Origin of the sequence: Gemella sp. 27098_8_149, from assembly GCF_041433745.1 — a bacterium.
Lineage (GTDB): Bacteria > Bacillota > Bacilli > Staphylococcales > Gemellaceae > Gemella.
This window is the reverse complement of the sequence record NZ_JAPWCB010000011.1, coordinates 1-57,671: the sequence shown is the minus strand read 5'-3', so window position 1 is coordinate 57,671 and position 57,671 is coordinate 1. Positions and strand designations below refer to the sequence as shown.

63 protein-coding genes, 2 tRNA genes, 1 pseudogene and 1 riboswitch (1 of these 67 running past the window's edge) are annotated in these 57,671 nt (G+C 30.2%); of the genes and pseudogenes, 15 read left to right on the top strand and 51 right to left on the bottom strand.

Translation table 11 applies throughout. The annotated features are described in order from the left end of the window. The 16 genes from O3801_RS06090 to spxA all read right to left on the bottom strand — a co-directional run. On the bottom strand, positions 1-764 hold part of the coding region annotated (locus O3801_RS06090; RefSeq protein WP_371454400.1) for a restriction endonuclease subunit S (this coding region is incomplete at its 3' end). Its footprint begins 507 nt before the window's first position; 764 of 1,271 annotated nt are visible. Continuing rightward, positions 765-1,784 carry a virulence RhuM family protein gene (locus O3801_RS06085; protein WP_371454399.1) on the bottom strand — a complete coding sequence of 340 codons (1,020 nt, stop codon included), beginning with the start codon at positions 1,782-1,784 and terminating at the stop codon, positions 765-767. It abuts the gene before it with no gap. Continuing rightward, positions 1,777-3,357 carry a type I restriction-modification system subunit M gene (locus O3801_RS06080; RefSeq protein ID WP_371454398.1) on the bottom strand — a complete coding sequence of 527 codons (1,581 nt, stop codon included), beginning with the start codon at positions 3,355-3,357 and terminating at the stop codon, positions 1,777-1,779. The genes O3801_RS06085 and O3801_RS06080 overlap by 8 nt, the downstream gene beginning before the upstream one ends. A gap of 255 nt (positions 3,358-3,612) precedes the next feature. After that, positions 3,613-4,215: a GNAT family acetyltransferase gene (locus tag O3801_RS06075; protein WP_371454397.1), complete on the bottom strand. Its 603-nt coding sequence runs from the start codon at positions 4,213-4,215 to the stop codon at positions 3,613-3,615. Continuing rightward, positions 4,215-4,397, bottom strand: coding sequence for a hypothetical protein (locus O3801_RS06070; RefSeq protein ID WP_371454396.1), 183 nt, complete (start codon positions 4,395-4,397; stop codon positions 4,215-4,217). Before O3801_RS06070 ends, O3801_RS06075 begins: the two co-directional genes overlap by 1 nt. A 182-nt stretch (positions 4,398-4,579) precedes the next feature. Next, positions 4,580-5,848 carry a trigger factor gene (gene tig / locus O3801_RS06065; RefSeq protein WP_004263426.1) on the bottom strand — a complete coding sequence of 423 codons (1,269 nt, stop codon included), beginning with the start codon at positions 5,846-5,848 and terminating at the stop codon, positions 4,580-4,582. A 217-nt stretch (positions 5,849-6,065) separates the two neighbouring features. Beyond that, entirely contained in the window at positions 6,066-6,764 is a 699-nt protein-coding gene (locus tag O3801_RS06060) for a M48 family metallopeptidase (protein WP_371454395.1), read from the bottom strand. Between the two features lie 22 nt (positions 6,765-6,786). Then, complete coding sequence (locus O3801_RS06055; protein ID WP_371454394.1) at positions 6,787-7,464, bottom strand: YggS family pyridoxal phosphate-dependent enzyme; 678 nt, start codon at positions 7,462-7,464, stop codon at positions 6,787-6,789. 307 nt (positions 7,465-7,771) lie between these two features. Further along, on the bottom strand, positions 7,772-10,159 hold the full coding sequence (locus O3801_RS06050) for a penicillin acylase family protein (protein WP_371454393.1): 2,388 nt from the start codon (positions 10,157-10,159) through the stop codon (positions 7,772-7,774). A gap of 328 nt (positions 10,160-10,487) precedes the next feature. Beyond that, positions 10,488-10,946 carry a hypothetical protein gene (locus tag O3801_RS06045; protein ID WP_371454392.1) on the bottom strand — a complete coding sequence of 153 codons (459 nt, stop codon included), beginning with the start codon at positions 10,944-10,946 and terminating at the stop codon, positions 10,488-10,490. Continuing rightward, complete coding sequence (locus O3801_RS06040; RefSeq protein WP_274459894.1) at positions 10,946-11,392, bottom strand: Fur family transcriptional regulator; 447 nt, start codon at positions 11,390-11,392, stop codon at positions 10,946-10,948. Before O3801_RS06040 ends, O3801_RS06045 begins: the two co-directional genes overlap by 1 nt. Before the next feature lie 3 nt (positions 11,393-11,395). Then, the gene (locus O3801_RS06035) at positions 11,396-11,947 is read right to left on the bottom strand and encodes an NUDIX hydrolase (protein WP_371454402.1); all 552 of its coding nucleotides are present in this window, start codon (positions 11,945-11,947) and stop codon (positions 11,396-11,398) included. A gap of 22 nt (positions 11,948-11,969) precedes the next feature. Next, on the bottom strand, positions 11,970-12,890 hold the full coding sequence (rnz, locus tag O3801_RS06030) for a ribonuclease Z (protein ID WP_371454391.1): 921 nt from the start codon (positions 12,888-12,890) through the stop codon (positions 11,970-11,972). Between the two features lie 70 nt (positions 12,891-12,960). Next, positions 12,961-13,242: a hypothetical protein gene (locus O3801_RS06025; protein WP_314161071.1), complete on the bottom strand. Its 282-nt coding sequence runs from the start codon at positions 13,240-13,242 to the stop codon at positions 12,961-12,963. Positions 13,243-13,246: 4 nt separating this feature from the next. Further along, positions 13,247-14,125 (bottom strand): CvfB family protein, encoded by an 879-nt coding sequence (locus O3801_RS06020; protein WP_060913474.1) that lies wholly within the window; start codon positions 14,123-14,125, stop codon positions 13,247-13,249. Between the two features lie 129 nt (positions 14,126-14,254). Next, positions 14,255-14,653 carry a transcriptional regulator SpxA gene (gene spxA, locus O3801_RS06015; RefSeq protein ID WP_004263567.1) on the bottom strand — a complete coding sequence of 133 codons (399 nt, stop codon included), beginning with the start codon at positions 14,651-14,653 and terminating at the stop codon, positions 14,255-14,257. A gap of 383 nt (positions 14,654-15,036) precedes the next feature. Here spxA and O3801_RS06010 point away from each other — a divergent pair. After that, positions 15,037-15,120 (top strand) — tRNA-Leu (locus O3801_RS06010). 86 nt (positions 15,121-15,206) lie between these two features. On the opposite strand, the gene O3801_RS06005 is transcribed toward O3801_RS06010, so the two are convergent. Next, the gene (locus tag O3801_RS06005) at positions 15,207-16,091 is read right to left on the bottom strand and encodes a tyrosine-type recombinase/integrase (protein ID WP_483299479.1); all 885 of its coding nucleotides are present in this window, start codon (positions 16,089-16,091) and stop codon (positions 15,207-15,209) included. Between the two features lie 103 nt (positions 16,092-16,194). On the opposite strand from O3801_RS06005, the pseudogene O3801_RS06000 reads away from it, so the two are divergent. After that, positions 16,195-16,608, top strand: a pseudogene (locus O3801_RS06000) (helix-turn-helix domain-containing protein); the annotation flags it as partial. 163 nt (positions 16,609-16,771) lie between these two features. Here the strand turns inward: O3801_RS06000 and O3801_RS05995 are convergent. Further along, complete coding sequence (locus O3801_RS05995) at positions 16,772-17,098, bottom strand: DMT family transporter (RefSeq protein WP_049518302.1); 327 nt, start codon at positions 17,096-17,098, stop codon at positions 16,772-16,774. Positions 17,099-17,288: 190 nt separating this feature from the next. On the opposite strand from O3801_RS05995, the gene O3801_RS05990 reads away from it, so the two are divergent. After that, positions 17,289-17,669, top strand: coding sequence for an NAD(+) diphosphatase (locus O3801_RS05990; RefSeq protein WP_223346196.1), 381 nt, complete (start codon positions 17,289-17,291; stop codon positions 17,667-17,669). A gap of 281 nt (positions 17,670-17,950) precedes the next feature. Here O3801_RS05990 and O3801_RS05985 read toward each other — a convergent pair whose 3' ends face one another. Further along, a complete protein-coding gene (locus tag O3801_RS05985; protein ID WP_304096510.1) occupies positions 17,951-18,376 on the bottom strand; it encodes an HD domain-containing protein in 426 nt (141 codons plus the stop codon). A 181-nt stretch (positions 18,377-18,557) separates the two neighbouring features. Here O3801_RS05985 and O3801_RS05980 point away from each other — a divergent pair, with 181 nt between their 5' ends. The 5 genes from O3801_RS05980 (at position 18,558) to fni (ending at position 23,274) form a co-directional block, all read left to right on the top strand. Beyond that, a complete protein-coding gene (locus O3801_RS05980; protein WP_371454390.1) occupies positions 18,558-19,448 on the top strand; it encodes a cation diffusion facilitator family transporter in 891 nt (296 codons plus the stop codon). A 198-nt stretch (positions 19,449-19,646) separates the two neighbouring features. After that, the gene (locus tag O3801_RS05975) at positions 19,647-20,453 is read left to right on the top strand and encodes a mevalonate kinase family protein (RefSeq protein ID WP_371454389.1); all 807 of its coding nucleotides are present in this window, start codon (positions 19,647-19,649) and stop codon (positions 20,451-20,453) included. Then, positions 20,435-21,346 (top strand): diphosphomevalonate decarboxylase, encoded by a 912-nt coding sequence (gene mvaD / locus O3801_RS05970; protein ID WP_304096513.1) that lies wholly within the window; start codon positions 20,435-20,437, stop codon positions 21,344-21,346. The genes O3801_RS05975 and mvaD overlap by 19 nt, the downstream gene beginning before the upstream one ends. Further along, positions 21,313-22,302: a mevalonate kinase family protein gene (locus tag O3801_RS05965; RefSeq protein WP_304096514.1), complete on the top strand. Its 990-nt coding sequence runs from the start codon at positions 21,313-21,315 to the stop codon at positions 22,300-22,302. The genes mvaD and O3801_RS05965 overlap by 34 nt, the downstream gene beginning before the upstream one ends. Before the next feature lie 21 nt (positions 22,303-22,323). Beyond that, on the top strand, positions 22,324-23,274 hold the full coding sequence (gene fni / locus O3801_RS05960; RefSeq protein WP_304096515.1) for a type 2 isopentenyl-diphosphate Delta-isomerase: 951 nt from the start codon (positions 22,324-22,326) through the stop codon (positions 23,272-23,274). Between the two features lie 88 nt (positions 23,275-23,362). Here fni and O3801_RS05955 read toward each other — a convergent pair whose 3' ends face one another. The 15 genes from O3801_RS05955 to O3801_RS05885 all read right to left on the bottom strand — a co-directional run bounded on the left by O3801_RS05955 (position 23,363) and on the right by O3801_RS05885 (position 37,593). Next, positions 23,363-23,521 (bottom strand): cytochrome C biogenesis protein, encoded by a 159-nt coding sequence (locus O3801_RS05955; protein WP_371454388.1) that lies wholly within the window; start codon positions 23,519-23,521, stop codon positions 23,363-23,365. Positions 23,522-23,710: 189 nt separating this feature from the next. Further along, positions 23,711-23,884 carry a 30S ribosomal protein S21 gene (gene rpsU / locus O3801_RS05950; protein ID WP_003147339.1) on the bottom strand — a complete coding sequence of 58 codons (174 nt, stop codon included), beginning with the start codon at positions 23,882-23,884 and terminating at the stop codon, positions 23,711-23,713. Between the two features lie 213 nt (positions 23,885-24,097). Beyond that, positions 24,098-25,000 carry a class I SAM-dependent methyltransferase gene (locus O3801_RS05945; protein ID WP_371454387.1) on the bottom strand — a complete coding sequence of 301 codons (903 nt, stop codon included), beginning with the start codon at positions 24,998-25,000 and terminating at the stop codon, positions 24,098-24,100. Between the two features lie 84 nt (positions 25,001-25,084). Continuing rightward, positions 25,085-25,864, bottom strand: a complete 780-nt coding sequence (locus O3801_RS05940; protein WP_371454386.1) for an alpha-1,2-fucosyltransferase — start codon at positions 25,862-25,864, stop codon at positions 25,085-25,087. A gap of 15 nt (positions 25,865-25,879) precedes the next feature. After that, positions 25,880-26,659: a hypothetical protein gene (locus tag O3801_RS05935; protein WP_371454385.1), complete on the bottom strand. Its 780-nt coding sequence runs from the start codon at positions 26,657-26,659 to the stop codon at positions 25,880-25,882. Further along, positions 26,659-27,222 (bottom strand): dTDP-4-dehydrorhamnose 3,5-epimerase family protein, encoded by a 564-nt coding sequence (locus O3801_RS05930; RefSeq protein ID WP_371454384.1) that lies wholly within the window; start codon positions 27,220-27,222, stop codon positions 26,659-26,661. The genes O3801_RS05935 and O3801_RS05930 overlap by 1 nt, the downstream gene beginning before the upstream one ends. A gap of 219 nt (positions 27,223-27,441) precedes the next feature. Further along, positions 27,442-27,879, bottom strand: a complete 438-nt coding sequence (locus O3801_RS05925; RefSeq protein WP_371454383.1) for a GNAT family N-acetyltransferase — start codon at positions 27,877-27,879, stop codon at positions 27,442-27,444. 67 nt (positions 27,880-27,946) lie between these two features. Continuing rightward, a complete protein-coding gene (gene selA, locus O3801_RS05920; RefSeq protein ID WP_371454382.1) occupies positions 27,947-29,329 on the bottom strand; it encodes an L-seryl-tRNA(Sec) selenium transferase in 1,383 nt (460 codons plus the stop codon). A gap of 10 nt (positions 29,330-29,339) precedes the next feature. Then, positions 29,340-30,491, bottom strand: a complete 1,152-nt coding sequence (locus O3801_RS05915) for an aminotransferase class V-fold PLP-dependent enzyme (RefSeq protein ID WP_371454381.1) — start codon at positions 30,489-30,491, stop codon at positions 29,340-29,342. Between the two features lie 47 nt (positions 30,492-30,538). Next, complete coding sequence (gene selB, locus O3801_RS05910; RefSeq protein WP_371454380.1) at positions 30,539-32,422, bottom strand: selenocysteine-specific translation elongation factor; 1,884 nt, start codon at positions 32,420-32,422, stop codon at positions 30,539-30,541. 96 nt (positions 32,423-32,518) lie between these two features. Further along, on the bottom strand, positions 32,519-32,791 hold the full coding sequence (locus O3801_RS05905; RefSeq protein WP_294682290.1) for a putative Se/S carrier protein: 273 nt from the start codon (positions 32,789-32,791) through the stop codon (positions 32,519-32,521). Between the two features lie 11 nt (positions 32,792-32,802). Continuing rightward, a complete protein-coding gene (gene yedF, locus O3801_RS05900; RefSeq protein ID WP_371454379.1) occupies positions 32,803-33,603 on the bottom strand; it encodes a sulfurtransferase-like selenium metabolism protein YedF in 801 nt (266 codons plus the stop codon). Positions 33,604-33,629: 26 nt separating this feature from the next. After that, positions 33,630-34,604 carry a selenide, water dikinase SelD gene (selD, locus tag O3801_RS05895; protein WP_371454401.1) on the bottom strand — a complete coding sequence of 325 codons (975 nt, stop codon included), beginning with the start codon at positions 34,602-34,604 and terminating at the stop codon, positions 33,630-33,632. A 419-nt stretch (positions 34,605-35,023) separates the two neighbouring features. Continuing rightward, on the bottom strand, positions 35,024-36,424 hold the full coding sequence (locus O3801_RS05890; protein WP_371454378.1) for a CAP domain-containing protein: 1,401 nt from the start codon (positions 36,422-36,424) through the stop codon (positions 35,024-35,026). Positions 36,425-36,870: 446 nt separating this feature from the next. Beyond that, complete coding sequence (locus tag O3801_RS05885) at positions 36,871-37,593, bottom strand: metallophosphoesterase family protein (protein ID WP_371454377.1); 723 nt, start codon at positions 37,591-37,593, stop codon at positions 36,871-36,873. A 195-nt stretch (positions 37,594-37,788) separates the two neighbouring features. Here O3801_RS05885 and tehB (O3801_RS05880) point away from each other — a divergent pair, with 195 nt between their 5' ends. Beyond that, positions 37,789-38,628, top strand: coding sequence for a tellurite resistance methyltransferase TehB (gene tehB, locus O3801_RS05880; RefSeq protein ID WP_371454376.1), 840 nt, complete (start codon positions 37,789-37,791; stop codon positions 38,626-38,628). 39 nt (positions 38,629-38,667) lie between these two features. Here the strand turns inward: tehB (O3801_RS05880) and O3801_RS05875 are convergent, their stop codons facing one another. Beyond that, a complete protein-coding gene (locus tag O3801_RS05875; protein ID WP_371454375.1) occupies positions 38,668-39,171 on the bottom strand; it encodes a GNAT family N-acetyltransferase in 504 nt (167 codons plus the stop codon). A gap of 140 nt (positions 39,172-39,311) precedes the next feature. Continuing rightward, positions 39,312-39,770, bottom strand: a complete 459-nt coding sequence (locus O3801_RS05870) for a low molecular weight protein-tyrosine-phosphatase (protein ID WP_314160580.1) — start codon at positions 39,768-39,770, stop codon at positions 39,312-39,314. A 160-nt stretch (positions 39,771-39,930) separates the two neighbouring features. Here O3801_RS05870 and tehB (O3801_RS05865) point away from each other — a divergent pair, with 160 nt between their 5' ends. The 4 genes from tehB (O3801_RS05865) to O3801_RS05850 all read left to right on the top strand — a co-directional run bounded on the left by tehB (O3801_RS05865) (position 39,931) and on the right by O3801_RS05850 (position 43,592). Next, complete coding sequence (gene tehB / locus O3801_RS05865) at positions 39,931-40,794, top strand: SAM-dependent methyltransferase TehB (RefSeq protein WP_371454374.1); 864 nt, start codon at positions 39,931-39,933, stop codon at positions 40,792-40,794. A gap of 63 nt (positions 40,795-40,857) precedes the next feature. Next, a riboswitch (TPP riboswitch) is annotated at positions 40,858-40,946 on the top strand. An 81-nt stretch (positions 40,947-41,027) separates the two neighbouring features. Further along, on the top strand, positions 41,028-41,585 hold the full coding sequence (locus O3801_RS05860; RefSeq protein ID WP_294682312.1) for an ECF transporter S component: 558 nt from the start codon (positions 41,028-41,030) through the stop codon (positions 41,583-41,585). Then, positions 41,585-42,955: an ATP-binding cassette domain-containing protein gene (locus O3801_RS05855; protein ID WP_371454373.1), complete on the top strand. Its 1,371-nt coding sequence runs from the start codon at positions 41,585-41,587 to the stop codon at positions 42,953-42,955. Before O3801_RS05860 ends, O3801_RS05855 begins: the two co-directional genes overlap by 1 nt. Further along, positions 42,936-43,592 carry an energy-coupling factor transporter transmembrane component T family protein gene (locus O3801_RS05850; protein WP_371454372.1) on the top strand — a complete coding sequence of 219 codons (657 nt, stop codon included), beginning with the start codon at positions 42,936-42,938 and terminating at the stop codon, positions 43,590-43,592. Before O3801_RS05855 ends, O3801_RS05850 begins: the two co-directional genes overlap by 20 nt. Positions 43,593-43,653: 61 nt before the next feature. On the opposite strand, the gene O3801_RS05845 is transcribed toward O3801_RS05850, so the two are convergent. Further along, positions 43,654-43,750: transfer RNA gene (locus tag O3801_RS05845), tRNA-Sec, on the bottom strand. A gap of 227 nt (positions 43,751-43,977) precedes the next feature. Here O3801_RS05845 and O3801_RS05840 point away from each other — a divergent pair. After that, positions 43,978-44,430, top strand: a complete 453-nt coding sequence (locus O3801_RS05840; protein ID WP_294682318.1) for a LytTR family DNA-binding domain-containing protein — start codon at positions 43,978-43,980, stop codon at positions 44,428-44,430. A gap of 6 nt (positions 44,431-44,436) precedes the next feature. Then, positions 44,437-45,120, top strand: a complete 684-nt coding sequence (locus O3801_RS05835; RefSeq protein ID WP_294682320.1) for a LiaF transmembrane domain-containing protein — start codon at positions 44,437-44,439, stop codon at positions 45,118-45,120. Positions 45,121-45,164: 44 nt separating this feature from the next. Here the strand turns inward: O3801_RS05835 and O3801_RS05830 are convergent, their stop codons facing one another. The 14 genes from O3801_RS05830 to O3801_RS05765 all read right to left on the bottom strand — a co-directional run. Then, positions 45,165-45,743, bottom strand: a complete 579-nt coding sequence (locus O3801_RS05830; protein WP_371454371.1) for a TVP38/TMEM64 family protein — start codon at positions 45,741-45,743, stop codon at positions 45,165-45,167. Between the two features lie 10 nt (positions 45,744-45,753). Beyond that, positions 45,754-47,244, bottom strand: a complete 1,491-nt coding sequence (locus tag O3801_RS05825; protein ID WP_371454370.1) for a TIGR04282 family arsenosugar biosynthesis glycosyltransferase — start codon at positions 47,242-47,244, stop codon at positions 45,754-45,756. A 288-nt stretch (positions 47,245-47,532) separates the two neighbouring features. After that, entirely contained in the window at positions 47,533-48,420 is an 888-nt protein-coding gene (locus tag O3801_RS05820) for a rhodanese-like domain-containing protein (RefSeq protein ID WP_294682061.1), read from the bottom strand. A 219-nt stretch (positions 48,421-48,639) separates the two neighbouring features. Then, positions 48,640-49,371, bottom strand: coding sequence for a rhodanese-like domain-containing protein (locus tag O3801_RS05815; RefSeq protein WP_371454369.1), 732 nt, complete (start codon positions 49,369-49,371; stop codon positions 48,640-48,642). Positions 49,372-49,594: 223 nt separating this feature from the next. Then, a complete protein-coding gene (locus O3801_RS05810) occupies positions 49,595-50,308 on the bottom strand; it encodes an HAD family hydrolase (RefSeq protein ID WP_371454368.1) in 714 nt (237 codons plus the stop codon). A 218-nt stretch (positions 50,309-50,526) separates the two neighbouring features. Next, complete coding sequence (cysE, locus tag O3801_RS05805; RefSeq protein ID WP_371454367.1) at positions 50,527-51,066, bottom strand: serine O-acetyltransferase; 540 nt, start codon at positions 51,064-51,066, stop codon at positions 50,527-50,529. Next, on the bottom strand, positions 51,066-51,974 hold the full coding sequence (gene cysK / locus O3801_RS05800) for a cysteine synthase A (RefSeq protein WP_294682068.1): 909 nt from the start codon (positions 51,972-51,974) through the stop codon (positions 51,066-51,068). Before cysK ends, cysE begins: the two co-directional genes overlap by 1 nt. 282 nt (positions 51,975-52,256) lie before the next feature. After that, on the bottom strand, positions 52,257-53,138 hold the full coding sequence (locus O3801_RS05795; RefSeq protein ID WP_371454366.1) for an RluA family pseudouridine synthase: 882 nt from the start codon (positions 53,136-53,138) through the stop codon (positions 52,257-52,259). After that, positions 53,131-53,943 carry an NAD kinase gene (locus O3801_RS05790; RefSeq protein WP_371454365.1) on the bottom strand — a complete coding sequence of 271 codons (813 nt, stop codon included), beginning with the start codon at positions 53,941-53,943 and terminating at the stop codon, positions 53,131-53,133. The genes O3801_RS05795 and O3801_RS05790 overlap by 8 nt, the downstream gene beginning before the upstream one ends. Next, positions 53,924-54,490: a DUF402 domain-containing protein gene (locus tag O3801_RS05785; RefSeq protein ID WP_004263672.1), complete on the bottom strand. Its 567-nt coding sequence runs from the start codon at positions 54,488-54,490 to the stop codon at positions 53,924-53,926. Before O3801_RS05785 ends, O3801_RS05790 begins: the two co-directional genes overlap by 20 nt. A 183-nt stretch (positions 54,491-54,673) precedes the next feature. Next, positions 54,674-54,991: a metal-sulfur cluster assembly factor gene (locus O3801_RS05780; RefSeq protein ID WP_371454364.1), complete on the bottom strand. Its 318-nt coding sequence runs from the start codon at positions 54,989-54,991 to the stop codon at positions 54,674-54,676. A gap of 22 nt (positions 54,992-55,013) precedes the next feature. Next, positions 55,014-56,057 (bottom strand): hypothetical protein, encoded by a 1,044-nt coding sequence (locus O3801_RS05775; RefSeq protein ID WP_371454363.1) that lies wholly within the window; start codon positions 56,055-56,057, stop codon positions 55,014-55,016. A 93-nt stretch (positions 56,058-56,150) separates the two neighbouring features. Continuing rightward, a complete protein-coding gene (locus O3801_RS05770) occupies positions 56,151-56,840 on the bottom strand; it encodes a hypothetical protein (RefSeq protein WP_371454362.1) in 690 nt (229 codons plus the stop codon). 133 nt (positions 56,841-56,973) lie between these two features. Next, the coding region (locus O3801_RS05765) for a hypothetical protein (protein ID WP_371454361.1) at positions 56,974-57,671 on the bottom strand (698 nt) is incomplete at its 5' end.

Genomic DNA, 57,671 nt, shown 5'->3' with positions numbered 1-57,671 from the left:
TTTCCTTCATCTAGAAAATCTTTTTTCTGTAGTCCATTCCCTCTGGTGAATTTACCTATTTCTCCAAGTGTAACTATATTTAATCTTCCATCTTCTTCCATTTCCTTAGTCACTTTAGTCAAATATTCTTCACTTAATAACTCATCTCTATAATAAGTATATTGTTTAGTACGTGACTGAAGTTCTGACTGAAGTTCTGTAACATAATTTGTGAATTTGTCAAGTATTTTTACTATTTTTTCTTGAATTTCTAGTGGGGGAACCGGGATTTCAAAGTTTTCTAAGTCACCTTTTCTTACTCCAGATAAAGTACTACCCTTCAAATTACTTTTCAACGTGTTTTGGAAAATATTACATCTAAGATAATACATCAAGTATTTGTTATTAATAATATTGTAATTTGGTTTTAAAACAAACGTTGATTCATTCACATCGAAATTGTTTGTTTCTATTTCTACTAATGCTATCTTCCCCACCGTTCCTACAGCTGAAAATAATAAATCCCCCTTCTCTAACTTGCTTCTTTTATTAATTATTTGTCTTGCTTCTTCTGTTATTTTCGCTGTTTTACCTTCTATAAACTCTATTTTTTCCGTTTGCGAATAATCCTTTGTTGTAATATACCACGAAGTAAGATTTCCGCTACTATCATTCAATATAAAATTTTTCCTTGGATTTAGTCCTGTATTTATACTCAATAAAACATCTTTCAACTTCTTCCACTCAACTTTTTCGTTCTTAAGTAATTCTAATATTTTCGTCATCTACTTTCCTCCTTTCTTTGCTATTTTTTCTATGTTTTTAATTTCTTCTAAGTAATCTTGTTCTACCGGTGTTATAGTATGTGATGAATACTTTTTAAATTCTTTTAGAACTTTTTCTTCCATTTGTTTTCGTGATATACTACCTGCATTTTCTAATACATCTTCACCTGTTGCTCGTAGAATATTATCGACATATTTTATCCAATCTGCCATTGTTATAGTTACTTCTCGTTCTGCTTGTCTTTCTGCAAAATCTAAATATCCAGATACAAGCTGATTTAAACCACGTAATTCTTTTTCGCTTAGATAGTTTTTAGCTGTTTTAGCTTCTGTTAATGTTGGTAATTCTCCTTTAAAGGTAGTTAGTCCCATAAATTCTTTGTCACCATCTACTCTATCAAATATTAATTCACTTGCCGTATGATGATGTATTGCATAATGCATTTTATTTTGTACAGTAGCAAAGAATTTCTTAGCTTCTTCACTATTTCCATCATAATCAATTGAAGTTGCAAATAAGTCTAATACTTGACGATAGAATATTTTCTCACTAGAACGAATATCACGAATACGTTCTAAAAGTTCTCTGAAATAATCATTACCAAACAAAGAAGTACCTTGTTTTAAGCGATCATCATCCATAGCAAAACCTTTTATCATATACTCTTTCAATACGTTTGTTGCCCAAATTCGAAAGGCAGTCGCTTTTTTAGAATTTATTCTATAACCTACCGAAATGATGGCATCAAGATTATAATATTTTAAATCTCTAACCTGTTCTTTTCCTTCTATAGCACCATGTTTTGTGGTGTGTGCAAAATTTGCACATACCACTTCTTTATCAAGTTCACCTTCTTCAAAAATGTTCTTTAAATGTCTTCCTACTCCTGTTCTATCTATTCCAAATAGTTCAGCAAGTGCATTTTGAGTCATCCATATAGTGTCTTCAGATACTCTTACATTAACACTGACATTTTCTTCATCTAAAGAATACATTAAAAAACTAATTTCATTATTCATCACTCTCTAGCTCCCTAACTATCTCATCTATAGATGCTCGCAATTCATCTATTTTTTTCACAGTTTCAGCAATTTCTTTATTTAATACTTTGATGTCAATTTTTTCTCTAGTATCTTCTTTTTCTACATATGTTGATACTGATAAATTATAGTCATTTTCCTCTATTTTACTATTATCTACATAACGTGAGAAATATTCAACATCTGCTCTTTCTCTAAACTCTTTAATAATATTTTCTATATTCGTTTCTTCTAATATATTATTATTTGTTTCTTTTTTGAATTCTTTAGATGCATCAATAAATAAAGTTTTGTTCTCTGTTTTATTTTTCGCTAATACTAATACACATGTAGCAATCGATGTACCAAAGAATAGATTATCAGGAAGTTGAATAACACAATCTACAAAGTTATTATCAACTAAATATTTTCTAATAGTTTTCTCAGCACCTTTTCTATAGAAAATACCTGGAAAACAAACTATAGCTGCTCGCCCTTTACTTGATAAATAGCTAAGTGAATGCATAATAAACGCATAGTCCGCATATGATTTAGGAGCAAGTTTACCAGCAGGTGCGAAACGTTCATCGTTAATTAATGTTGGATCTGCATCACCTATCCATTTAATAGAATAAGGTGGGTTTGATACTATAGCATCGAACGGTCTTTCTTCTCCATGATAAGGATTTAATAATGTATCTCCACGTTTAATAGAAAAATCATTATAGTTCACATTGTGTAAGAACATATTCATTCTAGCTAAGTTGTAGTTAGTCATATTTATTTCTTGACCATAATAACCTTCTTCTATCTCTACACCCTCAAACTTTCTCATTTGTAGTAGTAACGAACCACTCCCACAAGTGGGGTCATAAACTTTATTAATTTTATCTTTCCCATCTACTACTATTTTAGCTAGCAGTCTTGACACTGTTTGAGGAGTGAAGAATTCTCCTCCAGATTTACCTGCATTAGATGCATAATTAGAAATTAAATATTCATAGGCATCTCCGAAAGCATCAATGTGATTGTCTTCAAAATTTCCAAAATTAAGTTCACTAATACCTACTAAAATACTAGTTAATTTCATATTTTTTTCTGGTACAGATTCTCCTAAACGATCACTAGTTAAATCTACATCTCTAAATAGTCCTTTGAAATCTTCTTCTGATCCACTTCCAATAGCACTTGCTTCTATTTCTTTAAAAATTGTATCCAGTTTAACATTTAGGTTATCTTCTTTGGCAGCATTCTTTACAATATTTTCAAAAAGCTGACTTGGTAGAATAAAAAATCCTTTTTCTTCAACAGTTCCTGTTTTAAAATATTTTAATGCTTCATCATCACTTATATCAGCATAATTAAAATCTACATCCCCTGCTTCACGCTCAGCTTTATTAAAATAATCTCTCATATTTTCTGAGATGAATCTATAGAATAGTATACCTAATATATACTGTTTGAAATCCCAACCATCTACTGCTCCTCGCACATCATCAGCAATCGCCCAGATTTTTCTATGTAATTCTGCACGTTGAATTGTTTCATAATTTTCTTTAACACTATTTCCCATTTTCATCTCCTAAATTCTTATATTATCCTTACCATTATAACACATAAAGTGTACATAAAAAAAGACACATAGGGGTGCATATGTGTTTAAATCTATAATATCTTCACTTTTAAAAATATTTATAAAAAAAAGAATTACAAGTTTAAAACCCATAATTCCTGATATCGATAGTGTCTATTGGTCACGAAAGATTTAATCTTCAATATATATTCCACAATAAATATTCAACAAAATGATACTCTCTTTTCTACAAAGCTATTCTATTTTCATTATTAACACATTTAGTTCATTATCACCTTGATAATTTTCTATCAGATTAAATCCAAAATCTTGATAGAATTTTAGAATCTTTTCATTATCTTCACATTCTATCCATACATATTTTACATTTACAACCTTAACAATATCCACTAACATTTGATATGCTATTGTCAATAACTTATTTCCTGTTACTTCCTGCTTTATACTATCATCTAAATTATAATTTTTCCCAAGCTGTCCAATTAGATAACTATTAATCTCTATAAAATTTTCTTCTCTTCTTCCATACTTCAATAATTTTTTCTTTTGATTATTCGATAATTTTTCAAAATTCTTTTTGGTCATCTTTAAAGGTCTATTTGCAAAAGAAAAATAACCAACAAGCACTGGTTTTTCTAATTCTACAAATACTAAGTGAGTAGTTGCCCAAGCCATGTTTTCAAAATTAATCGCTTTATCATGTAAAAAGCATTCCACATCATTTATCTCATTCGTTTCATGATTGGATATGCTTTTAAAAGTATTTAAAATTTCTTTAACATCATCTACTGAATATGTGTTTAGTAAATTTCTTAACGCTACTACTGTAAATTCCATTAAATATCCTTTCTAGTAGCTGGTTTTTTAAAAAGATTAACTATATCTTGATCGTCTTTAACTACTCTTGTTTTAGGAATTTCTTCCATTTTTGGTTTTCTCGTGTTTCCTAAAGCATTCAAAAGACTGTCAGTAGATTTTCTATTGAATTTTAGAGTAGTACTAAAACTTTTGGTTGCCATAAGAAGACACCTCCTCTTTTTATATATAGTATACTTATATACTATCATATATTTTTAATGAAAACAATATATTTCATTAATTACATACTATTATTCTTTCAAATTTATTCACCACCTTATTATCATAAAAAAAGCATATAGAATGTTAGACACTCTATATGCTTAAGGATGATTTGCTAAAATTAGTTGTTAGCTTTTAAGAAATCAACAGTTTTTTGGATTACTAACTCACCACGTAAGTCTTCAACACTAATACGTTGTTTGATTCCTTCTTCAGTCATGTTGTACATAGTAGCAAGTTCTTTAACTTCTGCATCGATGTCAGCTTCTGTTACTTCAACTTTTTCTACTTCAGCGATTTCACCTAGTACAAATGAAGTTTTGATTTTGTTTTCAGCGTCTGATTTCATTTCTGCTTTAAGATCAGCTTCACCTTTTCCAGTGAATTGCTCATATAAGTCGAATGATAATCCTTGACGAGATAAGTTTCCAGTGAATTGTTCGAACATAGAGTTAACTTCTTGTTCTACTAATTTTTCTGGTACAGAAACTTTTGCGTTTTCTACAGCTGTAGAAATTACTTTATCAGAGTAAGATTTTTCTGCTAAGTTTTCTTTTTCTAATTTGATTTCTTCTTTTAATTTTTCTTTGTATTCAGCTACAGTTGAAGCTGCTTCTTTAGTAAATTCTTTAACGAATTCGTCAGTTAATTCTGGTAAAACTTTTTCTTTTACATCGTGAACTGTAACTTCGAATTTAGCTGCTTTACCTGCAAGGTCAGCTACTTGGTAGTTTTCTGGGAATGTTACGTTAACTTCTGTGTCAACTGGTGCAACTTTTCCTTCTAATTGTTCTTCGAATCCAGGGATGAATGAACCTGAACCTAATTCTAATTCGTAACCTTTAGCTTCTCCACCTTCAAAAGCTTCGTCTCCGATGAATCCTTTAAAGTCGATAACTACGATATCACCTTTTTTAGATTCTCCTTCTTTGATTTGCCATTCAGCTTGACGGCTTAATAAGCTATCTAATCTTTCTTCTACATCAGCATCTGTAACTTCTACTGATTCTTTTTCTAATCCAAGGTTTTTGTATTCACCTAATTCAACGTTTGGTTTAACAGTAACAACTGCTTCGAATTTAACACCTTCTTCTTTGCTGATTTCTTTAACATCGATATCAGGCATAGCTAATGGTGAAACTTCTAATTCATCGATAGCTTTTGTATAAGCTGCTGGTAATACGAAATCTACTGCATCTTGGAATAATGCTTCTTCACCGTACATTTTGTTGAATACGGCTCTTGGTAATTTACCTTTTCTGAATCCAGGTGCGTTAACACGTTTAACTGCACGTTTGAATGCTTGATCTAATCCTTTCGCAAATTCTTCTTTTGTTGCTGAAAAAGCGATAACTACTTTTCCATCTTCTTTATTTAAAATTTGTGACATTTATTTTTCCTCCAAAAATACTTTTAAGTATCATCAAAAATGTTAGTATAAAAATACTAAAAACTCTTGATTAATTATATAGTAAATAGCGTAAAAAGTCAATCGTTACATACTCAAATTATTGTTTTTAAGAGTAAGTTAAATAGTTTCAAAAAATTATTTAACCCACTCTCATTTAATAATAAATTTCAAAAAAATTGTAATACTTCTATACTTTTTATCTACCGATTAGTTGTTTACTAAATTCTTTTATTAATTTATCATTTTCTCTGTAATTAGGATAGTATTTCCCTAACAATGTATAAAATCTCGGTGTGTGATTTGTTTCTAACAAGTGAGTAAGTTCGTGAACAATAGTATGTTCCAAACACTCAACTGGATATTTTACAAGTTCGTAGTTTATCCAGATTCTTTTCGCTTCGATATTACATGTTCCCCAACGTGTTTTCATCTTTTTAATTCTAAGCTGTTCAGCATGAACATTCATAAGCTTTTCATACTTACTAAGAAACTCCAAGCATTTATTATAAACAACCTTTCTAAGTTCCCTAGTTACCATTTGTTCTCTATCTTGATGTTTATCTTTAACACTTAGATATAACTTATCATTAGAAAGAGTTACCTTATTTTTGTCTCCCAGTCTAACTTCTAAAGTTAATTCTTTCCCGAAAACATAATGTTTTTCACCTGTTGCATAGTTTTTAACAGTATGACCATTCTTCAAGATATTAGTTCTTCTAAGTTTTATCTCATCTATATTTTCTTGAACAAGTTTTTTTATGATATAGTTAGGTGTTCTTGGAGGGGCACTCACTACTACATCAGCATTTTTTTCAACTTTTAAATAGATGTTTTTCATTTTTCTTCTGTATTTAATAGTGACGATTAAATCACCTACAGTTATTACTTTTTGCATACTACCCCTCCTCTATATTTTATTATTTCAACTCACTACCTACTAATGCAGTACCAACTCTTATATGAGTTGCTCCTTCTTCAATTGCAATTTTATAGTCGTTACTCATTCCCATCGATAAGAATTCACATGGTGCATATGCTAAATTCAATCCTTTTACTTCATCACGTAACTGTCTTAATTTTCTAAAGCAATTACGTAGTATTTCTTCATCTTCAACAAAAGGTGCCATAGTCATAAGTCCAACAACTTTAATTTTTGAATATTGTTCCAATGATTTAATAAAGTAAATGGCTTCTTCTGAAGTTAAACCATGTTTACTCTCCTCTCCAGAAACATTCACCTGTACAAAACATTTAATTTCTTTTTCTGCACGTTTTTCGATTTCTTTAGCTAAACTATCTCTATCCAATGCGTGGAAATAATCAACCTCATTAATTACATCACGTACTTTTCGTGTTTGTAAACTTCCGATTAAATGCCAAGTCTTATCAGAATATTTACTCTTTCTTTCAACATAGTTTTGTGGACGATTCTCAGCAAAATCTGCAATTCCAGCTTCTATCGCCTCTTCAACTCTAGTATCAGTAACATATTTAGTTACCGCTATTAACTTCACTTCATCAGCATTTCTTCCTACTTGTTTACAAGTTTCCACTATTTCTCTTGTTATTGTTTCAAAATTCTCTCTAACGTTCATTTTCTCTCCTACTTATTTTCTTTAAAATCTTTCTAATTTTATTATAACATGATGCTTATTATTTTGTTATTAATTAAATAAAAAAAAAGACACCTATAAAAATAGATGTCATAACAAGTAGTCGGACGGATTCGCACCGCCATTTCTCTTTTCAGAGCGTATTCCTTCTTCAAACCACTGCCCTACTTGTTACTCTCATTATATCAAATTTTTTTCTTTTTTTAAATTATTTTTATAGCATTCTATATTTTTTCTATTAAAATATGGAAAGTAACAAGAAAACTTTATTACTTTCCATTATTTTTTATTATTTTCCAGGTACTAGTTCCAATACTTTATCCTTAGGAATATTTCCTATAGATTCACTCGTATATTCTCCTTTTATCCATTTTTCAATTTGATCATCATAATTATCACTTAAGAAGTGTCCACTTTGTCCAGGTCCAACAATATGATGTCCTGTTTTAGTCTCAAAGTCATAAACAAATCTCCATGATGCACCATGGTTAACTAATCCCTCATCGTTTTGTCTAGCTGCTTGAACTGTAACTTTAGAACCTGAAATAGGATATTCTTTCGGATTTAAGAAATATGCTAACAATGCAGATGATTTAGATAATGGATGTCTGAATCCTAATGTATGAGCTATGCCCCACTTCCATTTAGATACGTCATTCCCATATTTACCTTCTAATTCAGTTATAGTTTCATTTAAACTGTTTGTTAATACTTCTTGTAGTCCATTTTTCTCCTCAATAAGATTTACTTTTTTACCGTTTAAACTATCTCTAAGATTTACTTTTTTACCGTTTAAACTATCTCTAAGTACCTTATCTACATAACTCTCTTTATGAGGCATAAATTTGTAAACATCTGCATCCATCTTGTCTTTTAGTATATAAGATTGGATTTTTTTCATCCACAGATCAAAAATTAAAGGAGCTGCCTCATCTTTCTCGTCTACATTATTCCATGATTTTAGTTTATCAACTACTTCTTTTTTAGAAATTTTATCAACATTTATATTTTTTAAGAAGTTTGGTAAAAATTCTTGTGCATATAGATTTTTTGTATCCATTTGAAGTTTCTTCATATCATCAACTGTTAAATTATTTTTCTTTGATAATACTTCATCTATACGAGCTTTTCTATATGGCTGTGCCCAAACGTTTGATGTGTGATAATCAGTTTTCACAGTTTCAGTATTCGCTGTCGCAATAAAACCTTCTTCTGGATTAACAAGTTTCGGTAATTTATCATATGAAACATAACCACTCCATCCATAATCACTACTATAACCGGGTACAGGAAGATTACCATCTCCCTTTTTCCTAATAGGTACATTACCATTTGATTTATAAGCTATATTTCCTTCATTATCGGCAAAAACAAAGTTTTGAGCTGGTGCTTTGAATTTTTCCAATGATTTTTCAAATTCTTGCCAATTTTTCGCTTTATCTATATTTAAAATAGCTTCCAGTTCTTGCGTCGATTCAAGCGCTGTCCACTGCATTGAAAAACTCGTATCTTTATTTCCTAATGGTTTCAGTAGTTGATCAATTATTGGTCCATGCTTCGTATTAACAACCTCAAAATCGACAGCATCTTTTCCTTTTACTTTTATTGAATACCTATCAACTTTAGCATCATAATATTCATTATCATATTTAAATTTATATGGATTATTCTCTTGTCGTTTTTCAATATAAAGGTCTTGAACATCTGGTCCAAAATTCGTAACTCCCCATGCTATGTGTTCATTATGACCAAGAATTATACCAGGTACTCCTGGAAAAATGACACCTGAAACTTTATTATTTGGTGTTGAAAGTGACATCTGATACCAAACTGATGGAGTACCTAGCCCTAAATGAGGATCGTCTGCCAATAACGGCTTACCAGATTTAGTCTTCTTACCAGAAACAACCCAGTTATTGCTACCATTTTCCATCGGTGGTCGCTCAGTCTTAGCTGTATTCTTATCTATACTAACATCTATACCTTGATTCGCTTTTATAATTTCTTCATTATCTTTATTTTTTGAAAAACTATCAGGAAGTAACTGTTTTAGATTTTCTTCACCTAAATTATTTAAAATCCAATTATTAAATCCTAAGTGATCCCAGTGCCCACCTAAATCATAAGCCATGTATTTTCCGACTGTTAAAGAATCAATAGGAGTCCAATTTTCAGGAGAATATCCTAATAAAGAAAACTCATAAGGTAATTTATTATCTCTTTTTGCTTCTTCAATAAATGAATTTACTCCTTGAGCATAATTTTCCAATATTTTTTTAGCTTCTTCTGAATAATCCTTGTAAGATTCTTCTGCTGCTTTCCTTAAAGAAAAAACTAGAAATTTCTTATCATTTTCTAACGCTGCTTCACCAACTACTTCAGAAAGTCTACCACTCGCTTGTCTTCTCGCTAAATCCATCTGAAATAATCTATCTTGAGCATGAATATAACCCTGAGCTTTATATAAATCACTATCATTTTCGGCTTCAATCGTTGGAATTCCATTTTTATCTCGCGATATTTTTACGCTATTGTCTAAAATCTTTAATTCTGTCTTCCCTTCTACTGTTGGTAAAGATTTATGAACAAAATAATATCCATAACCTCCTACCAACAATAGCAAGGTTACTAACACTATTGCTAATCCTTTTAAAATCTTAATAACTTTATTTTTCATAAGTCCTCCTAAAAAATAAATTATACTAAGAATTATATTAGTTTTATCCATTTTTTGCAAACTAATATTTCCTAAAAAAACTCTAAATAAGCATAGTATTTTTTTCACTTTTATTTAATATTTATTATTTGATAGATACTGTCTATCTCTAAAGAATACTAACAGTATAGATTAAATATATTTTACTTTACTATTCTCCTAATAATGACTTACCTTCTCAGATTTCTTGATATCTCTTAATATTTTATTATCATCTTACTTCAACATACTTATATTTTTATAAAAATTTCACAAAAAAAATTTCCGAAGAAACTGAATTCCTCGGAAATTATGCTTCACGCTTATATTTTTCTGAATTTCTTATTAATATTATTCTTATTCCTAAGAAAAAGTATATTAAACAACTAATAAATAATATACCTAAACTAAAGATTAATAGTAATATACTGTACACTAGAAAAAGAAATGCCACTATATTGTGATTTATTCCCTTTTTTAAAATCACAAAAAGCATTAGTAAAAATAACACTACTAAAAGTGCAAAGTATAACCATGCAAGTTGTCCCATAATTTGAAAGATAAAATGCATATCTTTTGTAGAGACATTAGCACTATCTTGAGTAAGGCGCGTCTGTTCACGAATCTGATCAACAATTTTAGTTCTTAAATACTCATTTCCTACATACTCTCGAAACAGATTGATCATACTTCCAACAAACCCGATGTATACTACATAAACTACACTAGAGATAAGTAATAATATTTTCTCTAATTTGTCAAAATGCATTAATTTTCACCTTTATCCTTACACTTAGCGCAAGTACCATAAAATGATAGAGAGTTGTCCTGAACTTCAAATGAGTATTCTTTTCTCATATATTCAATAAGTTTGTTAAATATAGGATTTGATACTTTCTCTATATTATTACAGTTAGTACAAATTAAATGATGGTGTAGTTCATCATCAACAGATTGTCTTAAATGATATTTAGAAACACCATTGCTGAAAGATATTTTTTCTAAGATTTTTAATTCATAGAAAATATCTAAAGTTCTATAAACTGTAGCAATACCGATATCTGGTGTTTTCTCTTTTAAAATAAAGTATAATTCTTCAGCACTAAGGTGCTGTTCATCATTTTCTACTAAAATCTCAACAATTTTTTCCCTTTGAGGTGTTAGTTTATATGGTGATTGTTGAATTATTTTAATTATCTCATCATAAATAGTCATATATTATTTTGCGCCTTTCCTATTTTTTAAGTAAGATAATGCAAGCATAGTCTTACTATCAGTTATAACATTATCATCTAAAAGTTTGAATGCTTCTTCAATTTTATATTTTCGTAAATTAATGAATTCATCATCATCTGGATTCTGTTCTCCAGCATATTCTAAATTATCAACATAATATATAGTAATCAATTCTGAACTATAACCAAGAGCTACATGCACATCACATAGCATTTCTAGTTTCTCTTCTTCAACCACATATCCTGTTTCTTCTTGTAGTTCACGAATAGCGGCTAATTTCTTATTATCTTCTCCAGGCTCTAATTTACCTGCAGGAATTTCTAAAGTTACAGCTTCGATAGCTTTTCTATATTGCTCAACAAGAATTACCTCATCCTCTTTGGTAAGTGCTAATATCGCCACTGCTCCTCTATGATTTATCAGTTCACGTGTTGAAGTTTCTCCGTTTGGTAAAGTTACTGTATGTACTTCTACATCAAGAACTTTACCTTCAAATATTTTCTCTACTTCAATAGTTTTTTCTTCTAAATCTATTTTCATAATTTCCTCCATCTCTTTACAAAGTATATTCTTCTAGATCATGTGCAATCTTCACACTACATTTATCGCATAATGACTCTACAACATCTTTTTCAATATTTCTATCATATCTTGCACTAATATGTGTTAAAAATAAATTTTCAACCTTACTATTTTCTATCATCTTCTCAACATCTAAAATACTCAAATGATAATTTTTTCTCGCATGGTGCGCATCTTCTTTTAATAAGTAGGTGCACTCTGTAATAATGATATTACTATTTTTAACAAATTCATCCAATCCTTCAAAGTATCTTGTATCTGGTATAATTGAGATTTCTTTTCCAGGTTTATCTTCAGATAAAAATTCACTCGAATTATAGACCTTTCCATTATATTCGAAAGTATCTGATTCCTTTATTTCTCTATAAAACGGCCCTGGCATAATTCCTAACTCTCTTAACTTATCTACATCTAAGCTCCCTTTTTGTTTTTTAAATATAATTTTATATCCAAAACATTCAACATTATGAGCTAATGGATAGCTAAAAACAGTAACAGTTTTATTATCTATTATACACTGTTCACTAGAAATTTCAATATATTCCACGCTATAAGAAAGTGAACAATGTGTGAACATCATGTTCTTTTCGATAAAATCTTTAATCCCTACTGGACCATAAATTGTAACCTTTGAAGCATTCGTATCTAAAAGAAAACTTCTAGAAGATAAAAAACCAATTAACCCTAATACATGATCAGCATGAAGATGGCTAATAAAAATTTTAGTTATTTTGGTTGGCTTAATATTTGTTTTCAAAATCTGATGTTGAGTCGCCTCTCCACAATCAAACATCCAACACTCTTTTAGTTCTTGCATAAAGTTAAATACAAAACTCTGTGTATTTCTAAATTTTGCTGGAAGCCCAGCTCCTGTTCCTAAAAATTGTACTTCCATCGTATTCCTCTACTTTAAAATTAATAATGGTGGCCTAAAAAGATATTCCATTTAAGCCACCTTATGTAAGTTATAGTTTTACTACAAAAACCTGCGCATCTTGTAAGCAAGTTATTACATGCTCTACCCCTGCTGGAATTTCTAATAGTTCAAATTCATTTACAGTCTCAACCTCTTCTTCAAAAGAAACTGTAATCTTTCCGCTAATATTTAATAATAAAATATTTTTATCATTGCTATATGAGTCTGTTTGATTCCCTACTTTTAGATTCATATGTACCACTTGATATTTATCATTTTCTAATACAATACCACCTAATAGTGCATTTTTATCTAATTTTACTTTTTTCATAATCTTATCTTCCTTTACGTTTATATAGCCCGTCTTCTTCAATCATAATTAATTTATTCTTGAACAATCTTCCTACGGCACGTTTGAAACTTCCCTTACTCATTCCAAACACTGCTTTAATTTCTTCTGGATCTGATTTATCTGTAAACTCACAATATCCGTTGTTTTCAATGTAATCCATGATAGCTTGACCATCAGCATCCATTCTTTCGTGAGCTCGAGGTAAGAATGAACCATTAATTTCTCCGTTATCTTTGACACCAATAACACGCAGAGTAACTTTTTCTCCTAAACGTGGTTCTTTTTCACGTTCACTTTCATGAACAAAAACTTTGTAACCATCTTTTGTTAATAGAAATGTCCCAACGCGCATTAAACGGTATGGATAAGCTTCAATATCTTTATTTTTCATATTTCTAGTTGCTTTTGAATAAAGTGATGCTACGATAGTCTCTGTCGCTAAACGCGCAAATAATTGTCCACTAAAATCACGACGTAATGTAATAAATAGTTCGTCACCTTCTTTAGGCCAAACGCTTCGTAATTTCGGTAAATCTTCACCTAAAAGTGGAATTTCACGAGAAAATCCAATATCAAGACCTACTCTATCTTCTTCAACTTTTACTACTTTACTAAACGAGTAATCTCCAACCGTAACTTCTGGAATATTCGGTGTTGCGAATAATTTCCCACTACGTGAAGGGTATACGAACATTGAATACTCTTCTCCAATTTCGTAATCATCTAAACTTTCTACGTCAGATTCGTTACAGCTAATTTCTTCTTCATTCGGTCCTTTAAAAACTAATGATGAACTTTTCTTTTCTACTAACTCTAAAAAATGGATTTCTCCAGTAATAAATTTTATATCTTCTCTTTCCATCAAGTACCTCTTTCTTTTATTTATTGTATAACTTTTTACAGAATTATCACTAAATTTCATCCCATAAAAAAAGGTTGATACCTAATATCAACCTTTAAATTAATCGGAAAAAGTAGTATCAGGGCGTACTTACTTAACCATATTTTTTATTTGTTTTAATTGATTTACTCTTATTTCCTTTGGAAGGAATCTTCTTATTTCATCTTCATTATACCCAACTTGTAATCTCTTATCATCGACAATGATAGGTCTTCTAAGCATTCCTGGATTATCTTGAATAACTTTATATAATTCTTGAATTGACATACTTTCAATATCCAAATTCAATTTTTGGAAAGTTTTTGATCTGAATGAGATTATATCTTCTGTTCCGTGCTCCGTGATAGACAAAATGTCTTTAATCTCATTTGTTGTCAGAGCTTCTGAAAAAATATTTCTTTCCACAAAGTCTATTCCATTTTCAATAAGCCAAGCTTTCGCTTTTCTACAAGAAGTACAACTTGGCGATGTAAACAACGTAACTACCACCAGCACTCACACTCCTTTATAAAAATAACATTAATATTTTTATAATTCTATATACTCCTATAATTATACTACATATATTATATTTTTACAATATACTATTGAAAAAATATTTTAATTTGTCAACTAAAAACACTTGTTTTACATTGTTTTACGTTCGACTATCCTTGTAGACACAACGTTAATGTGTAACCCTTACATTTTTATATTTGATTAGTTAAAATAAATTATATAATAATACACTCCAATACTACTTTACATAGTCTTACTATCTTATTATAAACTTTGTAATTAAAATTTAAATTAAATATTATCGATAATTTCTCAAGTTTTTATAAACATAGCTAAATTGACAATGACTTTTATGTATGATATCATATACATATGCCAGCATGGCGGAATTGGCAGACGCACTGGACTCAAAATCCAGTGTCCGCAAGGACGTGCCGGTTCGACCCCGGCTGCTGGTATAGATTGAAAGACAAGGTTTTCGGACCTTGTCTTTTTTTATTTGATTGTTGAATTTGTAACGCTGAGTTACTTAAAATTACTAATTTTATAACAGATCATCTAATTTATCCGCTAATTTTTGTTGCTTGCTTGGATACAAATGTGAGTAAGTATCTATTGTTGTAGTTATAGATGCATGGCCTAATCTTTCTTTTACGACAAGATAATCTTCTCCTTGATTTATTAGTAGGGAAGCATGTGAATGCCTGAAGTCATGAATTCTTATCTTTTTTAAAGAACCATCTCTTTGCAATATTTTTTTATATTGTTTTTCGATTGAATCTTTAGTTATTGTAATCGGGCTATTTTGAAATATCTGTAGATCATCTAGGTTGGTTGTAAATTCTTTCAATCTTTCATGCTGTATTTGTTTCCACTCTTCTAGTGTCTCTACTAGTTTGGTATTCATGATGATTCTTCGAGTTCCAGCCTTTGTCTTTGTGCTACTAATGTGTTCTTCACCTTTTTTGACGTATACTGATTTACTTACATGGATTGTATTTGTTGAAAACTCTATGTCCTTCCACGTTAGAGCAAGAGCTTCTCCCAGTCTTAGACCAGTAAAAAATAGAACTGTGAATAGTAATTTTATATTGTATTCTTCGTTGCTAAATAGTGTTAAGAAGTGCTTAAATTCTTTTACTGTCCAGAAATTTAATTTTGCTTTTTCTATTGGTAATTTTTTCAGTAATCCTACGGGATGTTCCTTGTAAAATCCCTTTCTTAATCCAACATCCATAATTTTCTTTAGTAAAATTATAATTTTATTAATAGTATTTGGACTTAGCTTCTTTTCTGAGTTTTGAGCATTTTTATCTCTTAGATGTTCTCTGAATTGATAGATATCTTCATAAGTTAATTTAGCTACATCATCAACTTTTTCAAAATAGTTTTTTATATGCCTGTTATAGTTGTTTTCTTGTGTATCTATATAGCTTTGTTTTCTGTTGTTTATTTTATCCTCTTCTTTTAAGAGATCATAAAGGATATCAATTGATATTTTTGAGTTGAAACTTTTTTGATTTTCAGAGAGGTTAAAAACTCTCAGAAAATCAAAAAAGTTAACTCAAGTACAAATATCGGAATTAATTGGAGTTCAACAAGGGACATATTCTCGGTGGGAGAATGGAACGTTAGAACCAGGATTAGAATTCGTTGTGAAATTGGCAAATATCTTTGGGACTACTACAGATTATTTGCTGGGACAAAAACCTTATTCAATTATCAGTAGTTTACCTCTAGAACAATTAGATCTTACCAATATTGCAAACTTTTCAAAGGATGAGTTTGATATTTTGAAACATTCAATAGCAGTTTCGGTGGCAAGAAATAAAATAAAGGCAACAGAACTAAAAGATAGAGTTATAGAAAAAAATCAGTTGTCAGAAAAAGATGCAGAACTTTTGAATAAGATTTTTGAAGAAGTTAAAACTTATTGGGAAAATTAGGAGGACGCTAGTCTTCAAAATTCCCTCCCAAAATGTGTCCAAAATATTGACAGAATTCTAGCTTTTCATTATAGTTCTTATGGAACTTTTTTTCTACAACAAAATAGGCTCCATAATATCCATAGGGGATTTACCCACTACAAATAGTATAGAGCCGGTTTTATTAATGTCCTGCATTTCCTAATAAGTTAACCATGACAACACCAATGATAATCAAAATTAAACCGATAATGCTATAAACATTTAGTGTTTCTTTGAAAATCATTACTGCGATAGAGGCTATCAAAACTAAACCGACAGCTGACCATGTTGCATAAGCTATTCCTACAGGAATTTTTTGCATTGCTAGTGATAAGAAATAGAAACAAACGCCATAGCTAAGTAGGGCAGAAACGGTTGGAATAGGCTTTGTAAAACCGTCTGATAATTTCAAAAGGTTAGTTCCCAATATCTCTCCTACAATGGCGATAAAAAGATAAAAGTATGACATGTCTTTAACCTCCTATATGTCATGTTTTTGCTCTAAGAGCTATTATAGCTATCCGTTTTTTATAAATCTTGGCACAAGTCATGAGAATTTGTAGTAAAACTGTGGCAGACACTTTTTCAGAACCAATAGCTGATAAGTTTAGTATATCATAAAATAAATTTTAAAAAAAGTCTTGATTTATTTCAATGTCTTGCGTGGTCTCGATTTTACTGGTAAAATTACTTTTAAGAACTTTAAAAAAGAGGTTTCTATATTTGACAAAACAATGACTTGTTGTCCCGAATGTGGGCATCCTTTGGAGAAAAAATTTTTAAAAGATGAGGGAGATATTCCTTATTGTTCACAATGTGCGAGTTTTCGTTTTCCAGTCTTTAATACAGCAATTAGTGCGATTTTATTTAATGAAAAACATGATAAGATTCTCTTGATTAAGCAATATGACATGGCTGAGCATATTTTGCTAGCTGGTTATGTGTCTAATGATATTCACAACCAATTTCTACAATCATTAAAGGCAATTAATTTAGCCTCTCTTATTACGGATATGGGTAATAAAATTGCACAAAACTAGTCCAAAACTCTTTTTAATAAGGAGTATACTTTCTAGCATTTTATAGTTACTAAAAAGTATCTAAACTTTGGAAGTGATACTAAGTTTTAAAAAATATTATGGAAAAAAAGCTTATAAAATCAATATTTCTGAGATTTAAAACTAATAATATTAGACTCAAAATCCAGCGATGGCAACATCGTGCCGGTTCGACCCCGGCTGCTGGTATAATGATTAAGACAAGGTTTTTAAGCCTTGTCTTTTTTATATATAAATACCTAATTATTAATAACTACCACCCTCTAAGAATTTAAAAAATCAATAGCTTTTTGATATTTTTCTTTTCTCTTTATATCTTTTTCAGTAACTTTCGCTAATCTTGTTAAGTCTGAATTATGACGTAAGTCTGCTAATTTCACTGCTCTAGCAAGTTTATTTTTCTTTACTGAATTTAAATAACTTTGATAGTCTTCTCCCCTCTTTTTAGTTATAATATCAACTGCTTCTATAACTTCTTTAGAAAAGCCATACTCACCCAAATCTTCTAATGTTAGTTCTGTATCTTCAATAACATCATGAAGATATGCTACTGCTTTTTCTTCATCTGTTTTTACAAAACTAGCCACCTTTTCAGGATGTTTTATATAATCTTCTCCAGCTTTATCGACTTGTCCTAAGTGGGCTTTTTTAGCTATTTCATAGGCTCTTTCACTTTGAGATTGTTTCATATTTTTATTATATACTTACCTATTTTGTTAGTCAATATTAAGCCTGATACTTATCCCGTTACTTCTTCTAACGAAAAAGTTCACCTTAGAGAAATAATTTTAATTTAAAAATAACATTTTTTCTGTTGAATAATTTTTTTAAACCTGTTATAATGGTAAAACATTATTTTAGGAGGAAGCCATGAATAATTCGATTTTCGATAAATTAAAACGTGCTGAACAAGGTGCCAAACTTAGTATTCTGTCATATTTATTACTGACCATTTTAAAACTTTGCGCTGGTCTATTTTTTAAATCTTCAGCCTTAGTTGCCGATGGTATTAACAATGCTACCGATGTAATTTCATCAGTATGCGTACTTATCGGTTTGAAAATTTCTAGAAAACCAGCTGATGAAGATCATCTATACGGTCACTTCAGAGCTGAATTAATTTCAACATTAATAGCCTCATTTATTATGCTATACGCTGGAATTGAAGTAGTAATGTACGCAGTAAAAAAAATTATCTCAGGAACGATTGAACAACCTAGCATACTATCAGCAGTTGTAGCATTTATAGCTAGTATAATTATGCTTGGTGTATATTTCTATAATATTCGCCTTGCTAAAAAAATTGGTAGTAAGTCACTTAAAGCTGCCGCCCTTGATAATCTCAGTGATGCACTTGTTTCTATAGGAACATTAATAGGAATTATTGCTACATATATAGGTATTCCAATAGCTGATTCAGCAGTCGCAATTATAGTTGGATTACTTATTATTTACACATCAGTTAACATCTTCAAAGAATCTACACATGTTCTTACCGATGGTGTAGATACTGAAGTGATAGACAAGGTTAATGATATTGTAAATGACATCAACGGTGTAACTTCAATAGTCGATACGAAGGGTAGAACTCATGGCTTATTATACTTTATCGATATTACGGTTACCGTTGAGCCTTCTTTAAATGTTAAACAAAGTCACGATATTACTGTTAATATTGAAAAAGCACTCTCTAAAGAATTTTATTATTGTGAAACTTTAGTGCACTTAGAACCACATGGTATTCCATGTCATACATATTAAATTAATTTTGATGAAATTATACTCACTATAACACCTGTTATTTCAAGTATAATTTCATCTTTTTTATTGTTCGTACGTTTGACAAAAACTAATACTAAAAGTATAATTATTGTACATATAAAAGTATTTTTAGTCTTAGTTGTTTTTTAATTAAATAGCTTAAAATAATACTTAAATAAAAATTGGAGTTTTTAATTTATGACACACGCAAAAGCAATATTCTTCGGTGAACATGCCGTCGTTTACGGATATAAAGGAATAACTATTCCCCTTCCGCAGATGAACGTCGAAGTTACATTAGAAGACACAGAGACAATTCAACAACGTGATGAAATTTTAAGTTTTATCGCTGATACCTGTGGAATTGATAAAAAAACAAAAATTAATATAACTAGCACTATTCCTGTAGGACGTGGGCTAGGGTCTTCTGCTGCGCTAAGTATCGCTATTGCACGTGCCAAAAAACTCCCAAATGTACGAGAAATTGCAAATAAATGCGAAAAATTTATTCACGGCAATCCAAGTGGTATAGATGTTAATCAAGTACTTAGTGATACTCCCCTTTTATTTTCTAAAAAAGAAGGAGCTAGTGAATTAGATTTTGACTTGAATAGTTATTTACTAATTATCGATACAGGAGTTGTTGGAATTACTAAAGAAACTCTAAAACATATAGCTGATAATTATAATAAATATGAAAAACATATTGCTGAATTAGGAGAAATCACTGATTTAGTAATCGAACCATTAAAAAATAAAGACATCGATCTTGTCGGACAATACATGTACAAAGCCCACGACTTATTACAAAAGCTTGGGGTAAGTCACGCTAGTAACGATGAGGTTGTGGAAATTTGTAAAAATAATAATGCAGTCGGTGCTAAACTAACTGGTGGTGGCGCTGGTGGATGTTGCATTAGTCTTAGCAAAACAAAAGAAAATGCATTAGAAATTCAAAATGCATTAAAAGAGAAAGGATATTCATCATGGATAGTTACAGTTTAGGTTATGCTAATATTGCCCTAGTAAAGTACTGGGGAAAAAAATCTAAAGATCCTGTCTTACCTTATAATCCTAATATTTCTTTAAGATTAGACAATCTTTTATCAAAAACAAAAATCGAGAAAAATGATAATAATATTGATGAATTTTATATCAATGACGAAAAACAAAGTCAAGAAGAAGTAGATAAAATGATTAAATTCATCTCAAAATTCGCACCAACTAATCGTGAAGCCATAACTATTAGAAGTTATAATACTGTACCTACTGCCGCAGGGCTTTCTTCAAGTTCTAGTGGTACTATGGCTTTAGTTCTTGCTTGTAATGAATATTTTAAATTAAACAAAACTACTAAAGAATTAGTTGAAATAGCTAAAGAAGGATCTGGTTCTTCGTGTCGAAGTTTCTATAAACTTGCTGCATGGCTTGAAGATGGAAGTGTTGAAGAATTACAATGTTCTTTAGATTTTGGAATGATGGTTCTTGTAGTTAACGAGGATAGAAAGAAAATTTCTAGTCGTGTCGCTATGGAACGTTGCCTTCAAACATCAACAACTTTTGATGCTTGGGTTGAAAAAGCTAAAGGTGATTTCGTATTAATGAAAGAAGCTTTAAAAGATGCTGATTTCGAAAAAATTGGAGAAATTACAGAAAGTAATGCTTTAGCTATGCATGGTACTACTTCTACATCTACTCCTAGCTTCTCATTCTTAACAGAAGAGAGTCACATGGCGATGGATATTGTAAAAGAACTACGTTCTAAAGGTTATAAATGTTACTTCACAATGGATGCTGGTCCAAACGTGAAAGTACTTTACTTAAGGGAAGACCAAGACAAATTATATGAGGAAATTTCAAAATTATGGAAGAAAAAAATCATTTTGTGCATGGAGTAGCCTATGGTAAACTCTATCTCGCTGGAGAATATGCGATTTTAGAGGATTACGCTTCTGCACTAATAACAAGTGTTCCTAAAAATATTACAGTATTTGTAGAAAACAGTAATGAGACTACTATCTTCGATACTATCAATAAAACTTCTGTTGGCCTTCATGAAGAGAATAGTAACTTCACTCTTGTTCAACAATTTATTCTATTTTTAACAGAATATACAAATTGTAATAAAACATTTTCTCTTACTATTTACAATGAACTTCACAATGACGATAAAAAATATGGTTTAGGTTCTTCTGGAGCCGTACTTGTAGCTATAGCGCGTGCTATATTATCATTTGAAAATGTATCTTACAACGATTTAACTATTTTCAAGCTAGTTGCCCTATTCAATATCAAACACAATCTAAGTGGATCTATGGGAGACGTTGCTGCAAGCATTAATGACGGTATTACATATTATGAGAAATTCAATGCTGAATTCGTTAATAATATGATAAGTCAAGAAAAGTCTGTTAAAGAAATAATAAACACAGATTGGGATGGTCTTCGTATCGAAAAAGTTCATCCAAAAGCTGATTTAAGCATACTAGCACGTTGGACGGGGGAAGCTGTAGATACAAAAGAACACGTAAAACTATGGAGAAAACATAAAGACAACTACAAAGAAGAATTTAGAGTTTTTGTTAAAACTTCTAATAAACTAGTGAAAACTTTAAAAGAGAATTTAGAAGAAACAGATGCTACATCTGCTTTAAGTACTATACGAAAACTTAGAGAAAATCTACTTTATTTAGAAAGTTTCTCAAAAATACCTATGGAAACAAAAGCAATGAAAAACTATATTGAAAGTCATTCGGCTGGTAAGCAAAGTGGTTCAGGTAGTGGTGACATTGTATTAGGATTCGAGAAAAATAACAATAAGTATCAGCTACAACTGAACTTAGAAAAATTATAATATATTAAGAAAGGATTAATTATGAGAAAAAAAGATCATATTAGACTAGCACTTGCTGATAAAACAAAAGTAACTAGCTTAGACTCATACGCAATTGATTACAACAGTATCCCCCTTTTCGGATTAGACGATGTTGATACTTCTACATCAGTTTGTGGTGACCGTTGGGAATTTCCATTCTTCATAAATGCCATTACTGCTGGCGGGGAAGATTGTAATAAGATTAATCAAGACTTTATGGAAGTTAGTGAAAAATGTGGAATTAAATTTTTCCCAGGATCATATTCTCCTGCTCTTAAGAGTAAAGAGGACGAAGAAGCTTATCCAAAAGGATATTCGGTGAACTTAGGCTTAGATAAAGATCCAAAACTTGTTTTAGAAGCAATTAAAAAATCACAAGCAAAATATATTCAACTTCATACTAATCCTCTTCAAGAAATCGTTATGCCAGAAGGAGATCATAATTTCGAAAGTTGGTACGCTAACCTAAAAGAAGTCAGCTCTAAATCTCCTATTCCTGTAATCTTAAAAGAAACAGGTTTTGGTATGAATGAAGCTACTATTAAACTAGCAATCGACTTAAATATCCCCGCTGTAGACATCAGTGGAATGGGTGGAACAAACTTTGCAAGAATCGAAAATGGACGAAGAAATGATAAATCAACTTACCTAGAAGGAATTGGTTATACTACAGCAGAAAGCCTAGAAATAGCCTACTCTTATAAAGATAAAATTGACATTATCGCAAGTGGAGGTATTCGAAATCCACTTGATGTTGTTAAGTGTCTAGCTTTAGGTGCTAAGGCGGTTGGTGTTTCTAAAATATTTTTAGAAATTCTTTTAAGCGAAGGAAAAGATGCTTTAATTCAAGAAATTGAAAAATGGAAAAAAGAAGTTAAGTTCTTGATGATACTTATGAATGCTAGAAATATAGCTGAATTAGATAAGAAAATAAGAAAAATAGAATTTTAAAAAGAAGATTCCGTCCTTATTGGATGGAATCTTATTTTAATTTATACTGGAAGTAACCTCAAAAATCGCGATTTTGGATTAGCCACTACTACTTTTGAGCCGCTTCTTCTAATGCTGCTAATCTTTTAATTGCTTTATTTAAATCATCTTCTAAACCATTAATTTTAGATTTATTCTTTTGATTTTCGGCAATTAAATACCAACATGAGATTAATAACATAACATTTAAACAAATTATTGCAAACATATCATTCTCCTAATGTTTATAATTAAAATTAGAATAACACAATTCCTCTCTTTTAACAAGTGGTGCTCTATTCATTAATAATAGATATAAAAAAACCTCATCTTACGATGAGGTCATTATTTCTAAATAAATCTAAAAGAGGGAAAATTTTTAGATTTTATTAATAAATTGCGTGTTAATTACCAATTATTAATATTTACGTTTTCTAGCCGCTTCAGATTTTTTCTTACGACGAACGCTTGGTTTTTCATAAAACTCACGTTTACGAACTTCTTGGATAGTTCCGTTTTTAGAAACAGCACGTTTGAAACGACGTAGTGCATCTTCTAGTGATTCATTTTTACGAACTACAGTTTTTGACATTGGATTTCCCTCCCTCCGATACTACAAAATCTTAATTTAATACTTAATTAAATGTTTAAGATATAAAATAAATACAAACATTCAATCAATAAGACTGCTTTTAAGCAATCTACTTACATATTGTATTATATTCTTACGTTCTTGTCAACCTTTAATAGCAATTTATTAACATATTTCTACGAAAATAACCTTTTCATTTATACATTAATGATACTATTTTTCTGATAACCAATTTTTAAATTCTTCAATAAAATTAGCATAACCTTCTTTATTTTTGTGGCTAGGTACTTGTGCTAAGAATACTTGATTTGGCAATTTAGTTTGTTCTTTTTTAGTTATTAAAATAATAGCTTTTTGTTGAGAAGCATTTTTGAACATCTCATCAGGTAAAGTAATTACCGCATTTAAATTAATATCTTCTTCTAAAAATTTCTTGAAATTATCTTCAAGCTCAAGAACTTTCTTAGGTACTACTAATACCCCTACACCATTATCATTTAAGTAATTAGCAGCTTGCTCAATAAATAGTAAAGCATTTAAACTGTATCCTTCTGCACTGCAAAGTTTGTAGTTTAGGCTGTTATCCTCATCTGCATAATAGCCAAAAGGTACATCACTGATGATAACGTCTTGCTTCTTAATATTTAATGGTTTAAGAGCATCTTGGTTAATAATTTCAACATTAGTTTCTAATAAATTGAAAATATTTTGTTGTAATCTAGCGTAGTTATTATCAACATCAACAGAAGTTAACTCATAGTCTCCTTTTGATAAAGCTGATAAATTAATTAAGAAGTTTCCACTTCCACTAGCAAAATCAGCTACAGAAATCTTCTCGTTATTGTATAAACACTCTAAAATATGAGATACATACATAGTAATAACTTCTGGTGTAATGTCATAACTAGGATTATTCAACTCTTTAAGAGCTTTTAATAGTAAAAACTGATAAGCTTTTTTAATATCCTCTTTAGAGAAATTGTCAACAATATCAAAATAATCTTCATCATTCTCTAAAGTTAAGTAATTCACTAAAGAGTCAAAATACAACCCTTCACCTTTATTCTCTTCTACTTGTTTATCTATCTTAAAAAATAATTTTTCTAAATCTGACATGGTTCCTCCTATATCAATATCTATTTATAAATCTAATACTTTACTATTATAACCTAATATTACAAAAGAGTGAATATTTTGTAATTAATTATTTCCCTCATACATACTTCTATCCACTTCAACCAATATCCAATCTCTTGTATCTGCTATTTGTCGACCGTCTTCGATTAGCATTGTATTGAAGTTAGGTGTGAAAGTTTGAACATTTCGTGCGCTCACTCTTAGAATATATCCTACCCAGTATCCATAAGTTGAGTTTGGTGTTATAAAATATTTATCTGTTGCGTATAATTGTAAGAAATTATCTTGAATATCTTGCGCTTCGATTACTATATCATTTGTAAAATTAAATAATGTTTTTAGTTTCGGAGCTAATTCTTCTTTACACCAAGTTGTGTCATCTGAAGTTATTCTTACTGTTAAATCTGAAATATCGCCTTCTTTTTCTTTGATTATTTCTAAGCAGTCAATCACATACTTAACCGCGTCATAGCCATATTTCTCTGCTCTATCTCCATCTAAAAAGTCCGTTCTTCTTATAGCTATTGTTATATTTTTATTATTAAACTGGCTAGATAGTTCTTCTGTTCTTTCTAAAAGATATTCTCTGCAGAATGAGTCCAATACCTCTGCATCATAGTCTTGTCCTGATATTTGGTAATAGCCAAATGGTTCAAGTTCACAACCTTGTGCTTTTCCAAATAGTCGTTCTGTTTTTGGAAAGAAACTTTGTGCGAATTTAAAATAACCTGTTCTTAATACATAGCTCTCTTCTATACCAACTAATCTATCTTTATGTGCTTGCATTAATAGAAATAGTAGATTACCAAGTTGGAATCCTCTATCGTTATAATAAACTTTCATTCTAAATTTCCTTTCCTATATTTTTTGTTTCATGAAATATTTACCCAAAAATGCATTCTCGTTTGGATTTTCATAGAGATCTTTAATCTGTTTTCCTGTAAATACTTCAGTCTCAGATATACTAGTTTTTAACCCTTGTGATACTTCCATATTTTCTACAACGGTTCTAGCTAATGTAGAAATCGGAGTGGTCTGAAAAATTTTATCATCTGGATAAATGTCTACTATATTTGGTAATTTTTCTAATATATCCTTTGGTAAATCAATGTATCCTTCCCAAAGATTAGTATTTTCTATCTTTCTATAATAATTCGTTAATTCCGGTAACTTTTGAATAAGTTCATCAGACAAGAAACTCCATCGTTTAGTAATAATATCACTAATAAAACCTTTGTTCAAACTAGGTCCATATAGCGTATCTACCATATAAACCATGTGATCCTTATGATGTGAAAGAACACTATCCAATACCCTTTTCTGAACTTTTCCATATGGTTTATCTTCTTCATTAATAGCTGCTTGCGATGAAATAAGTATAAATCTTTCTGTTTTTACTTCTTTAATAACTTTACATAGTTTTTCTATGTCTTTTTCTCTATTATCAAGTCCTAAATTTGTTTTTATCTTCCCAGAAGAGGGTGCTGCGCAAATAACAATATCATATTCACTATTCAATAAACCCTCGATATTTTTTCTAGTAAAAGTATCAACATACACATTATTTTTTTTAGATATATTGTCAAATATTTCCTGACCTATTGCTCCTGTTGATCCTATTAAAGCAATACTTTTCATTACTTCACATCACTTTCTAAAATCGATATTACTTCATCATAAGATAGACTACCCTTATCTTTTTCTGAAATTATCGGTGTTGTAGTCATATCCCAAGGTAAGTTAAGTTTTGAATCTAGTGGTGTAATCCCTAAGTATTTTTTATTTGGATTATAATAACCAGTTACGATATAATTTAATATTCCATTCTCTACTAACGATTGCGCACCGTTCGCAACACCTTCAGGAACAAATACCGCCATACCAGGTTTTACATCAAGTGCCATTACATTTTTATATGTAGGCGATTCACGGCGTAAATCTACAAAACACATTCTAAAAGTTCCCCACGCAACTGTCATTAGTTTCGCCCATCCTTGACAATGCATACCTCTCAGAGTTCCTTTATTCGATACTGAAACATTATTTTGCAGGTCATTATTGAAGAACTCTTCTGGTACTCCAAATTTTATTAAATCATTTTTCTTCCAATTTTCTAAAAAATATCCTCTATCATCGTGGTGAAGTGGACTTGTCAAAACTAACAATCCATCGATTTCATTGTATTCTTTACTAAACTCCATTCTTCCTACCTCTTCTTTATATAAGTCTACTTTATATTATCATACTTTTTTTGTACAAACAAGTTGAAGAAAACTAAGCAAAAAGAAAGATCTATATAATCAAACTTAATCAATATCTCCAAGGATTTCCTAGGAAATAATAACTACCTTTAATTATATAAATCTTTTTTAAACTCTCTAAAAGTGAGCTAAAACATCAAAACTTCTGTTTCAACATCCTTACTCAAATACCTTTATAAATCTTTTTTGAACTTTATCACAGGTATAACCGATATGTTCATAGAAATTATGCGCATCTTCACGTTTCATGGCAGAATTTAACCTAATAAAACTAATACTATTGTCTACGGCATAGTTTTCTAACTCATTCATAAGTTTTCTACCTATTCCCCTACCTTGAAAATCAGGATTAACAGCGAGTCCTAAAATATTTAATCCTAGATCACTATAAAAACTTTCATATATTTGGGCATGAACAAATCCTATAATCTTCTTTGTATTTTCATCTTCATAACCGATGATAATATGCTGTTTCTTGGCATTAGTTAGTTTCTCTATTTGTCTTTTCACGTTTTCAACATCTACATCGTAACCTAATGCTGCTTTACAGATTTCTGCAACTTCTTGTGCATCTTCTATATTTATTTCTCTAAACATATACTCACCTTCTGATTTTATCAAATATTATTTAACGTACAACTTACTGCAACTTAAATTCTATTATCTACTTAGCAACTTCTATTAATGCTTGTTTAACTAAGTCGAACTCTCTTGTACGAAGAGTTCTCATGTCAAAGATAAGCTCGTTATCTTTGATACGTGTAATGATTGGAATTTCTACTTCTAATAAGCGACGTTCAATATCTGTTGCACTTAGCCTTGGGTGCTCTAATTTAACTACAACACTATCTAGATAGCTTGCTGGATAGCTTCCTCCACCTACTTCTGCTTTGTCTTCAGCTACTGTAATCTTGAAGTCTATGTCACTAAGTCTTGTTTTAAATACGTCTGCTTTAGCAAATAAACGTTCTTTTGATAATGAAATCATGTGTAATGTAGGAATGTGTTCCAACGCTTCTTTTTCATCTAGATATAATTTCAATGTAGCTTCTAGAGCAGCTAGAGTCATCTTATCTACACGTAATGCACGAGTAAGTTGGTTCTTCTTCATTTGTTCGATATATTCTTTTTTACCAACGATAATACCTGCCTGTGGTCCTCCAAGAAGTTTATCACCACTAAATGTTACAATATCGATACCACTATCAAGCACTTCTTTTACAGTTGGTTCATAAGGTAAGCCAAATCTAGAGAAATCTACAAACTGACCGCTTCCTAAGTCATTTATCGATACTAGTTCATTCTCACGAGCAAGATAAGAAATTTCTTCATTAGATACTTCTTTAGTAAATCCTACAATCTTATAGTTACTAGTATGAACTTTTAGTAACGCCCCTGTATTGTCAGTAATCGCATTCTCATAATCTTTTAAGTGTGTTTTATTAGTAGTACCTACTTCTACAGGAGTACCACCACTTAATTTAATAATCTCAGGGATTCTAAATGCTCCACCGATTTCTACTAGTTCTCCACGAGAAACTACTATCTCTTTATCTTTAACTAACGTGTTTAATGTTAATAATACTGCCGCAGCATTGTTGTTAACTACAAGTACATCTTCTGCACCTGTTAATTTTTTGATAATATCAATAAGGTGAACATAACGGCTACCGCGTTTTTTATTATCAATGTCAAACTCAAGATTAGAATAGTTAAATGCTACACTTTCGATGTTTTCTTTAATCTTCTGGCTTAGTAAACTACGCCCTAAGTTTGTGTGTAAAATTGTTCCAGTCGCATTGATAACTCGTCGTAAAGAGTTCTTATCTTCACTTTTTACTATTTGTGTAACTTCTTCTACAATTTTCTCTAAACTTGGAACTTCATGTAATTCTTCATTTAATATTTCTTGTTTGATTTCATCAATATAGTTTTTTATCGCTGATTTTACAGCCACTTCACTATACTCTTGAATTAATGATTTCACTTCATCTAATAATAAAATCTTATTTATTGCAGGAATTTGTGATAATAATTGTTTTGACATAATATTTCTCCTAAATTTCTTTTGCTAATGTTTTTATAGCGTTAATAGCGTAGTCTACTTCCTCATCTGTATTCATACTAGAGAACGAGAACCTTACTATCCCCTGTTCTTTTGTTCCCAATACTTCATGCATTAAAGGCGCACAATGTGCTCCAGGTCTAACTGCAATATCGTATTCCTCAGCAAGAACATCTGCAACATCTGAAGCTGATATTCCCTTGAAGTTCATTGCTACTACCGCAGTACGATCTTTTGTAAAATCTCCATAAAACTCTAAACAGTCTAAGTCTTTTAATTCATTGTAGAATCTATTCGCAAAGTCGATTTGTTTTTTATAAAGATTTTCAATTCCATGCTTATTAATATATTTTATCCCCTCATGTAAACCTAAGATTCCAGAAGTATTCAAAGTACCCGCTTCTAAACGTAGTGGATATTCCCCAGGGTGTTTTTCATCGAATGTTCTTACACCACTTCCGCCGACTTTAAATCTCTTAATTTCTGGTTCTTTAAGTCTAACACACAGACCCCCAATTCCTTGTGGCCCGTATAGACTTTTGTGACCTGTAAAACATAATACGTCTATTCCCAATTCATCCATATTAATAGGCACCACTCCTGCTGTTTGTGAAGCATCTACAACTGAAATAATATTATGTCTTTTACAAATATCCACAACTTTTTCTAAATCAACTATACTTCCTGTTACGTTAGAACTATGCGTAATAGCAATCATTTTAGTATTAGGTTTAATAGCTTTTTCTAGATCATCATAATCGATTAATCCTGTTTTATCAGCTTTAACAATAGTATATTCACACCCTATTGTTTCATGTGCTAAATATATAGGTCTTAAAACCGAATTATGCTCCATAGAAGTCGTAATAACGTGATCTTCTTTTTCTAATAATCCTAAAATCGCAATATTTAAGCTTTCTGTAGAATTACTAGTAAAGACGACCCTGTCTTCTTCCTTCATACCGAAAAATTTTGCAACGTCACTTCTCGCTTCAAAAACTTCACGAAATGCATTATTCGCTTCATAATAACTACCTCTTGAAGCATTAGCATACTTTGCCGATGATAATACCTCATAGACTTTATCAGCTACTTCTTTTGGTTTTTTTAGTGATGTCGCACCATAATCAAAATAATAACTCATATTACTTACCCTGTCTAAGTTATAAATAACCTAGCTTCCTTCAATATTTATTTCTTAACTAAAACTCTATAATTTTCTAAACGTCTAGTTATACCTATTTTATCCATATATTCTAAAATAGCCATAGAGTACTTTCTACTAGAACCTGTCATATCTCTAAATTCTGCTAGTCCGATTTGATCATTAGTTTTGAAATGATTTTCTACTTTTTGAACTGCATCTTTAAATACTTTTTCATGTAAAACTAAATCAGCATCCAGTCTAACTATCGTATTATCTATTAGAGATTCTAACAACTCGACTTTTGGTTTTTCCCCATTCGTTAATTCCTTAACGCTTGGAGGTGTGAATCCACCATCTAATAAGGCTTTTTCTATTCTTTCTTTTTCTGCCAGTTGTTTCTTATCATAATTAACTACGAAATCTTTTTCCGCAACTAAATTACCTTCAAGGCGAATTTCGTTATTTAGTATGAATAAGTCTAATAGCTCCAACATTTCTTTTTGAGAAATTTTGAATTTTGAAAGTACTTCAATCTTAGGAATACCTACTTTTAATTTATATCTATTGTGATAGTCACTTAATAGTTTTTTCAGTTTTTCTAACACTTCATCATATTTTTTCTTATGAATATAACCTAATTTTGTTTCATAGATTGTAGTGCTTTCTACTAATTGTGTTAACGACTCCTCAACCTCTTCTTTAGGAAGTTGAAGTTCTTTTAAAATATTCTCTTTAGAATTTAAGTAATCAGTATGAGATAATAAATAGTTAGCAATTAAGTCAGTCGTATTACCTTCAAGCTGAACTTTCAGTTTTTCTAAGATTTCTTCGTTAAATCTACTATGTTTTTTAGGATTAGCATCTAATATTACCCCTCCACCTATTGTGATCATAGGTGAGTATGCACGTATAATAAATTTATCATAATTTTTAACCGCAATTTCTTCTTCAAGTCGAAGCTGCGCAAAGCTACTTTCTCCAGCTTTTAATAAATCTGTTCCAAGTGGTACAACACGTGCCATTACTTCCTCAGTACCGATATAAACACGTACTCTATCCCATAATTCAAGATTTGCTCTCTCATCATTTATTAGTTTGATTTCAGTATCAAGCATGTACGTTTTTGTTAATGAACCTGCAGTGGCTAATGTGTCACCACGTTTCACATCATCAAACTTAATATTCGCTAGATTTATAGCTGTTCTTTGCCCTGCATAGGCAGTTTCTACATCTTTTGAGTGAACTTGAATATTTCTAACTTTTGCTTTTACTTCTTTTGGATAAATTACTAATTCATCTCCTACATTTATAACACCTTCTGTAAGAGTCCCTGTTACAACTGTTCCAAATCCTTTTACTTGGAAAGAACGGTCGATGTTAATTCTAGCATTTTTCTCAACATTTTTAGCTGCGATATCTTCTGTTTTCTTATCGATTGTAGCTAATAATGTATCAAGTCCTTTTTTACTAATTGAGTCAACTTCAATTATTGGAGAATTTTCTAGAACTGTTCCTGAGATAAATTCTTGGATATCTTCTTTTACTAATTCTCTATATTCTTCTTCAACTAAATCTATTTTCGTCATTACGATAATATAATTTTCTATCCCTAATAACGTTAAAATATCAATATGTTCTTTTGTTTGTGGCATAATTCCTTCTCTAGAATCAACTAATAGTAAAACTAAGTTTATACCACTAACTCCAGCAAGCATATTTTTAATAAACCTCTCATGGCCAGGAACATCGACAACTCCACATCTTTTCCCACTTGGCAAGTCAAAATATGCGAACCCAAGGTTAATAGACATCCCCCTGTCTTTCTCTTCTTGAGTAGTATCTGTCTCAATTCCGCTCAGAGCCTTAATCAACGTAGTCTTCCCGTGGTCGATATGCCCCGCCGTACCAATAATTACATTGTTATTCATATATTTCACCTTTACACTATATTAAGAATAGAGATTATTTAAGAAAATTAAATTAAACATTTTAAACTTTCTATATGTTAATCTCTATTCAAAATTTTATTTAATTTTATAATCTTCTAATTCTTTTATTTCTCTCTTGATTCCAGTTTTTTTAGAATAGTATAGTCCACGATATTCAATATTTTCTTCTTGTAACATTCTTACAATGTTATCAAAATTATCCCATGCTGTTTTTAGCATAAAACCACATCCTACACTTATTGATGGGTGCGTAGGGATTAAGGATGCTGCAAGTTTTCTTTCTAAACAAATGTTATCAGCCTTTATTGAATCATGCGTACTATTAAAAACAATTAAACCTTCTTCCACGCTATTTCCTCCTATGGTTGAATTACTTTGTTCGCTTTTCTCATATCTTCTACGATGAAGTACATATTTGTCGGGTTACCAACAGCCAAGTCAATCTTATGATAGTCAATGCATGCCCCACAACAAACTATTTCTACACCAGCGTCTTCTAGTGTTTTTAATTCTTCAATTACGTGACTACGAGTTTTATCTACTAAAACTCCTCCATTATTATAGAAAATAATTTTTTTAGGTAATACTTCTTGTTCTCCTAATGCATAAAGATATGCTTTAATTAATCTTTTTCCTAATTCTTCACTACCATGTCCCATTTGATCTTTGTTAATTACAACAATGTAGCTATCATCCTTAACAACTGGGGCAGCTTCTAATTGCGGTGCTTCTTCTCTAGTAATTTCTACTTTAAATCCACCTTCAATATCAGAGACATTGAATTCAAAATTATTTTTTTCAGCAAATTTTCTAAGACTTTCTACACTATCTTCGGCTTTTACTAGTAAAGTTACTTTAGTTTCTTCTTCTAATACTCGTTTAGCTTGAGTTACAGGTACAACACATGTATCACATAATGTATCAACAACTACACCCTCAGTAACCTCTCCTTTAGAGATTGTAACGATATATTTATCTTTTGCTTCCGCTTTTACCGCAAAGTTATATCCTAATTGCGTTGCCATTTTTTCTAAATTTTGTGTAGCAATCACATTATCTACAATAGTTTCAACTACATCATTATCCACTAATAATTTTTTTGTTTGGATAACTGGCATTGGACATGCTAAACCTTGTGCGTCTAGAATTTCTTTTTTCATACTTATATTCTCCTTTTATCACAGTTCTATTTAACGATAACTGCTTTTTCTTGTTTTTCTATAACTTTTCCTACGATAGCACTCTTAATTTCAAGAGTATTAAGTTTTTCTAATAGTTCGTGTGCTTCGCTCTCTGGTAAGCTTATTAATAACCCACCTGAAGTTTGTGGATCATACATAATTTCTTCTAATGCGAAGTCTTTAACTTGATATTCTACATTTGGTTCAACAAACGTTCTGTTTAATTGTCCTCCTGCAGTAATAACAAATTCATTAGCGCATTTATATGCTTCTTCAATATACGGGATATCTTTAGAATATACTTCTGCAGAATATTTACCATCAAGCATCTCTACAAGATGTCCTAGAAACCCAAATCCTGTAATATCTGTACAACTATTTACGTTGAAATCTTTCATCATTTGAGCAGAGTATTTATTAAGTGTTGTCATTTGTTTAACACTTTGAGCAAATGCTTCTTCAGAACACTCTTTAACCATGTGAGCTGTATTAATAATACTTACTCCTAAAGGTTTTGTTACTATTAGTAAATCCCCTACTTGACAATTGTTATTTTGTAATATTTTATCAGGATGAACAACTCCTGTTACTGATAAACCATATTTTGGCGTAGCATCATGAATAGAGTGTCCTCCTGCTAGAACTCCTCCTGCTTCGTGAACTTTCTCCGCTCCACCTTTTAATATTTGATGTAATATTTCTAAGTCCATATTTTCTGGAAAGGCAACGATATTTAATGCTGAAATAACTTCTCCACCCATTGCATACACATCACTAAGCGCATTAGTCGCTGCAATTTGCCCATATAAATATGGATCATTTATCATTGTTGTAAAGAAATCTAAAGTTTGAATAATCGCCTTATCTTCGGATATTTTATAAACTGCTGCGTCATCCGAAGATTCGTATCCTACTATTAGATTTTTATCTTCTTTTTTTGGAAGGTCTCGAAGTATATCTGATAAGGCTCCCGGCCCTATTTTCGAGTTTCACCCTCCGCAAACTATCATGTTCATTTTCTTCTCTGACATATTTACCTCCAATTATACTATTACTTACCTATAATTATACTACTTCAGAAGATTTTTTAAAAGTATTATTTAGTTTTTTAATGTAAAAATAGACAACTAACTTAGAATCAATTTCATCTGTTAGTTGTCTATAATTTTCATATTTTATTTTACAAAACTCACGTGTACGTGGTCATAGTTATTAGCAGTTACTCCACCACGATTTAGATTAGATTTTTGTTATACTCTCATTATAAAATATTTTTACTATCTAAATATCCAGCATTTTGAAACTATATATTTTCACTCAAAAATATATTGATTTCAATTAATATAAAAAACAGCTAACTAAGATTACTTAATTAGCTGTTAATAAATATTCAAATTAATTATTTAATATAAGAATTACCGTCTAAGAATTTTCCAGGAGTTGGAGTTGAACCGTTATATCCTCCTGTGTTATCTTGGTGTTGTACTAAGAATACTTGACCATTAACTATTTTAACTCCTACACCTACTAATGATGAAGTGTTTGAAAGAAGTGTATTTCTGTGTCCGTATTGATGAGCTGGTGTAACATTATGTTCTTCACTAAATAATTCTTTTAATAAATTATAAGCAATTTGATCTACCGTTCCAGCATCTCCTACTTGAACTACATTATATAAGATATTATTCGCACCTGGGAAACCTGCATTTCTAGCAGCCTCTTGCTCTAGGTTAGTTGCTATTCCATGCACTCCCGCATGCACTCCACCATTATTCGCTACATATGCAGCTCTATTTGCCGTTGCTGTATTTAATGCTGCATTTTCTACTAATGGTTTTTTATTGTTATTAGCACGTAATTGATTTAATTGTCTAATAAACGATTGTTTAATTTGTTCTTCTTTACTTCCAGCAACTGGTGTTGTAGCTGCTGCTTGAGTAGTTTGTTTAGTTGCTTCAGTTTTTACTTCTGATTTTGCTTCAGTTTTTGTTTCTGTTTTTGGATTATTTAACATAACACTTCTGAATCCTGATGTACCTGTATTTACTAGTTCTAAAGGACCATTTGAGGGTGCTGCATCAGCTGGTGTGTTTGGTTTAGCTGGTGCTGTTTCGTTAGTTTTTGGTGTTGCAGCTGGTTTTGGAGTCTCTGCAGGTTTTGGTTGTTCTGCAGATTTTGTAGTTTCAGCTGGCTTTTTAGTATCTACAGCTGGTACTGAAGGTTTTGGTTGTTCTGCTTTTGCATTAGAATCATTTTTTAGATCCGTAATACTTGGAACATTTGTTGGCTCCTCAGTTTTTTCTACTTTTGTATTATTTTTAAGTTCTTCTTCAATCTTTTTCTTTTGATTATTGTTAGCTTTTTGTTGGGCTTTTACTTCATCTGTAGCTACTTCATAACTTACAGCAATTTTGAATGTGTGCCCTGCTAATTCAGTTACAGTATTGAATGACTCTTTTTTAACACCTGTGTGAGGTAATTTTCTAGTTGGAACTTGTGCAGCTAAGTCTAATTCTACTACAACTTCTTCTCCAGCTTTAATAATATCTCTTTTAATTAAAAATTGAGCTTTAGTTTCAGTTGTAATACGAGCTACAACATTTGCTACTTCTTTATCAGCTACTAATTTAGCATAGAAGTGTCCTTCTTTTTCATAAACGCTTGCTTTTACATTTTTCACATTTACATCTACAGCGGCAGGTTTTACATCGATAGCTTTAGTTGGTACTGCAGTTATTCCTGAAAATAACACTAGTCCTGCTAGAACCTTACCAGTTAATTTTAGTCCCTGTTTTTTCATAGGTATTTTCTCCTTATTAATAATTCTTTAATAATTACTTCTCCTATATTATAATTCATTTTCCAAAGTATAATCAATAGATTTTAGATTTTGTAATACAAAATACATTTTGTAACAATTTAGAAATATTTAGAAATGTTAAAGTAATTTTAGTTTCCTTAGTTTTGTTATTTACTTAAAATAATATTTTTAACTTTTAAGTATTATTTTTCTTTTAAAAAGCTTTTAAATCAATACTTTTTATGAAAAATTAACCTTAATAACTTAAAACTAAATTTTAAGTATATTTAAGGTTCAAAGATTATAATTAATCCATAACTAGTAAATAGTTATAAACTTCATAAACTTTCCTTTTCTATAAGAGACCGAGACAAATGTGCTCGGTTTTTTTTTGACTAAATTAAAAAGATGAACAGATATAGATTCTATCTATACCTGCTCATCTTTTATTTTTTATAAATATCTTCTTTTAATATTGCACTTTGTTTTACTGTTAAACTACTTTCATCTATTACTACTACGTTTAACTTTCCGCCATATACACAGCCACCATCTATATTAAATCTATTTTCTTTTTTATCATAATATGGTTCTTGTTTTACAGGACTATGTCCATGAAATACTATTTTATTGTATTTGTCATTACTGCTTAAAAATGGTTCTCTTATCCAAATCATATCTCTATGTGTTTGATCCCAAAAATTCTTCGTAAAATCTACACCAGCATGAACGAAATAATAATCTGAATTTTCGTATCTTGTTGGGAGGTTCTTAATCCACTTTCTCAAAGGCTTATGTTCAGCAGCAAATTTTTTAAAATAAATACCTCTAGTTTCAACTGTAGCCTCTGGGTAAAATGATTGTAGTGTTGTTAAACCACTATTTCTAAAATAATGATCCTGTCTTACAGAAAGATTATTACCATATCTCGCTTCTTTTATAGCCAAATTAAACATATCCTCATGATTTCCTAATAGAACTACATGATGAGGAAATTCTTGTTGCAAGTTATAGAAAAATTCCCAGACTAACTTTGTATTCTTTCCTCTATCACACATATCTCCCAGACATATTAACTTATCATGCTCTCTATTAAATTTTACCTCGTCTAATAATTTTCTCATTGTATAAAAACTTCCATGAATATCTGAAATCACTATTGTTCTCATAAAAACACCTACTTTATTAATCTCTTGTTTCTATAATAAATCAAAATAAAGAACTTGTAAATAGCAATACTCTAATATCACTAATGATATAATAATGTTTTTTATATTGTATTTAGATAGTTCTTTCGGTTATCATTTTTAATCAAGCATTTCACATGATATAATGTTAGTAAATTATCCAAAAAGGAGCAGCATATGGAAAGTAACTTACTTTGTTTTAAACGTACGCCTACTGTTACTGCTCTCTCTTTACCTAAAATTTATAAAGAGGGCTTCTTTACAGAAAGTGGAGTTTGGACAAAATTAACAATCATAAAAGGTAAAATGAAATTTGCTTTTCTTAATTTAGAAAATGAAATTATTAGACAATATTCACTAAATCCCAAAAGTGAAGTTGAACTTATTGAACCTCTCAGTGTTTTTAAAATTACACCTAACTCTACGGATTTACAATTTAATCTAGAATTTTATTGTTCGCGTGAAGACTATTTCTATAATAAGTATAAATTAAATACTCCTCATTCAGAATTTATCAATGCAATAAAAGTTATTAGTCCTTGTAAAACATTAGATCTTGGTGCCGGTAAGGGTAGACATTCACTCTACCTATCATTATTAGATTTTGATGTTACGGCAATAGATTACAATGCTGAGTTTTTACACGAATTAACAGATATTTCTATTAAAGAACAACTAGATATAAATGTAATTGACCATGACATTGCAAATGCTAATATTAAGGGGAGTTATGACTTTATTTTCTCTACAGATGTTTTCATGTATTTGAATGCAACAAGAATTCAAAGTATTATTTCTAACATAAAACAACAAACACACCTTAATGGTTACAACCTAATTGTCAGTGCATTAAATGCGACAAAATACGGTCGTCCTCTAATGCCACTTCCTTTCACTTTTATTGAAGGAGAACTTAAGGAATATTATGAAGATTGGAAAATCATCAGTTATTCTGAGAATATTACAGCTTCTCCTTATCCATATGCTATAATACTTGCTCAAAAAGTGTCAGAATAAAAACTAAACCCCACAAGACTTTTCTTGTGGGGCTTTCTTCTATTCAATATTTTCTCTAATATCTTTTTGATACCAAACTACATCATACCAACGATTAAACTTATAACCTACTTTCTCAAAGTGAGCTACTTTTCTAAATCCTCTTTTTTCATGGAAAGAAATACTCCCTTCATCTGGATAGGCAATACATGATGTCAATCTACATATTCCTCTGTCATAAAGTTGTTTTTCAAGTTCAGAATACAGCTTCTCTCCAACACCTTTACCACGAGCTTTTTCATCTAGGTAGATTGTAATCTCAGCTGTCCATTTGTATGCGTCTTTTGGATAAAACTCACTAGCATAGGCGTATCCTAGTATGTCATTTCCTTCTGTTGATACTAAAAACGGATATCTTTGTATAACTTTCGAAATTTTCTCTTCAAACTCATGTACACTTGGCACAGTATAATCAAAGGTTATTGCCGTATGTTCTACATAAGGTCTATAAATATTCACTAATTTCTCCGCATCTTCTAATTCAACCATTCTAATGTTTATCATGATTTTCTCCTTAAATACTTTCTCTTACAAAGTCAACAATAGTTTTTGCAACATCTTCTTGTTGAGCTCTTCAAAACTTTTCCTACTCCATTTCCTCCTTGCATGTAATTTAATATTAGTACATATCCTATTTTACCCTATTAAAGATTGTCTTTCTTGATTTTATCTAATAAAGCCGTACATCCTTTAGTTACATCATTAAAAGTTGTTTTGAAATCTCCTGTATACCACGGATCATCGATAATTCTATCTTCTCCTGCATACTCTAATAATTTCTTAACCTCTCCTGTTTTTCTACCTGCAATAAATTTTTTTATATTTTCTATATTACTGTCATCCATTCCCACGATATAATCTGCATCTAAATCATTATCGTTTAGAATACGAGAATACATCCCTTCTACACCGATACCAACTTTAGCAAGTTCTTTTCTAGTTCCACTGTGAACTGGATTACCGTGTTCCCAACTACTTGTTGCAGCTGAATCAATAAGTATTTTTTCACTTAAACCTTCTTTTTCTACCATATCTCTAAATATTGCTTCTGCCATAGGTGAACGACAGATATTTCCTAAACAGACAAATAACACTTTTACCATTTTTTCAATACCTCACTTATATTTATTATCTATCTTATTATAACACAAAGAGATTAGTTCAACATCATAAAGACATAAGCGCTAAATTCCCCTACTATTTTATTTTTATATTTTAAATGATATAATTAAATTAAACTTAACAACCAATAAGGAGATTAGTATGACAAAAAACTTAGTATGCTATAAACAATTACCACTTTGGACAGCCGAAACACTTCCTAAACCATTTAGGCAAAAACACAATACTAGAAAAGACGTCTGGGCAAAATTAACTATTCTTAAAGGAAAACTCCAATTTACAGAATTAACTGAAGATAATGAAGTTATAGCTGAGCACATTTTCACTCCTGAGAGTAATATTCCTTTTGTAGAACCGCAAGCATGGCATCGTGTCGCGCCTTTATCTGATGACTTAGAATGTTTCTTAGAGTTCTACTGCGAACCTAAAAACTACTTTTCAAACAAATACGATATTAACCCTGCTCATTCTGAAGTAGTAGAAGCCCTAAAGACTATTAAGCCTTGTAAAACATTAGACTTAGGCTCTGGTCAAGGTCGTAATTCTTTATTTCTTTCTAAACTTGGTTTTGAGGTGACTGCCGTAGATAATAATATTCCTGCTCTAGAATTTTTAATGGAAACATCTAAAATTGAAAATTTAGATATTAAAATAGGAAGCTATGATATCAACACAGCAGCCCTTAGAAATACCTATGACTTCATTCTTTCAACAGTAGTTTTAATGTTTATCGAAGAACAATCTATTCCTAAAGTTATTAGAAATATGCAAAATCAAACTAATATTGGTGGTTATAATTTGATAGTAGCAGCAATGTCTACTGATGATGCACCTTGTCCACTTCCTTTCCCTTTTACTTTTAAAGAAAATGAACTAAAAGAATATTATAAAGACTGGGAATTTATTAAATATAATGAGGATTTCGGACAGCTTCATAAGACTGATGCTAATGGTAATAGATTTAAACTGCGTTTTGCTACTATGCTAGCTAAAAAAATTAAATAAATTTTTTCTGTAAGCTACTTTTTTGACACCGTTATCAACTCATGTTATAATTTTAACTAATCATTAAAACATTTGGGGTGCTTTTTGCTGAGAATATACCCATAGAACCTGATGTTGTTAGGACAGCCGTAGGAAAATGTTTAATCTTTATCAAGTCTATTTTAAAGTATATATATAATTTAAAAATACCTCTTGTTGTTTTAATGAATAAAAAATAACAGGAGGTTTTTCTTATGAAAAAATGGTCTACAAAGGACATAATTACTATAGCCTTAATAGGTTTCTTATTCGGGGGGATATTCCTTGCAACAAGCTTGGTTTACGTTCCGTTAAAAGCTGCTCTTGGAGCAGTAGGGTACGCACCTTTTGCAAACTCAATTTTATTTGGGTTGTGGGTTATGGCTGGTCCAGTTGCTGCAGTACTTATTCAAAAACCAGGTAGTGCTACACTTGGTGAAGTTCTAGGAGCATTAGCAGAGATGTTATATGGTTCATACTTTGGTGCTGCGGTTCTTGTTTCAGGATTAGTACAAGGAGTAGGATCTGAAGTTGGTTTCTTAGCTACAAGATACAAACGCTACGATACATTTTCACTATTCCTTTCTGCCGTAGGTATTACGCTATTTAGCTTCGCTTATAAATATTTCCAAGCTGGTTATGAAGCATTTTCTGTAGGTATGATTCTAGCAATTCTAATTGTACGTTTTATTTCTGTATTTTTCTTCGGAGTTGTCTGTGTTAAACTAATCTTGAACATCGTAAATAAAGTACAAAACAGTGGTAATAAATAATGAATATCATAGAAATCGATAATTTTTCTTTGAAAATTAAAGATAAAGTCTTATTTGATAATGTTAGTTTAAAAATAAAAGAACATAGTTGGTTAGTTTTAACCGGAAATATTGGTAGTGGTAAGTCTACCCTACTTCGTACTATTTGTAAATTAAATAAAGAACATTACGAGGGAGTAATTACTTACAAGGGGAAAAATATTGTTGATATTCCTATGCAAGAACATGTTAAAAATATAGGGTATGTCATGCAACATGCGATTAATCAATTTGTTATGCCTACTTTGGAAGAAGAAATAATATTTGCATTAGAGAATTTATGTCTAGAGCCACAAATTATTGATGAAAAATTAGACTACGCTTTGTCTATTACAAATACTGAAGAAATTTCTACAAAACACATTCATACATTATCTGGGGGAGAGCGTCAACGAGCTGCATTTGCAGTAGCATTAGCTATGGGAAGTGAAATTTTAATTTTAGATGAGCCATTTGCCAATGTTGATAAGAAGACTCGTAATTCTCTTCTGAATCTTCTAAAAGACTTAAACAACCATGGTGTAACTATAATCGTATGCGATCACGAGCACCGACTATACTTGAATTATGCAGACACCTTTACTTATCTTTCTGATGGGAATTTAGAGTTGGTAACAAATCCAACATCTAAAAATTCTAATGTGAAATTATGCAACAACACTCAATCTGAACAAATTTTAAGACTAGAAAATATTTCTATTCAACAAGGGAAAAAAGAATTATTAAATATCGATAATTTTCATATATTTAAAGGAATTACGACTTTAACGGGAGATAATGGAACAGGAAAAACAACATTATTACATGCTATTTCACAATTAAAAAAATACGATGGAAAGATATACTTTAATGAAGAAAAGGTAAAAAAATCAAGGAAGTTATATAAAAAAATAAGTACTTGTTTACAAGATGCATTTCAACAGTTTATTAGCTTGATGCCTCGTGAAGAGATTTCAATGCAAAAAGATATTTGGGAACACGCTACCTTATGGCAAGAAAGACTTTTAAAAGAATTTAATTTAGAAAAAGAACTTGATAAAAGTCTATATTATTATAGCGGTGGTCAGCGAAAACTTATTCAACTTATGTGTTTATTAAGCCAAAAAACTGAGCTATTGCTTCTTGATGAACCTTTTACTCATCTTGATGAAAGAGCCTGCTCATTTATAATGGATTGGATTGAAGAAAATAAAAGACTTACTGGACAATCATTTATTATTGTAAGTCATAGATTAGAGCCACTAAATAATAGGAGCGATTACCATATTGAAATTTCAAATAACACGCTACATCATATAAAGGAGGATTATTATGGAAAAGAAAATAATTAGTCCTACCCTTGCCTTAATAGTATTATTATTAACTATTTGGATTTCATTTAGTAAATTATTAGTTCTTAATTTTGTGATTATAGGTTTAACAATTCTCTACTTTTGTCTATCAAGATACTGGAAAAAGTTACTATATTTCATCCTAGTACCACTTTTACCTGCATTAGGTTCTGCTTGGGCTATCATTGTTCATAGTTCTAATTATAAATTTGCTCTATTAATTTTTTCTAGGACATATAGTTTTGCAGCCTTAGGATTAATCACAGCAACATATATTTCACTTGTAGAATTACTAAAATATTTCGAACAACACGGACTTTCTTCAAATATCGTATACGGACTCTTAGTAGTAATTCAAGCATTACCAAGAATTCAATATGAGACTCAAATGATTACTAAATCTAGTCGTCTTCGTGGTATATTTTTACCGTTTTGGTCGCCTTATTACTATGCTAAAGCCATATTTATCGCATTAACTTGGCAACCTCAAATATCTGAGGCGATGACAGTCCATGCTTATGAAGACTTCAAACCTCGAACACATTATAATAAATACACTGTTGATAAAATCAAAAGTCTCTTTATTATAGTACTTTTCTCAATAGTATCAATACTACTATTGATACTAGATAAATAAAAAGATGCCATCATGAACCAAATTCATGATGGCATTACTATGTTCAAAAAAATAAAAAAACTGGCGGGAATGTGTGGGAATCGAACCCACCCAAGAGGCTCTTAACCCCTCATACTAGTTTTGAAGACTAGAGAGCACACCAGAACTCATCCACTCCCATTTATGTTTATATTATACAATAAATATAATAAAAAATCAAGATGATATGTTAACGTATCCATCTCATTTCCTTTGAATATGATAAGCCATCTTCCTCTCATTTTTAAAAGAAACAATAAAATTATTAACCACTTGCTTCCTATTTTTTACCACTTACCTAAAAGCTATTAAGTTTCACGCTAAAATAATATATAATATAACTATAAACATTTAGAAAGGAGACAATATGAAAATTAATATCGAACTAGACTCAAATCTTAAAGAAATTGAACTAGTTATTAAGACCCCAGACTTAAATAGTAATGTCATCTTAATTAAAGAATTAGTTGAAAAAGCTATAGTAAATTCTCAAAAAATAATTTTCTACAAAGGTGACTCTGAATATTTCATCCCTCTAGAATCTATTTTATTTTTTGAAACCGATGATAATAAAGTCTATGCTCACACTACCGATGAATTTTTCGAGGTTAAATTCAAATTATATGAATTAGAGCAACTTATTCCTTTTTACTATTGTCGAATTTCTAAGAGTTCAATAATAAATACAAAAGCAATTTATTCGCTAGAAAAATCTTTTTCTGGCTCAAGTACCGCTTCTTTTTCTAATTCAAAGAAGCAAGTCCATATTTCAAGACATTACTACAAAATATTAAAAGATAAATTAAAAGAAATGAGGTAAAAATAAATGAGACGCAGTTTTATTGGATTATTTTTTATAATCCTTGCAGTAACTACTTTACTCGATGGATTTAGTATTTTTCCAAACGGATCAATCTTTCTAACTATATGTACTGTTGTACTAGGATTTTTCGCAATCCGAGGTTTAATGGATTTTGATTCATTTGGAACAATATTCCCTCTAGCATTATTATTCTATGTATACAATAAAAATTATCAATTTGCTGATATATCAGGTGGAAAAATATTCTTTGTTGCTGTTTTCCTTAGTCTAGGTATTTCTATGTTTGTCCCTAGAAAATACAAATATAGAGAATTCAAAAGCTTTTACAAAGTAAAAAAACATCAAAAAATAAAAAATGGTAATGATTTTTCCGATGTAACATTCGGAGAAAATGTTCAGTATGTAGACATAACTAAATCTGATTCATTCTCTGCTTCTACAACATTCGGAACTACTACTATCTACTTTGAAAAATTAGATACTTATCCTATTAAGAACTTTGATCTTAATGTTTCTATTTCTTTTGGTAATCTAAAAGTATATGTTCCAAAAGAATGGGCAATCGAGAATAATACAAATAACTTCCTAGGAAAAGTTCAAAAACAAACTCAAAACATCGGAAAAGATGTTAAAATTATCCTAAATGGTTCTGTAACATTTGGGGAAGTTGAAATAATTCATGTATAAAAAAATAACTCTCAAGAATTCTAGAAATCTTGAGAGTTTTATTTTTAGTTGTTTTCTTCTTTCTTTTGCTGTTCTCTTTTCTCTACAAATTTAGACAAATAGATTGATCCAACAGTTAATAAAATTACTAATAATGAAGCAATTAAAAATTCTTTACTGAAGATATTTGTACTAGTAGCTCCGAAGTTTAAGAATACTACTGTTCCAGGAATAATACCGAGCACACTCGCTATCATATATTTTGATAAACTGATATTAATTAAACCATATCCGTAGTTTATCATATTATATGGTACCAAAGGTATTAGTCTCAGTATTACTAAACTCATCATTAGTTTTTCATCACTAACATTAAAAATTCTATCGTGTTGCTTAGGTGTCATTTTTTTCTTAAGGTAGTTTTTCACCCATTCACGACCGAAACGACGTGATATTACAAACATAATATAACAATTTAATGACGCTCCAACGAAAGTTAGTAAACTTCCTTCTACAAAACCAAACGCTACTCCTCCAGCAACAGCAAGTATTGGAACCGGAAAGAAAAATACCGGTAAGAACATAAACATTAATACATAAATTATCGGTGCTAAGACACCAAAACTTTGAATAAACTCAGTCATTACTCTCCTCCTATTTAAAGTATGCTGATACTTTCTCTAAAAACTCTAAGTCGACATATGAAGCTATTTTCTTAAATGTAGTTTCATCCATTAACATTTTATCATTTTCACTATACTGTCTAAATGCCATACTACACCAAGTAACTCCTCTTAGACAATTAAATATTAAATATCTCTCGAATCTTTCTCTATCAAAATTTCTATAATTATTATATTCTTCTAAAAACTCATTAATTTCATTTTCTGATAAAATAATATCAGTTTTCCAAAATGTCGTTGTTGGTGCTAGAAAATGGGCTAAATCTTGTTCACATTCTCCTATTAATGCTTTCTCCCAATCAATAACATAGCTGTCCTCTTTTCCTTCACCTATTAAAAAATTTCCTGAATTTAGTTCAGTGTTTATAATACACGGATTAGCAATACTATACTTTTCAGGTATAAGTGTCAGACACTTTTCTAAGAATCTATTAATATAAAAACTAACTTTCTCATCGGATTTATCCCAAGCTAAATACTCCCCTGCCATCTGTTTACATTCATCAAACATGAGTTGGAATGGGTTGGTCACATTGATTAAGTTATTGTCTCCATATGGTGTATTATGAACGTTACTTAATAAATAAGCTGCAATATGCATATCTATTTTGTAATTAAGTGGTCTTCCTTTTAAGAATTCCATTGTTAAATATTTATACGGTAATAAATTTGTCTTTGTTACTAAATCATAAGGTTTTGGTGTAACTCCACTGTCTTTCAACAATTGTAGCGTTTCGTATTCATATTCTATTTGATTTTCAAGATTCATCTGGCTCTTCATATTTATTCTGAGAACCTTTTTCAAATCTCCTTCATCAAAGGTAAAGTTAATATTATACTCCCCTGCACCTAATAACTTAATATTATTATAACCTGTCTCTGCTAATAAAAGGTCTTCTTTAGTATCGATGTCTAAGCCAGCTTCTCCTAAATAATAACTTAGCTTTTGTTCATTACATACAGTAAGTAAATTCTCTAAAACGGTGTTATCCCCATAACTTGGAAGATCAAAGACCTCTTTAATAGCTTTTTTCATCCCTATTAAAAAATAACCACCATCAACACTTGGATTTATAACGACATCATACTTATCTAACTTTTCAAATGCAGTATGAATCATATTTTCTTGAAGATTAAAGATATCTGAACCTAGTAAAATCACCTTATCACTGGTCTTTAACTCATCTTCAATTGCATTATACATTTTATCACCAAGTGTTTCTCCTACTTGATAAGAAAATTCTCTATTTTCTAAGATATGCTCCATCACTTTATCATCAATACTTTGACCATCATGGTAGACTACTACTTCTTCCCCACACTCTTTTAAAACACTATAGTTTTTTTTCATTAATTTCTTTTGAATTTCTACAGCAGTATCCGGGGACACAAAGTCATACAACCTTGTTTTTGTTGTACCTACCTTAGGTACTCTTGTAAAAAATATTATCCTGTTTTTCATCTCTGAAATTTTCCTTTTATATAAAATCTTCTGAGGGAGTGACTCAAAAATCGTGATTTCGGAGAAATCGATTTTGTCGAGTCACTTCCCGCAGTAGTTTACTAGATATCTAAAAAGCTTTTATAAAGCGTATTTAGATATCAATAAACCACTGCGTCTATGAGTTCTCATATGAACTTTGTTAAATTTTAAGACTTTTGGGGCAGTCCCCTATAAAGAAAAAGGACAACTCAACTAAAAAATTTCTGATTGAAATTACTATTTTGAGTCACCCTTTTACTTTATATATTAATGTTTGTGTCCAGCATGATCATCTTTCTTATCTGCAGAATGATCATGTCCAGAATGGTCTTCTTTCTTCTCTCCAGAATGATTGTGACCTTCATGACCTTCGTGGTTTCCACAGTTTTCACAATGTCCTTCATGTTTTTCTGAACCTTTTACTGCATCACTTGGATCTTTACAACAGTCAGCAATTTCAAATTTATAACTAAATTCTTTAGTTCCATCAATTGCATTAAAGACATTTTTATATCCTAAGTCAACTAGTTTTTGAGCCACTACAGATGAACTGTTTCCAGTGTTACTATAAACATATATAGGAACCTCTTTATTTTCAGGTAAAATAGACTGTAAATTATCTAATTTATTTACATCGATATTTTTCGCCCCTGCACCATGTCCTTTTTCAAATTCAGCTTTATCTCTTACATCTAAAAATACATTATTTGCTGCAGTATCTAATAAAGCATCCTGGAATTTACTTCCACTTAATGATGTATATTTTACAAGATCGTAGCTAAAGTCTTTTACATTTTGAGCTCCAGTTACATCTTTAAAACCTTGTTTTGTAAGTTTATCTACAGCATCTTTAGTTTTATCAGATTTATCACTATAAACAACAACTTTTTTCTCTCTCCATTTACGGATTTCTTCAATACTCTTATCTATTTTTGATAATGGAATGTTAATTGCGTGTTTAAGGTGACCTTCTTTATAAGACGCTTCATCCCTAATATCTATAACAAGATAGTTTTCTTTTTCCTTATCATCTTTTTGAATTTTGTTTAACTCCTCACCTTTTAATTCTTTTGCAGATGAAGTAGTTGAACATCCTACTAAAGTTAATGATAACACTGCTGACATACTTACAGCTAAAAATTTATTATATTTCATTTATATTTCTTCCTCTCCTTATTTAATAAGAGACAAGGTGGTACTTAAATATTTAATACATTTAGGTATACCTCATCCCTTATTAGTATAACTTAAAAATAGTTTTTTTTCTAATAAGTTATATTATTTTTACTCATTTTTTTATAATATTTATATTTTTTTTAAAAGTAACTTTTTTTTCGTTTCTTATTAGAACTTACTCTGAAAATTTACAATTTTTTAAAATTTATATTCATGCTCTTTTGTTCCATCCCAAGCATTATAAACATTTGTATATCCTAGTTCTACTGCTTTTTGTGCAGCTTTAGATGAACGGTTACCACTGTAACAATATGTGTACACTGGAGCATTTTTATCTTCTGGTAATAATGCTGCTAGGTCTTTATCAATATTCTTAACATCGATATTTTTAGCTCCTGCTACATGCCCTTTTTCGTAGTCTTTTGCTTCACGAACATCGATAAATGTCCCCTCTTTTTTATCAATTGCTGCTTGGAAGTCGCTTGCTAATAATGTAGTAAATTTAACTATTTCATAGTCTTTATAGTCTTTCACACCTTGAGCATTAGAAACTTTTTTAAATCCTGCTTTCACAAGTTTGTCTGCAGCTTCCTTACTTTTCTTACCAGTATTACAAACTGTCACTACTTCTTTATCTTTCCATGCACTTAGATGCTCTGCGTGTTTTTCAATATCCTCTAATGGAATATTAATAGCGTGTTTTACATGCCCTTCTTTATATTCTTTAGCATCTCTTACGTCGATAACAAGGTATTTTTCTTTTTCTTTGTCATCTTTTTCTATTTTATTTAATTCTTCCCCTTTAAGTTCTTTTACAGCAACAGTCCCATTACTGTTACTCGAAGTACTATTAGAAGCTGAGGAACACCCTGCTAATGATAGAGATAAAACAGCTGCCATACTAATAACTAAAAACTTATTCTTTTTCATAATTTTAACTCCTTTGTAATAGTTTTCATAAACAGTATAACAAATTTGAGAAAATCAATCAACATCACTTCCCAAGATAACAAATAATTATTTTACTTTTTACATTATATTTCAATTTACATAAAATATAATAAAGGCTATAACCACGTAGTGATTATAACCTTTATTATAGACCTTATTTTTTTCATACTTTCTTTATATTCAGAAAAATAATAATATTTTTTTACAATTCCTTTGCTTCTAATTCTGAGAAAAACTGAATAATATTTTTCACTTTATATCCTGTATAATTTTCTAACTTATCATCAAAATGCCACTTTCTTTCTACCAAACAAGTTTTAATTCCTAGTTTGTTGGCTGGATTTATATCATGATGTAGAGAATCACCAATCATCATTGTTTCACTAGCCACTATGTTTTCCTTCTCTAGAACATTAATAAATGCTTCTGCCTTAGGTTTACTAATATGCGTTTCACCTGAAATGTATAGTTTAAACATATTGTCTAAACCAAGTTTTTCGATTTTTCTTCTTTGTTCACAAGATTTCCCATTAGTTAAAATTATCATTTTATATTTTTTATTTAATTGCTTTATCCACTGATTTACTTCTTGATTAGGTTTAATTGATTCCAAGATAAAATCAAACTGCTTCTCATAATAATTATTACAATCTTCTTCCGTTAGAATAATTCCGAATTTCTCTAGAGTTAGGGTTAATCGTTTATTTCTGATTTCTCTTAGCTTAATATTTCCCTTTAAAACCTCTTCCACTAACATATTATTAATAGCTTTATACTGTTTAAAAAACTCTTCATAACTTACTATTTTATCGTATTTTAAGTATTCATATACCTGCTTATTAGATTCTTTCCAAATAGTACTAAAATCATATAGAGTATTGTCTAGATCAAAAATTAGATTTTTTATCTTAGTCATCAATTTCACCTCCCTAATAAAAATTCATGTTAACTATTAATACGTTCTCAATATTATTATAACATAAATATAAAAAAATAAAGGAGCTAATATCTAAAATTATGATTTTTAAAAAATCAATTAATTAGATAGCACCTTTATTTTTCTATAAATATTTAATTGTTTAACTCTTGTATTTTAAAGAAAGCACCTATAGACTCATATATTACTTTTTTGTCTTAAATCTGTGTTCTATCAGATTCCAAATATTTCACTACAGGTCTAGCTTCATAAACTATTGTTCCATCAGGAACGCTATGTTTAACAACCGCATTTGCTCCTATTTTAGAATTTTTCCCAATTGTAATATTCCCTAAAACTTTTGCTCCTGCACCTATCATAACATTATCACCTATCGTTGGATGCCTTTTAACTGGATCTAATGTTGTTCCACCTAAAGTAGTTCCGTGGTACATCGTCACATTATCACCTACTACTGCTGTTTCACCTATAACTACTCCCATACCATGATCTATAAATAGTCCTTTACCTATCTTTGCGCCAGGATGTATTTCTATACCAGTCTTACGACGAGCTCTTTTCGCCAATAAACGAGCTGTAGTATGCCATCCTTTTATATATAGCTTATGGGCGAAAAAATGATAGTTAAGAGCCTTTATATGTGGATATGTAAGATATACCATAAGTTTTGACTCAGCAGCAGGATCATCTCTTAAAACACGATTTAGATTATAGTTTAAATTCTCAAAATATCCCATTACACTTCAACATGTGTAACATCTTCGAAATCAAGTACTGATAAATACTTATCTACTCCATCCGGTAAGATTGTTACAATATTTTTGCCTGGATACTTCTCAGCTGCTTTTTTAGCACCTACTATTGCCGCTCCTGAAGAAATACCAATACCAATACCTGTAGAACGTAAGAAGTTTTTAGTTTCTTCAATTGCTTCTTCACTAGTTACAGTTAAAATCTCATCCATATATTCTTTACGGAAGTTTTCTGGAATAAATCCTGTTCCAATACCTTGGATTTTGTGTGCTCCTCCGCGTCCTTCACTAATAGCTGGTGACTCTGCTGGTTCTACTGCAACAGTAACTACTTCTGGTTTTTGTTCTTTTAAGTATCTTGCTACACCTGTAAATGTACCTCCAGTACCAACACCTGCAACAAACACATCTATATTTGGAACTTGTTCTAAGATTTCACGCCCAGTTGTTTTGTGGTGATATGCTGGGTTAGCTGGGTTATCAAATTGACTTAAAGAAATTGCATTGCTGTATTTTTCACGAATTGCCGCAGCTTTTTCGATTGAACCTTTAATTCCTTGTTCTTTAGGAGTTAAAATTAATTGTGCTCCATATGCTTTAATAATATTACGTCTTTCAATACTCATACTTTCAGGCATAATAACTACCGCTTTAAGTCCTAAAACTGAAGCTAAAATAGCCACAGCTATACCAGTATTTCCACTAGTCGGTTCTACTATAATAGTATCTTTATTAATAGCACCTTGAGACATAGCTTCTTCTAACATACCTAGTACAGCTCTGTCTTTTACACTTCCTCCTAAGTTATATTTCTCTAATTTCACAAAAATATTTGTGTTATCTAGTTGATATACGGGTGTATTACCCACGAATTTTAATGATGTTGAAATCATAAAATCCCTCCTCTTCTTCTGACTTATTAAAATAACTTTATTATTTGTTTTAGATTATATCACACTTTCTTACTGAAAATAAAGTAATTAATCTAATATTTTTTAACGTTTACATAGATCTAATACAACTTAAATTTTAAAAAACATGAGAATAGTAACATTGAAAATTATAAAATTCTAATTTTTCAGCATTCTTTTATGAATAATTATTTACATAAATTACTACAATATTTCCAAAATAAATCACTAAAAAATTAATAAAAAAACATAACAAGTAAATACTTACTCATTATGTTTAATTATATTAATCATATCTTCTGGTAGATCTGCTTTTACATTAACTATCTCACTTGTAATCGGATGGTTAAAGATTAAATTATTACAGTGAAGTGCTTGTCGAGTTATTAAACGAACATCTCCACCATATAATTCGTCACCAAGGAGCGGATAACCTTTATATTTCATATGTACTCTTATTTGGTGCGTTCTTCCAGTATAAAGTTTTAATTTAACAACACTGATATCTTTGTCTGAAATATACTCTTCTAACCAATACTCAGTCTTAGCGAATTCTCCATCTTCTCCTACTTCACGTTCTATAATGCTAGAGCTTACTCGGCGGATAGGAGCTTCGATAGTTTCATTATCCTCTACTTTTCCATTTACCAAAGCAGTATAATACTTATCTATCTGAAGATTACTAAACAATGCATGAATGTGTCTATGTTTAGCTATTAACACCAATCCTGACGTATTCTTATCAAGACGCGTTACAATATGAGGAATTGTACTAATACTTTTACTCTTAAAATAATAGTTTATTCTCTCAAGAAGTGATTCATCTTCAAGATTCCTTGATGGTATTGAAGGTAAATTAATATCTTTATTTACAATTAAAAAGTATGGATCTTCATATACTATATTAATATCCTTATTAATAAATCTAACAAATTCACTAAAATTTTCACTCGGTAAAGTAATCTCTACAATATCATTTTTTTTCAGAAGATATCTAACATTCTCTTCTCTACCGTTTACTTTTATACTTCCATCACTATCAAACTTTATTCTTGTTAAAGTTTTTCTAGAAATGTTATTTTCTAATAAAAACTCCCTTAAAATTTGTTCTTCTTTAATAGTATATTTTAAAACAATATTAGTCATTTTTTATAAACGATCTCTTTACTCTTTGCCAGAAGCTATCTTCATTATAACGAATGAATGAAACCTTCTTCTCTTTCGACAAAGTTATTTTTATTTTAGCTACACTATCATAATTATAATGCATGTGATCTACAGTAATACGATGATTTTCCGGTTTTATAGGTTTAATCATCAGCTCATCATCTTGAGATAAGATTAATGGATTCCCTAGTGTTCTATAAACAAGATTATTTAAGGCTGCTATTTCTGTTACCTGATACAATGGTAATTGTGGATGAATTACAGCGCCACCTAAGCTCTTATTATAAGCAGTTGATCCTGTTGGCGTACTAATACATAAGCCGTCACCTCTAAAACTCTCAAAGTGAACACCATTTATATAAACTTTCGCAGCATAAGTTACACCTGTATGATTATTTACAGTTACTTCATTTAAAGAATAATAATCTGAAACTAAATCTCCATTAGAGCAGTATGCTTTAACTCTTAACAACGGGTATTCCTCGATTTTTGGCGTCAACGCTAACATATCAAAGAATATTTTTTCATAGTTTTGTGCTGAATAGTCAGTATAAAAACCTAAATGACCTGTATGAATTGATAAAAATTTTACCGTGTCTAACTTATCCATGTATTTATTAAAAGTACGAAGCACAGTCCCGTCTCCACCAATCGCAAAAACATAATCTGGATTTTCCACATCTTCTGTCAGATGACTAGATAATAAAAATTCTTTTAATTGCAAACCTATTTTTTCTGAAATCTCATCCTGTCTTACTTCGACACTAAATTTTCCTTTTAACATTTTGATCTTCACCCATTATTTTTTCATAGTTTTCTAACCATACATCAGCAAAATCTGGTGCAAGTGCTCCATGATTTTTATCAATCCATTCTTGAAGTTTATTCACATTATATTTTAAGATTTTATCAATTTTTTCGCCATACTTATAACGTACTTTATTCTGATTATATTCATCTTCATCTAATAAGAAATATTTTCCATCAGGATATTTCTTTATATCTAAGTCATAATCAATATATTTTACCCCATCTACATCATATGCAAATGGACTACTTAAATTTGAATAATAATGAACTCCATCTTCCCTAAACATACAAATTATATTAAACCAACATTCATTGTGAAAATATACTAAAGCTACTTCTTTAGTAACCCATGTTCTTCCATCATTTTCAGTAACAAGTGTCCTGTTGTTAGCTAAAATCAGAACTTGTTCATCCGCTTCTAGTACAACATTTTTATGCCAAATTCTATGAATAGAGCCATCATGTTTATATGCTATTATTTTAACTACATCGCCCTTTTTAGGTCTTTCTCCTCTGTACATAGTGCCTCCTTTCATACTCTTTTTTAATGTCTTTTTAATTATAACATATTTAATATATTTCATTCTACTCTAATAACAATTTTTTTATAAATTTCTCTATCCATTTTCTATAAATAATATTAAAAAAGCAACTTCAAAATTTTTCTTAAATTCAATTTTGAAATTGCTTTTTGTATTTATATTCTATTCGTAATCGATCACACCAAGAGCAATCTTAGCATATCGTGACATTTTATCTTTTGTCCATGCTGGTTCCCAAACTATATTTACATCTACTTTTTCTATCTCATCAATACCAAGCATTGCTGTCTCAACTTGCTCGATGATAATAGGAGCTAGAGGACAACCCATAGATGTTAATGTCATATCGACGATAGCGTGCTTATTATCATCACTCATCTTAACATCATATACTAGTCCTAGGTTCATTATATCGATACCAAGCTCAGGGTCTATTACATTTTCTAATGCTTCTATTACTCTATCTTTTAATGTTTCCATTTATTCTACCTCTTTCTTATTCTTAAAAATCATATTCTACTTCTTTTCCGTATTCTTCTTTTAATATTTTTCCTAATTCAGTAATTTCTGCTGTTGCATCTTTATAATATGAACACATTTTTATTACTTCATTTGATTCAAATTCTCTATGAATTTCCGCTGTATAGTACTGGATATTATTTTTCGAATCATTTATATCACTAAAAGTAATCTTCGAAAATCCTGATAATAATTCGAAATTAAACACCCCTCCATAAAATACCAATGCGTCTTTATATATTAAAACTCTTAAATTTTTATTTATATATTTTGCATCTCGCACTAAAATATCTACATCATATTCTGTCTCTGGATATTCAATGAATAATTCTTCATATTCCGCTTTAGATTTTCTAATACCTTTTATTATAGATCTAATTAACAATAATGTAGCCAAAACAATAGCAGCAGGAAATCCATAAATACCTAGGTAATATATAGTTCCAGGTACTTTTATATAGACATTTGAAATAAAAGGTTTTTCTTGTAATTTACTTTTATAATTAGCTTCTGTCTTATCTAATCCAAGGTCTTTAATTACCTCTAGGATTCTAACTTTAATCAAAGTACTATGGTCTGCAGCAGTATTGAATTTATCTAACAATTCAGAAGAAATATTAGTTTTTCCTTTGCTTCCTTTTTCTTCTATTACATCGATAATAGAATAAAGATTTTTATCTTTCAGATCTATAATCTTGCCTTCTGGAACATCACTACTTTGGATTAATTTCTTAATATCTTTTTGTGTAGCCTTTAATATTACAAAACCATTTTCGTGTTGAACCATATAAAATTTTTCATCGTCAGCTAATTTTTCATCTACTATATCAAGTTTTTCTATTGCTTCTAATTTAATATAAGTAATTCCGGAATAATTCCCCGTGAATTGATCACCTTCATTATATAATGTTTCAGCAGACTTTGTATAGATATTATACGAAGCTATAGTAGCGATCAAACTAACAAAAAACAAGTTTATAGCAATGAATATTTTTAACCTTGTTCCTCTTAAATAACTCTTCTTCATAACTTCACTTCCTTTTTTTATTTAGACTTTTTTACACACTAAAATATTTATAACATATTCTGTCTTTATATATTCAATGATAAGTTTTTCATATTAACCTCTAGATTTTCTAACATCTTTTATTATAGAAGTTATCAAAAATAATGTACCTAGAACAAAAATCGTAGTAAATACATAAGTGCCTATGTAATATAAATAACCAGGTACTGTTAGATATACGTTAGAAACAAAAGGTTTTTCTTGTAATTTTTTATAGTAAGCTTCTGTTTTATTTGAGCCCTCTTCTTTTAATACATCTGAAACTCTGTTCTTAATCAAAGAACTATGTTTTGCTGCATCATTGAATTTATCTAATAATTCAAAAGAAATATGGACTCTGTCTCTATTTCTTCCTTTTTCACTTTTTACATCAACACGAGAATAAATATTTTTATCTTTTACATTTATTATTTTCTCCTCTGGTACATCACTACTATGAATTAGTTTCTTAATATCATCTTGTGTAGCTTTTAATATTACAAAACCATTTTCGTGTTCAACCATATAAAATTTTTCATCTTCGTCTAGTTCTTTATCAACTATATCTAGTTCCTCAAGAGCTTCCAATTTAACATATGTAATTCCTATACTTTCACCTTCAAATTGATCACCCTTTTCATATGACCTTTCAGAAGATTGTATGGTGTCATTATATGTTGATCCAACAGCTACAATACTAACAAAAATAAACATTATAGCAAAAAATAATTTTAACCTTATACCTCTTGGTTTTCTCTTCTTCATAACTTTCCTTTTCGTCCTTAATTATTTAGATTTTCTATAATTATACTTTTTGTTTTCTTTATATATTTTTAAAATACTCTTTATACCGTATTTACGTGTATTGCCTTAGTTTTCTAATATTATTACATTTTTATCAATAATTATATCTTACTGTTTTTCCAAAGGTTTGTTTTAATGTTTTTCCTAATTCGTCAATATCTTCTCTTGAATTTTTATAGTTCGAACAGATTTTTACTTTTTCATCTGTTTTAAAATTATTGTGGAAGTGTGCTATATAGCTTACAACTCTACCTTTTCGAATTTCTCTACCAAAAGTTATCTTTGAAAAACCTGATAACAATTGGAAATTGAACCCTTTGCCGTATAATATTAATGCATCTTTGTATATTAGGACTTTTAATTTTTTGTTTATATATTTTGCTTCTCGTACTAAAATATCTAAATCTCGTTCTGTCTCCGGATATGTAATGAATAATTCTTCGTATTCAGCTTTATTTTTTCTAATATTTTTTATTACAGACCTAATTAAGAAAAACGTAATAAGAAGAATTACCACTTCCATTCCATAAGATCCAATATAATATCCTTTACCAGGCACTGTTAAATAAAAGTTGTAAAGAAATGGTTTTTCACGTAATTTATCACGGAATTCACTTGAATAATCATCTACACTTTTCTTTATTCTAATTTCTTTAAATACATCTAAAACTCTTTCGCTAATTAATAAACTGTGCTCTGCAGCATTTTTAAATTTTTCTTTTAATTCTGGAGAGATATTCTTCCTCCCCTTACTTCCTCTTTCAAAGATAGCATCAACACGTGAATAAATAT

Bases quoted from the DNA above. Each gene is read 5' to 3' on its own strand.
- O3801_RS06085 (WP_371454399.1), bottom strand. From the start codon at position 1,784: ATGAATAATGAAATTAGTTTTTTAATGTATTCTTTAGATGAAGAAAAT.
- O3801_RS06080 (WP_371454398.1), bottom strand. From the start codon at position 3,357: ATGGGAAATAGTGTTAAAGAAAATTATGAAACAATTCAACGTGCAGAA.
- O3801_RS06075 (WP_371454397.1), bottom strand. From the start codon at position 4,215: ATGGAATTTACAGTAGTAGCGTTAAGAAATTTACTAAACACATATTCA.
- O3801_RS06070 (WP_371454396.1), bottom strand. From the start codon at position 4,397: ATGGCAACCAAAAGTTTTAGTACTACTCTAAAATTCAATAGAAAATCT.
- tig (WP_004263426.1), bottom strand. From the start codon at position 5,848: ATGTCACAAATTTTAAATAAAGAAGATGGAAAAGTAGTTATCGCTTTT.
- O3801_RS06060 (WP_371454395.1), bottom strand. From the start codon at position 6,764: ATGCAAAAAGTAATAACTGTAGGTGATTTAATCGTCACTATTAAATAC.
- O3801_RS06055 (WP_371454394.1), bottom strand. From the start codon at position 7,464: ATGAACGTTAGAGAGAATTTTGAAACAATAACAAGAGAAATAGTGGAA.
- O3801_RS06050 (WP_371454393.1), bottom strand. From the start codon at position 10,159: ATGAAAAATAAAGTTATTAAGATTTTAAAAGGATTAGCAATAGTGTTA.
- O3801_RS06045 (WP_371454392.1), bottom strand. From the start codon at position 10,946: ATGCATTTTGACAAATTAGAGAAAATATTATTACTTATCTCTAGTGTA.
- O3801_RS06040 (WP_274459894.1), bottom strand. From the start codon at position 11,392: ATGACTATTTATGATGAGATAATTAAAATAATTCAACAATCACCATAT.
- rnz (WP_371454391.1), bottom strand. From the start codon at position 12,890: ATGGAAGTACAATTTTTAGGAACAGGAGCTGGGCTTCCAGCAAAATTT.
- O3801_RS06025 (WP_314161071.1), bottom strand. From the start codon at position 13,242: ATGAAAAAAGTAAAATTAGATAAAAATGCACTATTAGGTGGTATTGTA.
- O3801_RS06020 (WP_060913474.1), bottom strand. From the start codon at position 14,125: ATGGAAAGAGAAGATATAAAATTTATTACTGGAGAAATCCATTTTTTA.
- O3801_RS05995 (WP_049518302.1), bottom strand. From the start codon at position 17,098: ATGTCATACTTTTATCTTTTTATCGCCATTGTAGGAGAGATATTGGGA.
- O3801_RS05985 (WP_304096510.1), bottom strand. From the start codon at position 18,376: ATGAAACAATCTCAAAGTGAAAGAGCCTATGAAATAGCTAAAAAAGCC.
- O3801_RS05980 (WP_371454390.1), top strand. From the start codon at position 18,558: ATGAATAATTCGATTTTCGATAAATTAAAACGTGCTGAACAAGGTGCC.
- O3801_RS05975 (WP_371454389.1), top strand. From the start codon at position 19,647: ATGACACACGCAAAAGCAATATTCTTCGGTGAACATGCCGTCGTTTAC.
- mvaD (WP_304096513.1), top strand. From the start codon at position 20,435: ATGGATAGTTACAGTTTAGGTTATGCTAATATTGCCCTAGTAAAGTAC.
- O3801_RS05965 (WP_304096514.1), top strand. From the start codon at position 21,313: ATGGAAGAAAAAAATCATTTTGTGCATGGAGTAGCCTATGGTAAACTC.
- fni (WP_304096515.1), top strand. From the start codon at position 22,324: ATGAGAAAAAAAGATCATATTAGACTAGCACTTGCTGATAAAACAAAA.
- O3801_RS05955 (WP_371454388.1), bottom strand. From the start codon at position 23,521: ATGTTTGCAATAATTTGTTTAAATGTTATGTTATTAATCTCATGTTGG.
- rpsU (WP_003147339.1), bottom strand. From the start codon at position 23,884: ATGTCAAAAACTGTAGTTCGTAAAAATGAATCACTAGAAGATGCACTA.
- O3801_RS05945 (WP_371454387.1), bottom strand. From the start codon at position 25,000: ATGTCAGATTTAGAAAAATTATTTTTTAAGATAGATAAACAAGTAGAA.
- O3801_RS05940 (WP_371454386.1), bottom strand. From the start codon at position 25,864: ATGAAAGTTTATTATAACGATAGAGGATTCCAACTTGGTAATCTACTA.
- O3801_RS05935 (WP_371454385.1), bottom strand. From the start codon at position 26,659: ATGAAAAGTATTGCTTTAATAGGATCAACAGGAGCAATAGGTCAGGAA.
- O3801_RS05930 (WP_371454384.1), bottom strand. From the start codon at position 27,222: ATGGAGTTTAGTAAAGAATACAATGAAATCGATGGATTGTTAGTTTTG.
- O3801_RS05925 (WP_371454383.1), bottom strand. From the start codon at position 27,879: ATGTTTAGAGAAATAAATATAGAAGATGCACAAGAAGTTGCAGAAATC.
- selA (WP_371454382.1), bottom strand. From the start codon at position 29,329: ATGTCAAAACAATTATTATCACAAATTCCTGCAATAAATAAGATTTTA.
- O3801_RS05915 (WP_371454381.1), bottom strand. From the start codon at position 30,491: ATGAGTTATTATTTTGATTATGGTGCGACATCACTAAAAAAACCAAAA.
- selB (WP_371454380.1), bottom strand. From the start codon at position 32,422: ATGAATAACAATGTAATTATTGGTACGGCGGGGCATATCGACCACGGG.
- yedF (WP_371454379.1), bottom strand. From the start codon at position 33,603: ATGAAAAAAGAAATTCTAGACGCACAAGGTTTAGCATGTCCAATGCCA.
- O3801_RS05890 (WP_371454378.1), bottom strand. From the start codon at position 36,424: ATGAAAAAACAGGGACTAAAATTAACTGGTAAGGTTCTAGCAGGACTA.
- O3801_RS05885 (WP_371454377.1), bottom strand. From the start codon at position 37,593: ATGAGAACAATAGTGATTTCAGATATTCATGGAAGTTTTTATACAATG.
- tehB (WP_371454376.1), top strand. From the start codon at position 37,789: ATGGAAAGTAACTTACTTTGTTTTAAACGTACGCCTACTGTTACTGCT.
- O3801_RS05875 (WP_371454375.1), bottom strand. From the start codon at position 39,171: ATGATAAACATTAGAATGGTTGAATTAGAAGATGCGGAGAAATTAGTG.
- O3801_RS05870 (WP_314160580.1), bottom strand. From the start codon at position 39,770: ATGGTAAAAGTGTTATTTGTCTGTTTAGGAAATATCTGTCGTTCACCT.
- tehB (WP_371454374.1), top strand. From the start codon at position 39,931: ATGACAAAAAACTTAGTATGCTATAAACAATTACCACTTTGGACAGCC.
- O3801_RS05860 (WP_294682312.1), top strand. From the start codon at position 41,028: ATGAAAAAATGGTCTACAAAGGACATAATTACTATAGCCTTAATAGGT.
- O3801_RS05855 (WP_371454373.1), top strand. From the start codon at position 41,585: ATGAATATCATAGAAATCGATAATTTTTCTTTGAAAATTAAAGATAAA.
- O3801_RS05850 (WP_371454372.1), top strand. From the start codon at position 42,936: ATGGAAAAGAAAATAATTAGTCCTACCCTTGCCTTAATAGTATTATTA.
- O3801_RS05840 (WP_294682318.1), top strand. From the start codon at position 43,978: ATGAAAATTAATATCGAACTAGACTCAAATCTTAAAGAAATTGAACTA.
- O3801_RS05835 (WP_294682320.1), top strand. From the start codon at position 44,437: ATGAGACGCAGTTTTATTGGATTATTTTTTATAATCCTTGCAGTAACT.
- O3801_RS05830 (WP_371454371.1), bottom strand. From the start codon at position 45,743: ATGACTGAGTTTATTCAAAGTTTTGGTGTCTTAGCACCGATAATTTAT.
- O3801_RS05825 (WP_371454370.1), bottom strand. From the start codon at position 47,244: ATGAAAAACAGGATAATATTTTTTACAAGAGTACCTAAGGTAGGTACA.
- O3801_RS05820 (WP_294682061.1), bottom strand. From the start codon at position 48,420: ATGAAATATAATAAATTTTTAGCTGTAAGTATGTCAGCAGTGTTATCA.
- O3801_RS05815 (WP_371454369.1), bottom strand. From the start codon at position 49,371: ATGAAAAAGAATAAGTTTTTAGTTATTAGTATGGCAGCTGTTTTATCT.
- O3801_RS05810 (WP_371454368.1), bottom strand. From the start codon at position 50,308: ATGACTAAGATAAAAAATCTAATTTTTGATCTAGACAATACTCTATAT.
- cysE (WP_371454367.1), bottom strand. From the start codon at position 51,066: ATGGGATATTTTGAGAATTTAAACTATAATCTAAATCGTGTTTTAAGA.
- cysK (WP_294682068.1), bottom strand. From the start codon at position 51,974: ATGATTTCAACATCATTAAAATTCGTGGGTAATACACCCGTATATCAA.
- O3801_RS05795 (WP_371454366.1), bottom strand. From the start codon at position 53,138: ATGACTAATATTGTTTTAAAATATACTATTAAAGAAGAACAAATTTTA.
- O3801_RS05790 (WP_371454365.1), bottom strand. From the start codon at position 53,943: ATGTTAAAAGGAAAATTTAGTGTCGAAGTAAGACAGGATGAGATTTCA.
- O3801_RS05785 (WP_004263672.1), bottom strand. From the start codon at position 54,490: ATGTACAGAGGAGAAAGACCTAAAAAGGGCGATGTAGTTAAAATAATA.
- O3801_RS05780 (WP_371454364.1), bottom strand. From the start codon at position 54,991: ATGGAAACATTAAAAGATAGAGTAATAGAAGCATTAGAAAATGTAATA.
- O3801_RS05775 (WP_371454363.1), bottom strand. From the start codon at position 56,057: ATGAAGAAGAGTTATTTAAGAGGAACAAGGTTAAAAATATTCATTGCT.
- O3801_RS05770 (WP_371454362.1), bottom strand. From the start codon at position 56,840: ATGAAGAAGAGAAAACCAAGAGGTATAAGGTTAAAATTATTTTTTGCT.